The sequence below is a fragment of the Leucobacter massiliensis genome (assembly GCF_002982315.1).
Taxonomy (GTDB): Bacteria; Actinomycetota; Actinomycetes; order Actinomycetales; family Microbacteriaceae; genus Leucobacter; species Leucobacter massiliensis.
On record NZ_MWZD01000018.1, the window covers coordinates 113,242 to 161,110 of the forward strand.

At 72.0% G+C, this 47,869-nt stretch carries 41 protein-coding genes, 1 rRNA gene and 2 pseudogenes (1 of these 44 cut by a window edge); 39 read left to right on the forward strand and 5 right to left on the reverse strand.

Annotation, left to right across the window (positions count from 1 at the left end; genetic code table 11):
• The 11 genes from truB to hpf all read left to right on the forward strand — a co-directional run.
• On the forward strand, nucleotides 1–917 hold the 3' portion of the coding sequence (gene truB / locus B4915_RS11330; RefSeq protein ID WP_105805927.1) for a tRNA pseudouridine(55) synthase TruB. The gene continues 49 nt to the left of window position 1, outside the view; 917 of the gene's 966 nt are visible here — the last part of the coding sequence; its start codon lies beyond the left edge, outside the window; the stop codon is at nucleotides 915–917.
• Nucleotides 914–1,270, forward strand: a complete 357-nt coding sequence (locus tag B4915_RS11335) for a hypothetical protein (RefSeq protein ID WP_105805928.1) — start codon at nucleotides 914–916, stop codon at nucleotides 1,268–1,270. The genes truB and B4915_RS11335 overlap by 4 nt, the downstream gene beginning before the upstream one ends.
• A 256-nt stretch (nucleotides 1,271–1,526) precedes the next feature.
• Nucleotides 1,527–1,859 carry a WhiB family transcriptional regulator gene (locus B4915_RS11340; RefSeq protein ID WP_105805929.1) on the forward strand — a complete coding sequence of 111 codons (333 nt, stop codon included), beginning with the start codon at nucleotides 1,527–1,529 and terminating at the stop codon, nucleotides 1,857–1,859.
• Nucleotides 1,860–1,921: 62 nt separating this feature from the next.
• A complete protein-coding gene (locus B4915_RS11345) occupies nucleotides 1,922–4,795 on the forward strand; it encodes a glycosyltransferase family 2 protein (RefSeq protein WP_105805930.1) in 2,874 nt (957 codons plus the stop codon).
• On the forward strand, nucleotides 4,792–6,186 hold the full coding sequence (locus B4915_RS11350; protein ID WP_105805931.1) for a DUF5719 family protein: 1,395 nt from the start codon (nucleotides 4,792–4,794) through the stop codon (nucleotides 6,184–6,186). Before B4915_RS11345 ends, B4915_RS11350 begins: the two co-directional genes overlap by 4 nt.
• A 31-nt stretch (nucleotides 6,187–6,217) precedes the next feature.
• Entirely contained in the window at nucleotides 6,218–6,655 is a 438-nt protein-coding gene (locus B4915_RS11355; RefSeq protein ID WP_181158561.1) for a metallopeptidase family protein, read from the forward strand.
• 85 nt (nucleotides 6,656–6,740) lie between these two features.
• Nucleotides 6,741–7,424: an MtrAB system response regulator MtrA gene (gene mtrA, locus B4915_RS11360; RefSeq protein WP_105805932.1), complete on the forward strand. Its 684-nt coding sequence runs from the start codon at nucleotides 6,741–6,743 to the stop codon at nucleotides 7,422–7,424.
• 3 nt (nucleotides 7,425–7,427) lie between these two features.
• A complete protein-coding gene (mtrB, locus tag B4915_RS11365) occupies nucleotides 7,428–9,119 on the forward strand; it encodes an MtrAB system histidine kinase MtrB (protein WP_245907467.1) in 1,692 nt (563 codons plus the stop codon).
• Nucleotides 9,119–10,819, forward strand: coding sequence for an LpqB family beta-propeller domain-containing protein (locus B4915_RS11370; RefSeq protein WP_245907468.1), 1,701 nt, complete (start codon nucleotides 9,119–9,121; stop codon nucleotides 10,817–10,819). Before mtrB ends, B4915_RS11370 begins: the two co-directional genes overlap by 1 nt.
• A 123-nt stretch (nucleotides 10,820–10,942) precedes the next feature.
• Complete coding sequence (locus tag B4915_RS11375; protein ID WP_181158563.1) at nucleotides 10,943–11,773, forward strand: ComF family protein; 831 nt, start codon at nucleotides 10,943–10,945, stop codon at nucleotides 11,771–11,773.
• Between the two features lie 18 nt (nucleotides 11,774–11,791).
• The gene (gene hpf, locus B4915_RS11380; RefSeq protein ID WP_105805935.1) at nucleotides 11,792–12,439 is read left to right on the forward strand and encodes a ribosome hibernation-promoting factor, HPF/YfiA family; all 648 of its coding nucleotides are present in this window, start codon (nucleotides 11,792–11,794) and stop codon (nucleotides 12,437–12,439) included.
• A 74-nt stretch (nucleotides 12,440–12,513) separates the two neighbouring features.
• Here the strand turns inward: hpf and B4915_RS11385 are convergent, their stop codons facing one another.
• A complete protein-coding gene (locus B4915_RS11385; protein ID WP_105805936.1) occupies nucleotides 12,514–13,095 on the reverse strand; it encodes a helix-turn-helix domain-containing protein in 582 nt (193 codons plus the stop codon).
• A gap of 143 nt (nucleotides 13,096–13,238) precedes the next feature.
• Here B4915_RS11385 and speB point away from each other — a divergent pair, with 143 nt between their 5' ends.
• The 4 genes from speB to rrf all read left to right on the forward strand — a co-directional run bounded on the left by speB (nucleotide 13,239) and on the right by rrf (nucleotide 16,551).
• A complete protein-coding gene (gene speB / locus B4915_RS11390) occupies nucleotides 13,239–14,186 on the forward strand; it encodes an agmatinase (protein WP_105805937.1) in 948 nt (315 codons plus the stop codon).
• A gap of 101 nt (nucleotides 14,187–14,287) precedes the next feature.
• Complete coding sequence (locus B4915_RS11395; RefSeq protein WP_105805938.1) at nucleotides 14,288–14,698, forward strand: nuclear transport factor 2 family protein; 411 nt, start codon at nucleotides 14,288–14,290, stop codon at nucleotides 14,696–14,698.
• A complete protein-coding gene (locus B4915_RS11400) occupies nucleotides 14,695–16,119 on the forward strand; it encodes a purine-cytosine permease family protein (RefSeq protein ID WP_105805939.1) in 1,425 nt (474 codons plus the stop codon). Before B4915_RS11395 ends, B4915_RS11400 begins: the two co-directional genes overlap by 4 nt.
• Before the next feature lie 315 nt (nucleotides 16,120–16,434).
• Nucleotides 16,435–16,551, forward strand: a 5S ribosomal RNA gene (gene rrf, locus B4915_RS11405).
• A 41-nt stretch (nucleotides 16,552–16,592) separates the two neighbouring features.
• On the opposite strand, the gene B4915_RS11410 is transcribed toward rrf, so the two are convergent.
• Nucleotides 16,593–17,375 carry a hypothetical protein gene (locus B4915_RS11410; RefSeq protein WP_146120091.1) on the reverse strand — a complete coding sequence of 261 codons (783 nt, stop codon included), beginning with the start codon at nucleotides 17,373–17,375 and terminating at the stop codon, nucleotides 16,593–16,595.
• On the opposite strand from B4915_RS11410, the gene B4915_RS11415 reads away from it, so the two are divergent.
• The 18 genes and pseudogenes from B4915_RS11415 to der all read left to right on the forward strand — a co-directional run bounded on the left by B4915_RS11415 (nucleotide 17,361) and on the right by der (nucleotide 35,543).
• Nucleotides 17,361–18,329 carry a hypothetical protein gene (locus tag B4915_RS11415; protein ID WP_245907469.1) on the forward strand — a complete coding sequence of 323 codons (969 nt, stop codon included), beginning with the start codon at nucleotides 17,361–17,363 and terminating at the stop codon, nucleotides 18,327–18,329. The two genes, B4915_RS11410 and B4915_RS11415, sit on opposite strands and share 15 nt — an antisense overlap.
• A gap of 29 nt (nucleotides 18,330–18,358) precedes the next feature.
• The gene (locus tag B4915_RS11420; RefSeq protein ID WP_105805973.1) at nucleotides 18,359–19,372 is read left to right on the forward strand and encodes an HAD-IIA family hydrolase; all 1,014 of its coding nucleotides are present in this window, start codon (nucleotides 18,359–18,361) and stop codon (nucleotides 19,370–19,372) included.
• Nucleotides 19,373–19,430: 58 nt separating this feature from the next.
• The gene (locus B4915_RS11425) at nucleotides 19,431–19,610 is read left to right on the forward strand and encodes a hypothetical protein (RefSeq protein WP_105805941.1); all 180 of its coding nucleotides are present in this window, start codon (nucleotides 19,431–19,433) and stop codon (nucleotides 19,608–19,610) included.
• Entirely contained in the window at nucleotides 19,600–20,550 is a 951-nt protein-coding gene (locus B4915_RS11430) for a TlyA family RNA methyltransferase (RefSeq protein ID WP_281258212.1), read from the forward strand. Before B4915_RS11425 ends, B4915_RS11430 begins: the two co-directional genes overlap by 11 nt.
• Nucleotides 20,547–21,473 (forward strand): NAD kinase, encoded by a 927-nt coding sequence (locus tag B4915_RS11435; protein WP_105805942.1) that lies wholly within the window; start codon nucleotides 20,547–20,549, stop codon nucleotides 21,471–21,473. Before B4915_RS11430 ends, B4915_RS11435 begins: the two co-directional genes overlap by 4 nt.
• The gene (gene recN, locus B4915_RS11440) at nucleotides 21,470–23,158 is read left to right on the forward strand and encodes a DNA repair protein RecN (protein WP_105805975.1); all 1,689 of its coding nucleotides are present in this window, start codon (nucleotides 21,470–21,472) and stop codon (nucleotides 23,156–23,158) included. The genes B4915_RS11435 and recN overlap by 4 nt, the downstream gene beginning before the upstream one ends.
• 30 nt (nucleotides 23,159–23,188) lie before the next feature.
• Nucleotides 23,189–24,448 (forward strand): AI-2E family transporter, encoded by a 1,260-nt coding sequence (locus tag B4915_RS11445; RefSeq protein WP_105805943.1) that lies wholly within the window; start codon nucleotides 23,189–23,191, stop codon nucleotides 24,446–24,448.
• A gap of 94 nt (nucleotides 24,449–24,542) precedes the next feature.
• Nucleotides 24,543–26,261 (forward strand): CTP synthase, encoded by a 1,719-nt coding sequence (locus B4915_RS11450; RefSeq protein WP_105805944.1) that lies wholly within the window; start codon nucleotides 24,543–24,545, stop codon nucleotides 26,259–26,261.
• A gap of 8 nt (nucleotides 26,262–26,269) precedes the next feature.
• The gene (locus B4915_RS11455; RefSeq protein ID WP_105805945.1) at nucleotides 26,270–26,992 is read left to right on the forward strand and encodes an NUDIX domain-containing protein; all 723 of its coding nucleotides are present in this window, start codon (nucleotides 26,270–26,272) and stop codon (nucleotides 26,990–26,992) included.
• Nucleotides 26,992–27,896 (forward strand): annotated as a pseudogene (locus B4915_RS11460) (tyrosine recombinase). The gene B4915_RS11455 and the pseudogene B4915_RS11460 overlap by 1 nt, the downstream one beginning before the upstream one ends.
• A gap of 77 nt (nucleotides 27,897–27,973) precedes the next feature.
• The gene (locus B4915_RS14725) at nucleotides 27,974–28,486 is read left to right on the forward strand and encodes a septum formation family protein (protein WP_181158565.1); all 513 of its coding nucleotides are present in this window, start codon (nucleotides 27,974–27,976) and stop codon (nucleotides 28,484–28,486) included.
• Nucleotides 28,487–28,564: 78 nt separating this feature from the next.
• Entirely contained in the window at nucleotides 28,565–29,419 is an 855-nt protein-coding gene (locus B4915_RS11470) for a ParA family protein (protein WP_105805946.1), read from the forward strand.
• An 8-nt stretch (nucleotides 29,420–29,427) separates the two neighbouring features.
• A complete protein-coding gene (locus B4915_RS11475) occupies nucleotides 29,428–30,306 on the forward strand; it encodes a segregation and condensation protein A (protein ID WP_105805947.1) in 879 nt (292 codons plus the stop codon).
• Nucleotides 30,299–30,979, forward strand: coding sequence for an SMC-Scp complex subunit ScpB (gene scpB / locus B4915_RS11480; RefSeq protein WP_105805948.1), 681 nt, complete (start codon nucleotides 30,299–30,301; stop codon nucleotides 30,977–30,979). The genes B4915_RS11475 and scpB overlap by 8 nt, the downstream gene beginning before the upstream one ends.
• 232 nt (nucleotides 30,980–31,211) lie before the next feature.
• Nucleotides 31,212–32,099 carry a pseudouridine synthase gene (locus tag B4915_RS11485; protein ID WP_245907475.1) on the forward strand — a complete coding sequence of 296 codons (888 nt, stop codon included), beginning with the start codon at nucleotides 31,212–31,214 and terminating at the stop codon, nucleotides 32,097–32,099.
• A complete protein-coding gene (locus B4915_RS11490) occupies nucleotides 32,096–33,238 on the forward strand; it encodes a prephenate dehydrogenase (RefSeq protein ID WP_105805949.1) in 1,143 nt (380 codons plus the stop codon). The genes B4915_RS11485 and B4915_RS11490 overlap by 4 nt, the downstream gene beginning before the upstream one ends.
• A 29-nt stretch (nucleotides 33,239–33,267) precedes the next feature.
• Nucleotides 33,268–33,978 (forward strand): (d)CMP kinase, encoded by a 711-nt coding sequence (gene cmk / locus B4915_RS11495; protein ID WP_105805978.1) that lies wholly within the window; start codon nucleotides 33,268–33,270, stop codon nucleotides 33,976–33,978.
• Complete coding sequence (der, locus tag B4915_RS11500) at nucleotides 33,975–35,543, forward strand: ribosome biogenesis GTPase Der (protein WP_105805950.1); 1,569 nt, start codon at nucleotides 33,975–33,977, stop codon at nucleotides 35,541–35,543. The genes cmk and der overlap by 4 nt, the downstream gene beginning before the upstream one ends.
• A gap of 224 nt (nucleotides 35,544–35,767) precedes the next feature.
• Here the strand turns inward: der and B4915_RS11505 are convergent, their stop codons facing one another.
• Nucleotides 35,768–36,133 carry a DUF2200 domain-containing protein gene (locus tag B4915_RS11505; RefSeq protein ID WP_105805951.1) on the reverse strand — a complete coding sequence of 122 codons (366 nt, stop codon included), beginning with the start codon at nucleotides 36,131–36,133 and terminating at the stop codon, nucleotides 35,768–35,770.
• A gap of 99 nt (nucleotides 36,134–36,232) precedes the next feature.
• Between B4915_RS11505 and B4915_RS11510 the strand changes: the two are divergent.
• The 5 genes and pseudogenes from B4915_RS11510 to B4915_RS11535 all read left to right on the forward strand — a co-directional run.
• A pseudogene (locus B4915_RS11510) lies at nucleotides 36,233–36,442 on the forward strand (site-specific integrase); the annotation flags it as partial.
• Nucleotides 36,443–36,536: 94 nt separating this feature from the next.
• On the forward strand, nucleotides 36,537–37,097 hold the full coding sequence (locus tag B4915_RS11515; RefSeq protein WP_245907470.1) for a site-specific integrase: 561 nt from the start codon (nucleotides 36,537–36,539) through the stop codon (nucleotides 37,095–37,097).
• Nucleotides 37,097–41,590 carry a SpaA isopeptide-forming pilin-related protein gene (locus tag B4915_RS14535; RefSeq protein ID WP_146120093.1) on the forward strand — a complete coding sequence of 1,498 codons (4,494 nt, stop codon included), beginning with the start codon at nucleotides 37,097–37,099 and terminating at the stop codon, nucleotides 41,588–41,590. Before B4915_RS11515 ends, B4915_RS14535 begins: the two co-directional genes overlap by 1 nt.
• 150 nt (nucleotides 41,591–41,740) lie before the next feature.
• Complete coding sequence (locus B4915_RS11530) at nucleotides 41,741–43,375, forward strand: SpaH/EbpB family LPXTG-anchored major pilin (protein WP_181158566.1); 1,635 nt, start codon at nucleotides 41,741–41,743, stop codon at nucleotides 43,373–43,375.
• Nucleotides 43,376–43,661: 286 nt separating this feature from the next.
• Entirely contained in the window at nucleotides 43,662–44,678 is a 1,017-nt protein-coding gene (locus B4915_RS11535; RefSeq protein WP_105805956.1) for a DUF817 domain-containing protein, read from the forward strand.
• Here B4915_RS11535 and B4915_RS11540 read toward each other — a convergent pair.
• A complete protein-coding gene (locus B4915_RS11540; protein ID WP_245907471.1) occupies nucleotides 44,623–44,958 on the reverse strand; it encodes a DUF4190 domain-containing protein in 336 nt (111 codons plus the stop codon). The genes B4915_RS11535 and B4915_RS11540 overlap by 56 nt on opposite strands.
• A gap of 522 nt (nucleotides 44,959–45,480) precedes the next feature.
• Here B4915_RS11540 and B4915_RS11545 point away from each other — a divergent pair.
• A complete protein-coding gene (locus B4915_RS11545; RefSeq protein WP_181158567.1) occupies nucleotides 45,481–46,326 on the forward strand; it encodes a class C sortase in 846 nt (281 codons plus the stop codon).
• A 23-nt stretch (nucleotides 46,327–46,349) separates the two neighbouring features.
• Here the strand turns inward: B4915_RS11545 and B4915_RS11550 are convergent, their stop codons facing one another.
• Entirely contained in the window at nucleotides 46,350–47,867 is a 1,518-nt protein-coding gene (locus B4915_RS11550) for an MFS transporter (RefSeq protein ID WP_105805958.1), read from the reverse strand.
• Nucleotides 47,868–47,869: the final 2 nt, after the last annotated feature.

Consider the following 47,869-nt stretch of genomic DNA (forward strand, 5'->3'; position numbering starts at 1 on the left):
TCGTGGACAAGGCCGAGGGGTGGACGAGTCACGACGTCGTCGCCAAGGCGCGCCGCGCGCTCGGCACCCGCAAGGTCGGGCACGCCGGCACGCTCGATCCGATGGCGACGGGGCTGCTCGTGCTGGGCGCCGGGGCGGCGACGCGGCTGCTCACGCACCTCGTGGGGCTCGACAAGCGCTACACGGCGACGATCCGGCTCGGCGCGGCCACCGTCACCGACGACCGCGAGGGCGAGACGCTGCGCACGGCGGCGCCGTCGGACGTCGCCGCGCTCGCGGAGGCGCCGGATCGGATCGCGGCGGCCGTCGCCGCGCTGACCGGGGACATCGAGCAGGCGCCGAGCGCGGTGAGCGCGATCAAGGTCGACGGGCGGCGCGCCTATGAGCGGGTGCGCGCGGGGGAGCAGGTGGAGCTGCGGAGGCGGCCGGTGACGGTGCATGCCTTCGAACTCGGTGCTCCGCGGCCCGCGACGACGGACGACGGTGCCGCGGTGTTCGACGTGGACGCGACGGTGCGCTGCTCGTCCGGAACCTACGTGCGGGCGCTCGCGCGCGATCTGGGTGAGGCCCTCGGCGTCGGCGGGCATCTGACGGCGTTGCGCCGCACCAGCGTCGGTCCCTTCGACGTCACCGAGGCGACTCCCACGCCGTCGCTCGCGGAGGGGCGCGTGGAGCGGCTGCTCGAACCCGCGGAGGTGGCGAGGGCGCTCTTCCCCGAGCTGCGCCTGAGCGGGGAGCAGGCGGTGGATCTCGGGCACGGGAAGCGGCTGGAGCTGGAGGGGCATGCGGATGCACGGCTGCTCGCCGCGGTCTCGCCGGAGGGGCGTCTCGTGGGCCTCGTCGAGGTGCGAGGGGGTCGCTCGCGGGTGGTCACGAACTTCCCGACGCCGGATGCGGATCGGGGGGCCGGCTCGTGATCGCGTGGTTCGGCGTCGCCCTGATCGGTGTCGCGCTGCTCTCGGCCGTGCTCTGTCTCGTCGCGGCGATGCGGCGGCGGACGCCCGACGACTTCACGATGGGTGCGACGGTGCTGGTCGCGCTGATGCTCCTCGCGCAGGTGGTGATCTCGATCGTGCAGCCGCTCGCCGGCAATCCGGCGCGGGGGGATCCGCTGGAGTTCTGGATGTACCTGATCGTGGCGCTGCTGCTGCCGCTCGGGGCGGGTTTCTGGGCGCTCATCGACCGCAGCAGGTGGGCGAATCTGGTGCTCGCGGTGGTGCACCTGTCGGTCGCCGTCATGACGTACCGGATGTTCGTGATCTGGGGCTAGTGCCCCCGCCGCGCGGATTTCGCCGTCGCCTGGGCGCCGCGTGGCGCAGGGGCGGCGTTCGGTGTGCGAGCGGCTTCTCGGGGCGGGGACGCGGGGTCGGATCGCCACAATCGCGACACGCCTGCGTGTCTCTACCCTCAAGCGCTTCTTGAGGGTTTATGCTTTCCGGCTTGACTTGAGCGAATCACAACGATGTAATTATGTGAGTATTCGGGCGCACGTCCGATCTTCGGGAACCAGGCGGAAGGAGCGATCGGTGAGCGATTCGCAGCACACTCCGCAGCAGGGCCAGCGGAACAGCCCGGTTCCCGGCAACTGGTTCGTGGACCCGGTCTTCCTCGGCGTTCCCGGGGTGCGGCAAGATGACGAGTCTATCGCGTGGCAGGCCGATGCCCTCTGCGCGCAGACCGATCCCGAGGCGTTCTTCCCGGAGAAGGGCGGATCGACCCGCGACGCCAAGCGCATCTGCGAGAGCTGCGAGGTGCGCTCGGAGTGCCTCGACTACGCGCTCGAGAACGACGAGCGATTCGGCATCTGGGGCGGGCTCTCGGAGCGCGAGCGCCGCAAGCTGCGCCGCGAGGCGATCTGAATCCGCCGCGCCCAGCATGGCTCCAGCCCCCGCCCCGCCCGCGCACCTAGACTGAGCGCGATATGCGCACGAGAGTAACCGCCATCCTGGTCGCCCAACGGGGCGGCGAGTGGCTGGACAGCACCATTGCCGGGATCGCCGCGCAGACCTTCCAGCCCGCGAGCATCGTCGCCGTCAACAACGGCGGCGATGAGGGCGTGGGCCGGCAGCTGCTCGACAGCGGCGCAGCCGCCCGGGTGGTCGGGATTCCCGCCCGCGTCTCCTTCGGCCAGGCGGTCGCGCGCGGTGTCGAAGCCGCCGAGGCTGCGGGCGCGCACGCTCCGGGCATGGAGCCGGGAGCCCCCGATGCGAGAGCCGAGGCGGCCGGCGTGCGGGGAGCCGGCGACGACGGCGCCGAGGAGTGGCTGTGGCTGCTCAGCGAGGACTCCTGCCCCGAGCCCGAGGCGCTCGAGCGCATCGTGAGCAGCGTGCAGCGCGCCCCCTCGGTCGCCGTGGCGGGGCCCAAGCTCGTCGACTGGGACCATCCGGAGCGGATCATCGAGCTCGGACAGAGCCTCACCCGATACGGCTCCCGCTGGACGCTGCGCCGTCAGGAGCTCGACCAGCAGCAGTACGACCATCTGCAGGACGTGCTCGGCGTCGGTCCCGTGGGCATGCTCGTGCGACGCGATGTCTGGGAACGGCTCGGCGGTTTCGACCCAGCGCTGCCCGTCTACGATGACGGTCTCGACTTCTGCGTGCGCGCCCGCCTCGCCGGGTACCGGGTCGAGGTCTCGCCTCAGTCGCGCGTGCGCTTCGCCCAGAGCGGCGTCGCCGGGCCGCGGATCGATCGGCGCCGCGCCGTGCTCCGTGCCGCCCACCGGCAGGCGCGCACCTCGCAGCTGCATCGGCGCATCGCGTACGCGCCGCCCGGGGTGGCGTTCCTCGAGTGGCTCGGCCTCCCCGTCTACGGGGTGCTGCGCGTGCTCTGGGCGCTGATCCGCGAGCAGCCCGGGAACATGCTCGGTGAGCTCGCGGCAGCCTTCACCGTCTTCTTCCGGCCGCACGCGATCCTCGCCTCGCGCAGGCGGATCCGGCAGCAGTCGACGGCGGGATGGGCGGCCATCCGCAAGCTCCGCATCGATCCGAAGTCGGTCCGCACCGCTCGCATGATCGATCGCGAGGCGATCCTCGCATCGACCGGACAGCAGCGGAGGGAACTGCACTTCGTCTCCTCGGGCGGCCTCGCCGTGCTCGTGGCGGCGGCCGTCGCGGCGCTCGCGCTCAGCTGGTGGGCGCTGCCGCAGACCAGCCTCTTCGGGGGCGGACTCGCGCCGCTCAACTCCATCGACCGCCTGTGGTGGAACACCCGCACCCTCGATGGCGTCCCGGCCGACCCCTTCACCTGGGTGCTGGCGCTTCTGGGCACCGTCACCTTCTGGAACCCGTCCCACGCCCTCGTGCTCCTGATGGTCGCGGCCATCCCGCTCACTGCCCTGGGCGCCTGGATCTGGGCCGCGCAGCTCACCGAGTCCCGCGCCGCACGCGCGCTCCTCGGCCTCGGCTTCGCGCTGAGCCCGGTGCTGCTCGGCTCGCTGCAGGGCGGCCACCTCCCCACGCTCGTGCTCACGGTCGTGCTGCCCTGGCTGCTGCTCGCCGCGACGCGCTGCCGCGAGTCCTGGAGCTGGGCGGGCACGGCCTCGCTGCTCGCCGCCGTCGCCCTCGCCGCGGCCCCGATCCTCATCCCCGCCGCCCTCGTCCTCCTGGTCGCCGGGCTGTTCACGACGCTGCGCGGCATCGCGCGCGTCCTCACCACGGCGCTCGTGCCGCTCGCGCTGTTCGCCCCGAAGCTCGTCACGAGCCTCGTCGACGGCCGCCCGCTCGACCTGATCCTGGATCCCGGCATCGTGACGCCCTTCGAAGCGGGCACGACCCGGCACCTGCTGCTCGGCTTCCCCGAGTTCGGCCTCGACGGCTGGGCCGGCATCCTCGACGCGATCGGCCTGGGGGCGCCCCCGGCGACCCTGCTCGTGGGGGTGCTGCTGCTCCCGCTCGCGCTCCTCGCGCTGCTCGGCCTCTTCACCGGGCGGGTGGCGGTCACCCTCTTCAACGCGCTCCTCGGCGGGCTCGGGATGCTGACGGCGATCGCCGCCGGGCAGCTGCACCTCACCACCGCCGGCGCGGTCAGCGTGCCGCTGTGGACGGGCTCCGGCCTGGCCCTCTACTGGATCGCCGTGCTGGGGCTCGCCGCCGTCGGCGCCGACACGCTGCGCCGTGCGGCCGGTCCCGTCGTCGCGCTCGCACTCGCGGGGAGCCTGCTCGCCGTGGCGCCGGTGGGCGCGCAGCTGCTGCTCGGACAGGTTCCCTTCCAGCCCAGCAGCGCCCAGATGCCGGCCCTCGTGCAGGCGGCGGGCGAAAGCGATCCCGGCGTCCGCACCCTGGTCATCACCCCGGAAGCCCCGCGCAGCGTGCGGGCCGAGCTCGTGGAGGGCGCCGGCGTGCGTCTCGACGCGGTGCGCACGACACTCCGCTCCGCGGAGACCGGCGCCGCCGACGCTCGCATCGCGGAGCTCGTCGGCGGGCTCGCCAGCGTGGGCGGCGACGAGCTGCGCGGGGAGCTGCGCGATGAGCGGATCGGCTTCGTGCTGCTGCGGGAAGGGGGCGACGACGCCGAGCGGGCCGAGCTGCAGCGGGTCTTCGACCAGCACGATGCGCTGGCGGGGGCGGGGCTCACCCGCCAGGGACTGCTGTGGCGGGTCACCGAGCCGGAGACCGAGCGCGCCGTGCCGGGCGACGCCGCGACGGAGCTCGGCGGCACCTCGTTCAGCGGGCACACGATCTGGACGTTCCAGCTGCTCGTCGTGCTCGGCGTGCTGCTGCTCGCCCTCCCCACGGGCGAGGTCACCTGGCGTCCGGAGAAACGCAGGCGCCCGAAGCGGAAGGCGGTGCAGGCATGAGCCAGGGATCCCGTCTGCTCAGGGGCGGCGCCCGGGCCGTCGCCGGAGCGGTGGTCGTGGGCGTGTGCGCGACAGCCGTGGTGCTGCTCGGCGGCGCGTCGCTGCCCGAGGTCGTCCGCGAACCCGCCGCGATCACGGTCGACACCACGCAGGACTCCTCGCGCACGCTGGTGTGCGCGGGCTCCTTCGCGGAGCTGGGCGCCGATCCTGCGCGTCCGAGCGTCGCGATCCCGCGCGGCGAGCCCTCGGTCGTGGTCTCGGGCGCCGCCGCCGCGGCTGCGCTGACCCGGCCCGAGGGGAATGAGGGGGCTCCCGCGACGTTCACGGCGCCGCTCTCCGAGCCGCTCGCGGCCGCGCAGCTCCAGAGCGTCGAGACCGAGAACCTCCGCGGCCTTGCCGCGAGCGCCTGCGCCGAGCCGCTCAACGAGCAGTGGCTGCTCGGCGGAGGGACCTCGGCGGGGATCTCGACGACGCTGAGTCTCGCCAACCCGGGCAAGGTGCCGGCCACCGTGCGGATCGAGGTGTTCGACGAGAACGGTCCGGTGGACTCCGTGCAATCGGCCGGGGTGCTCGTCGCGCCCGGAAGCCAGCAGACGGTGTCGCTGAGCGGTTATGCGCCGGATCGCGAGCGGGTGGCGGTGCGGGTCGTGAGCACGGGCGCGCCGGTGACGGCGGGGCTGGGAATCGGCCAGGTCGAGGGGATCTCGCCCTTCGCGGTCTCCTCGGTGACCCGGCAGGGCCGGCCTCAGGAGCAGCTCGTCCTCCCGGGCATCGCGAACGTCAGCGACCACGACTCCCTGCACGCGAGCGATGCCGGCGAGGGCGACGAGTTCCCCGTGATCGTCCGCGTCTTCGCGCCGGACGGCGGGAGCGGCACGGCGCGGCTGCGCGCGCTCGGCGACGGGGGCAGCGTCGAGCTGGGCACGGTCGACTTCGCGGGGGACGCGGTCGCCGAGCTGCGGATCGTGAGCTGGCCGGAGGGGGCGCACGCCCTCGCCGTGGAGGCCGACGTCCCCGTCCTCGCGGCGGCGCTGGGCTCGTCGACGGTCGATGAGCGGCACGACTACGAGTGGGTGACTCCCGCCCCGCCGATCGCGGCGGATCAGGCGGTCGCGGCGCCGGTCGTGGCGGGGGGGCGCCCCGTGATCGCGAACGCCGGGGGGGGAGAGGCTCGGGGGCGCGTGGCGCGCGCCGACGGTTCGGGGGATCCCGCCACGGTGCGGGTGCCTGCCGGCGGCAGCGTGCTGGTCCGTTCGCCGGCGACGGCCGTGCTCACGAGCAGCGAACCCGTCTCCGCCGGGGTCCGGGTGCTCGGCAAGGGGGCGATCGCCGCGTACCCGGTGCTCGCGCCGGACGCGCGCGAGGGAGAACTGACGGTCTACACGCGGTAGCCGCTCCAGGCTGCTCGCTAGACTGGGCCTCATGTTCGGACGCGACCGCAGGACCCGCCGTCCGTCCCGCGTCCGTCACCGCCACGGCCGGCGGCCGCCGCGTTCCTCGCTCACCGGGCCGGAGCTGCCCGATCCCGGTGCGCGTCACCTCCGCTTCGAGGCCGATGCGCGCGCCGCGGTGGAGCTGCTGCAGTCGTATCTCCCGGATGAGCTGCGCGGTGTGCGCTTCGGCTTCCAGACCGCCCCGAGCGGGCAGCACGAGAGCCGTTTTCCGCTGCTCTACTCGGTGGATCGGCGGGCGCGGACCATCATGCTCTACCGGGTTCCCATCCAGCGCGCCCGCGGGCTGCACGTCGACGACGACGAGCATCGGCGGTACTTCGTCGAGCACTGCGTGTACCAGGCCGTGTGCGAGTACCTGGGGCGCGAACCCTGGGAGCTGCTCCCGGGGCGCTTCGACCACTACTAGCCGCGGGCGCGGACGGCGCACGGCGTCGCCGACTCGTGCGCGGGAGGTAGAGCCCTTCCGGGGCTGAGCGGTCATAATGGGATCCATGAGCGCGCGCATCTTGGTGGTTGACGACGACAGGGCCCTTGCCGAGATGCTCGGCATGGTGCTGCAGGGCGAGGGCTTCCGGACGGAGAGCGCGGCCGACGGTGCGGAGGCGCTCGAGAGGTTCCGCGAGTCGCGGCCCGATCTGGTGCTGCTCGACGTCATGCTGCCGGGTCTCGACGGGATCGAGGTGTGCGAGGCGATCCGTGCCGAGTCCGGCGTGCCGATCATCATGCTCACCGCTCGCACCGACACCCGCGACGTGGTGCGCGGGCTCGAAGCGGGCGCCGACGACTACGTGGTGAAGCCGTTCACCCCGGCCGAGCTCGTCGCGCGGATCCGCGCCCGGCTGCGCGAGCCGCAGCAGGACGCCGCGGAGACGTTGCGCATCGGCGATCTCACCATCGACGTCTCCGCGCACGAGGTGCGCCGCGGCTCGCAGCCGATCCCGCTCACGCCCCTGGAGTTCGACCTGCTCGCGATCCTGGCGCGCAAGCCGCAGCAGGTGTTCACCCGCGAGGTGCTGCTCGAGAAGGTGTGGGGGTACCAGTACAAGGCGGACACGCGGCTGGTCAACGTTCACGTGCAGCGACTGCGCGCGAAGATCGAGCAGGATCCCGACCGTCCGACGATCGTCACGACGGTGCGGGGCGTGGGGTACCGCGCCGGCGCGCCCGTCGACTAGGCGGTGGCGAGGGTGCGCGGCCGCTCCCGCAGCTCCGCGGTGCTGCGGCGGCTGCGGCTGCGGTGGATCCGGCTGACGCAGCCGGTGCTGGGGCCGTTCCGGGCGCGCTGGCGGCGCTCGCTGATGGTGCGCACCATGACGATCACGGGTCTCGTGACCGGTTTCGTGGTGCTCGTCTCCGGCGTGTTCATCATCACGAGCGTCGGCGGTGACCTGTACTCCTCGCGTCGCGATCAGGCGCTGCAGGATTCCGCGCGCGCCACCCTGGCGGCGCAGCGCTGGATCGACGCCTCGGACGCCTCGGACAGCGGGGGGCTGTCGACGCTGACCGGCTCGGTGCGCAATGCCGTCCGCGACACCTCCGCGAGTCAGATGGTGTACCTGCGGCGGCAGCCGGGTCAGGCGGCGTTCCCCGCGGCGCCGCCGCCCTCCTCGACCAATCCGATGCTCCCGCCGGCCGTCAGCACCGAGCTGTCGCGTGCCATCGCCGACGGGACGCAGCACTGGCAGCCGGTCACCTTCGTCGCGGACGACGGGACCCCCTCGCCAGGGATCGTCGTCGGCTCGACCCTGGCGTTCCCGGCGGGGGCCGGCACCTACGAGCTGTTCATCGGCTACAACCTCGCCGACACGCAAGACACCCTGAGTTTCGTGCAGCGCACCCTGCTCATCGCCGGCGCCGCGATGATGGCGTTCATCGGCGTGCTCGTCTGGATCATGACCCGCATCGTCTTCCGTCCCATCCGGGCGGCGGCGGACACGAGCCGGCGGCTCGCCTCGGGCGAGAGCGACGCCCGCATGCCGCGCCAGAACGACGAGCACTTCGACGTGCTCTCCGACGGCTTCAACGAGATGGCGGAGACGCTGCAGGCCCGCATCCGCGAGCTCGACCAGCTGTCCGAGATGCAGCAGCGCTTCGTCTCGGACGTCTCCCACGAGCTGCGCACGCCGCTCACGACGATCCGGCTCGCGAGCGAGGTGCTGCAGGGTTCCGCGGGCGAGCGGGAGCCGGGGCAGCAGCGCGCGGTCGAGGTGTTGGGCGCGCAGGTGCAGCGCTTCGAGTCGCTGCTCGAGGACCTGCTGGAGATCTCCCGCTACGACGCCGGACGGGTGACGCTGCACACGGAGGCCACGAACCTGGTGAGCCTCGCCCGCGAAGTGGTCGACGGCCTGCAGCCGCTCTCGAAGGGGGTGATCGAGGTGCGCGCCCTCGGAGGCTACAGCCCGGTCGACGTCGACGCGCGCCGCATCCGGCGGATCGTGTCGAATCTGGTGGGCAATGCGATCGAGCACGGGGAGGGCGGTCCGATCGTCGTCTCGATCGACTCTTCGGCGTCCGCGGTCGCGATCACGGTGCGCGACTGGGGCATCGGCATGAGCGAGAGCGACGCCGAGCACGTGTTCGACCGGTTCTGGCGGGCGGATCCCTCGCGCAAGCGCACGCTCGGCGGCACGGGACTGGGGCTCGCGATCGCGCGCGAGGACGCGGCCGTGCACGGCGGCATCCTCGATGTCTGGTCGCGGCTCGGAGAGGGCTCGAACTTCAGGCTCACGCTGCCGCGCAGGGACAGCGTGACCGACTTCATGTCGCCGCTGCCGCTCGTTCCCGAGGACGTGGCTGAGGGCGACGACACGCGCAGCACCGGCGGGTGGCTGCACCGGCCGTGGCGCCGGGTCCGGAAGGAGGGACGCTGATGATGCGTGCGTCACGCTGCGGTGCAGCGGTGCGTGCGGCGCGGGCGGTGCGGTGGGGGGCCCTCGCGGCGCTGCTCGCGCTCGCCGGCTGCGCCACGATCCCGAGCAGCGGGCCGGTCGCGGCCGGCCTGAGCGATCTGACGCAGGCCGAGCAGCAGGTCCAGTACACCCCGCCTGGGCCGGTCGCCGGCGCCACTCAGGAGGACCTCGTGCAGGGGTTCCTGTACGCGGCGACCTCTCCGAGCGATGACTACTCGGTCGCGCGGGAGTTCCTGACGGCCGAGTACGCCGCGCAGTGGGATCCGTCCTTCGGCGTGCTCGTCTTCGAGGGCGGCCGCCCGTTCCGCAGCGACGGCGACACGGCCGGGGTGCTGTCGCTCTCCGCGGTGGCGAAGGTCGACGCGCAGGGGTCGATGCTCCCGGTGCAGCCGGGCGCGAGCACCGAGATGCGCTTCGAGTTCGAGCGGGTGGGGGAGGAGTGGAGGATCTCCTCGGCGCCGGCCGGGGTGATCCTCGACAGCTCCACCTTCACGGAGATCTGGTCCTCGCACCAGTTGTACTTCGTGGGGCCGGGGAACGTGCTGGTGCCCGAGACCCGGTGGTACCCGAACCGTCCCTCGCTCGCGACGGAGCTCGTGGCGGCGCTGCTCGAGGGGCCGGGCGAGCCGCTCGCGCAGGTGGTGACGAGCGGATTCCCCGCGGGGACGGAGCTCGTGGGGAACTCGGTGCAGGTGGACGAGGGGACCGCCCGGATCGACCTGAGCGGGGCGATGCTCGAGGCGGGGCCGCTCGCCACGGGCAGTGCGCGGGCACAGCTGAGGGCGACGCTCCAGTCGGTGCGCGGCGTGTCGGGTGTGGAGCTGTTCGTCGACGGCGCGCCCCTGCGGGAAACCCCGGAGGGTGAGGGCGGAGCGCCCCGTCAGGTCGGCCAGCTCTCCGACCCCGTCGTCTTGATCGGCGAGGAGTTCGGTCCCATCGTCTCGGGCGAGTTGCGCCCGCTCGACGGTTTCGGTGCGACGGTCGCCGGCTTCGACCCGCTCGCCATCACCCTCTCCCCGGGCGGGCAGTCCGCTGCGATGCTGGATCCCGACGGGGTGACGCTGCTCGAGGACGACCGGGCACTGCCCGTCGACGACCGGCCGGAGCTGCTTCCGCCCTCCTTCGACCTGCTCGGCTACGTGTGGACGGTCTCGGCCGCGGAGCCCGCGGTGCTGCGCGTGACCGGATCCTCCGACGGCGGAGCGGCCGAGATCCCGGCGCCCTGGCTGTCGGGCCGGGAGGTCGCGGCGGTGCGGGTCTCGCCGGACGGCGCGCGGATCGCCGCGCTCGTCGCCGGTGACGGGGGGAGCCAGGTGCTCGTGGCGGGGGTGATCCGGGACGAGAACGGCGTGCCGGTGGGGACGACGCAGGAGGCTGAGGTGCAGCTGTGGGCTGCCGGGGCCCCGGTGGATCTCGACTGGATGGGGCAGCTGCGCTTCGCGACGCTCACGCGGGAGGGCGGGGCCAGCAAGGTCACCTTCGCGGGGCCCGGGCAGTTCGCGAGCCCGCAGGGCTCGGTGCCGCAGGGGGTCGAGCTGAGCGGCGGGGGCGGGCGCACGCAGCTGCGCGTGCTGAGCGCCGACGGCGGGCTCTTCGCGCCGCAGAGCGGCGGCTGGCAGAGCACCGAGGACGACGTCGCCCTGCTCGCGAAGCGCGGATGAGGCGACGCCGCGCCGGCGGAGCGCGTCGCCCACATCCGGCAGTTCCGGGCGGTGCCGCGTCATTCCTCCACAGATCGGGCCCGGGCCCGGCTCCGCGGCGCCATGTCGTCGGACCATGGGAGCATGTCTTCATTGTCGCTGCTCCGTGAGTTCGGCCAGGATCTCCTCGCGCTCCTCTGGCCCACCGCCTGCGTGTGCTGCGGCGCGCCTGACCGGGACTGCTGCCTGCCCTGCCTCGTCGAGCTGCGCCGTCCGGGCGATCCGGTGCGCCCGGAGCTCGGGATCCCTTGTTTCGTCCGCGGGCCCTACTCCGGGGCGCTGCGGTCGATGCTCCTCGCCTTCAAGCACGGCGGGCGGGCGGGGTTCGCCCGCCATCTCGGGCCGGAGCTCAGGAAGCCGCTGCTCGCGGCGCTCGGGTGCTGCTCGGGCCCCGCGCCCCCGGTGATCGTCGCGGCGCCCTCGCGCCGGGCGCGCACGCGCCGCCTCGGTTACGCGCACGTGGAGGTGCTGCTGGATCGTGCCGTCCGCGGGCGGGGGCGCAGCCCGGGCCGGCCCGGGTCCGCCGCCCCTTCCGGCGAGCCGAGGGTGGCGGCGCTGCGGGTGCGCGCGCTTCGCGTGACCCGGGGCCGCCGCAGCCAGCAGGGGCTCGACGCGGCCGGCCGCGCCGAGAACGCCGGCCGGGTCGCCGTGCGGGCTTCCCGGCGCGCGGTGCTGCGCGGGCGGGAGGTGATCCTCGTGGACGACGTGATCACCACCGGGGCGACGGCGCTCGCAGCGCGCGACGCGCTCGCCGCGGCGGGCGCCAGGGTGGTCGCGGTGGTGGCTCTGTGCGCCGTCGAGCGCGACGACACGCGCGGGCCCCTGACTGAGAATCCACCGGTGGAATCGCGCTCGCCGGGTGGAGTAGAGTTCCCGAAAGGCGTGACGGTGCGCCACACTGGCTCGCCCGCCTGAGTCCCCTGGGAGGTCACTATGGACGTGAACATCCGCGGCAAGAACGTCGGGATCACCGATCGTTTCGAGAGCTACGTCGAGGCCAAGACCGAGAAGGTTGCGGGTCTGCTTCCCCGGGCTCAGGCCTTCGAGGTGACCGTCTCCCGGCAGAGCGATCGAAGTCCGCAGCACGGCGACCTCGTGGAGATCACGCTCATCGGCCCCGGCCCCGTGATCCGGGCCGAGTCGGCGGGGGGAGACAAGTACTCCGCCTTCGACATGGCGTACGGGCGGGTGCTGGAGCGCATCCGCCGCATGAAGGACCGGAGGAAGGATCGCCGCGGCAAGGGCCGCATCTCGCTCGCGGATGCCGCCTCCCACGACTTCGAGATGGTCGATGTGACCCCGGCGCCGCTCGAGGTGCTCGAGTCGGTCGCGACGGGCAGCGTGCCCGTCGTCGGGGAAGATGCGGGGAAGGACGAGTACACCCCGGTCGTCATTCGCACCAAGGAGTTCCCCGCCGAGCGGCTCTGCGTGGAGGACGCCGTCGACCGGATGGAGCTCGTCGGGCACGACTTCTTCCTCTTCGTCGAGTCCGAGAGCGGCCGGCCGAGCGTCGTGTACCGCCGCCGCGGCTGGAACTACGGCGTGATCTCGCTCTCCGAGGAGGAGCCCGTGGAGGAGTAACGGGTCCCGTCCGGTGCTGGCATCGGCCCCGTCGCGCGAGGCGGCGGGGCCGATCCCCGTTTCGGGGGCTGCGTTCAGCTGGAGCCGCTCCACGCGGCGGGCACGAGCACCCACACGGCCTCCGCCCCGCTCGCGCCGGCCCGCCAGCTGTGCGGCGTGCGACCGGGGAAGGTGAGGGTGTCGCCCGCGTCCAGCCGCATCCAGCGGTCGGGAAAGGCGAGCTCGAGCGATCCGGAGACGAGATGCAGGGATTCGACCGCGCAGTTCACGGTGTAGAGCTCTTCTCCGCCGCTCGCCCCGGGTGCGAGCGAGGAGCGGATCAGCTGCACCCGGTCCTCTGAGCGCGGGGTGACCAGCCGCTCGTCGGCGCCGGTGCCGCCCATGTTGATGCGGGGGGCCTCGGTGAGTGCGACGCGCTGGATGTCCGGCTCGGCGAAGAGCTCTCCGAGCGGCAGGGAGAGCGCCTGGCAGATCTGCACGAGCGTGGGGACGCTCGGCATCGTCTCGTCGCGCTCGATCCGGCTGAGGAAGCCGCGCGTGAGGCCGGTGGCCTGGGCGAGCTGCGCGAGCGTGATCCCCTGGGCGAGCCGCGAGGAGCGCAGCTGGGCGCCGATCCGCACGGGGGTGGGTGCCGCGCTGGGATGGACGGGTCGCACTGGCTCGCCTCTCTCCGCGGAACCGCGGTGCTCGCAGACGTCGAGGGCCGTTGACCGTGGCCCGCGATCCAGCCTATAGTGTGACACGAGTTCACTGTCAGAGCTCAGATGTTTTCTATTAGACAACTCCGGAAGGACGGATCGTGACCGCACCGAGCCCGCAGGGACCCGTCGACGCGAGCCTCACCCCGAGGTACGCCGGCATCGCCACCTTCGCCAAGCTGCCCCGCATCGAGGAGGTCCCCGCCGCGGACATCGCGGTCGTCGGCGTGCCCTTCGACAGCGGCGTGAGCTTCCGTCCGGGCGCCCGATTCGGCCCCGCCCACGTGCGCGAGGCCTCGCGCCTGCTGCGCCCCTACAACCCCGCTCAGGACGCCTCGCCGTTCGCGCTCAAGCAGGTCGTGGACGCGGGCGACATCTCCGCGAACCCCTTCAGCCTCGACGAGGCGGTGCGCGCCGTCGAGGAGGCGGCGACCGAGCTCGGAGAGCGCGTCGACAAGATCGTCACGATCGGCGGGGACCACACGATCGCGCTTCCGCTGCTGCGTGCGATCAACAAGAAGCACGGCCCCGTCGCGGTCCTCCACTTCGACGCCCACCTCGACACCTGGGACACTTACTTCGGTGCCCCGACGACCCACGGCACGCCGTTCCGGCGCGCCTCAGAGGAGGGGCTCATCGACATGACCGCCTCCATGCACGGCGGCATCCGCGGACCGCTCTACGGCAAGGGCGACCTCGAGGACGACGCGCGTCTCGGCTTCCAGATCGTCACCACCGAGTTCGTCGAAGAGCACGGCGTGCCCGCGACCCTGGAGCGCATCCGCCGGCGCGTGGGCGACAAGCCCCTCTACATCTCGATCGACATCGACGTGCTCGATCCCGCGCACGCGCCCGGCACCGGGACTCCCGAGGCCGGCGGTCTCACGAGCCGCGAGCTCCTCCGCATCCTGCGGGGCCTCGCCGATCTGAACATCGTCGGGGCCGACGTGGTGGAGGTCGCCCCGGCCTACGACCACGCGCAGATCACTGCCGTCGCCGCGAGCCACGTGGTCTACGAGCTCATCACCGCGATGGCCGCGCGCGGCTGACCCCCGATGCCTGTGCCGGGGCTCCCGTTCCCGCCGAGCCCCGGCACAGGCGCCCCCACCGCGAAGCGGTGCCTTCCCCCCGAATCCAAAGGAGTGTTCACATGCACACACCCACCGAGTCCGCGGTGCTCGACGCGGCGGACGCCATCGTCGCCGCATTCGCGGCGACCGACACCGACGCCTATTTCGCGGGCTTCGCCCCCGACGCCAGCTTCATCTTCCATCCCGAGGCCGCGCGCCTCGACTCGCGCGCAGCCTACGAATCGCTCTGGGCGGGCTGGCTCGCATCCGGCTGGCGGGTGACCTCGTGCGCGTCGAGCGACCGCCTGGTGCAGACCTTCCCCGGCGGCGCCGTGTTCAGCCACACCGTCGCCACGAGCGTGAAGACCCCCGAGGGCGCCGATTCCTACGTCGAACGCGAGACCATCGTGTTCCGCGCAACGGAGTCCGGTGCGCTCGAAGCCATCCACGAGCATCTCTCCACGGTGCCGGGCGAGGAGCAGGACGCATGAGCACTCCGGCCACGATGGCCGTCAACCTGGACGGGCAGGACGACTCGGCCGGGCCCGTCCGCGGCACCCAGGGGCTGCTGCGCATCGCCATGATCTGGCTCGCCGCGAATCTCGTGGTCACCACGCTGCTCACGGGGACGCTCTTCACTCCGGGGGTCTCCTTCGGCACCGCGACCGCGATGATCGTGATCGGCACGCTCATCGGCGTGCTCGTCCTCGTGCTCATCGGCAACATGGGCACCCGGACGGGGCTGCCCACGATGGCCCTGACGCGCGGCTCCTTCGGAATCCGGGGCAGCCTGCTGCCGGCCGCCGCGAACGTGGTCGTGCTCATGGGATGGAGCTGGGTGCAGGCGATGCTCGCCGGCGTCACCGTGAACTACCTGGTGCAGCAGGCCACCGGCTTCTCCAACCCGATCCTCTTCTCCGTCCTGTGCCAGGCCGTGGTCGTCGTGCTGGCGATCTTCGGCCACACCGGCATCTCCCGGGTCGAGCCCTGGCTCGCGCTGGCGATCATCGTGGTGATGGGCTTCGTCTTCGCCGCGGCCTTCGGCGCCTTCGCGCCGGCGGACTTCGCTGCGATCCCGGTCGACCCGGAGCTGGGCGGCACGCCCTTCATCACGCTCGACATGGTCATAGCCACGGCGATCTCCTGGACGGTGCTCTCCGCCGATATGAACCGGCACGCGAAGAGCAGCACCGCCGGCATCGTCGGCTCCGGCATCGGATACACGCTCTCGACGACCATCGCGATGTTCCTGGGCCTCGTCGCCTTCAGCACCGTGCTGCTGCGCGGCGGGGAAGCGATCCCCTTCGACCCGGCCGTGATCGTCGCGGAGTTCGGCTGGCCGCTCGGCATCGCGATCTTCCTCTCGGTGATGGCGACCAACACGATGGTGGTGTTCGGGATGGTGACCTCGGTGGTGAATGCACAGTCGCGCTGGCACCTGAAGTTCCTGCCGACGGCGCTCGTGCTCGGGGCGATCTCGATCGCGGGATCGACCTTCCTCGGGCTGCTCAATCAGTTCACCGACTTCCTCTTCGTCATCAGCGCCTTCTTCGTGCCGGTGTTCGCGATCATGATCGCCGACTACTACCTGCTGAAGCGACGCGGTTACTCGCGGCAGATCCTCCACGAGCGGCCGGAGAGCCGCTACTGGTACCGCGCGGGCGTGAACTGGGTCGCCGTGGCGGTCTGGGTGGTTGGAGCAGTGCTCTCCTACGTGCTCGCCTACGTGGCGCCGAGTCCCGTGGGGGCGAACATCCCGGCCTTCGCGATCAGCTTCCTGCTGTACCTCGGGGCGATGACCCTCCTCGGCCGCGGCGGGCGGCTCGGCCTGCGTGACCCCCGTGACGCCGAGCCCGCGGGTCACCTGCTGGACGGCGCGGATGAGACGTCCGCGCTGCGTCTCGGCGGCTGAGACCTCCGCCGCTTCGGCGCGCACGCGATGCCCCCGGCGCGGGGTCCTGCTCAGGCACGGACTCCGCCCCGGGGGCATTGCGCGTCTCCGGGGCGGAGTCCGTGCCTGAGCAGGACNCAGATGTGGAAGCGCCGCAAGGTGTGGAGCTGACTGGTACTAATAAGCCGATGACTTGACTTCAACCCGCCCCCAGTTTTGTGGGGTGGACATGAGCAGTAACGTAACGATGTATCGCGTCCACTTTGTGGTTCCCAACAGACGGTCCACACCCCGCACCCCCGCACAGGGGTGGGTGTGCACACATGTTGATAGAGTTACGGCGGCCATAGCGTCAGGGAAACGCCCGGTCACATTCCGAACCCGGAAGCTAAGACTGACAGCGCCGATGGTACTGCGAGGGGGACCTCGTGGGAGAGTAGGACACCGCCGGACACCTTTCCAGAGGGTCGTACAGTGAATGCCAGTGCTGGCGCTCACTGTGCGGCCCTCTTCTCATTTGTAGACTTTCCATATCTCAACAGCGCGCCTCGGGAGGACCCATGAACGATCGCAGCCAGCCGGACGGTGCCGCGGATCGCGAACCCCGGAAGCGCGACGACGCCGGGCGCGGCCTCCCGGGGCGCGATGACCGTCGACCGCAGCGCGCGGCGCGTGAGGGCGCGGACGGCGGCAGGCGCCGGGAGCGCGGTGACCGCGAGCCTCGTCAGGGCCGCGGCGATGCCGGCCGCGACCACCGCGGCGACCACCGCGGCGGGTATCGCGGGCGCGACGAGCGGGGCGCCTCCGGCGGACGCGACACGCGGTCGCGTGGCGGAGACCGCGGGCGCGACGACCGCGGGTACGCCCGTGAGCGCGATGAGCGCGGCGGGTACCGTGGGCGGGACGACCGCGGACGCGATGAGCGCGGCGGGTACCGTGGGCGCGACGACCGCGGACGTGACGATCGGGGCGGGTACCGTGGGCGGGACGACCGCGGACGCGATGAGCGCGGCGGGTACCGTGGGCGGGACGACCGCGGTTCGGGACGCGGCGAGGATCGCCGTCCCCGTTCCGCTGACGATCGAGGGCGGCGCCCGCGCCGCGACGACGACCGCGGGCCGCGCGGACCGCGCCGCGACGACGACCGCGGGCAGGGCCAGGGATACGGCCGGGGTGGCACGCGCGGGGGCGGCCGGAGCGACCGCGGGGGCCGCGGCCGCGAGTTCACCGAGGCCGAGCGGCTGCAGCACGAGCTGCGACCGGTGCGTTCCGAGCATCAGGATCCCGTGATCCCCGAGGAGGTTCAGGCGAAGGATCTGCACCCCGCCGCGCGGAACGAGCTCAAGACGCTGCAGCCGGATGTGCAGGATCGGGTCGCACGGCACCTCGCGATGGTGGCGATGCTGATCGATGACGACGTCGCGCTCGCGCACCAGCACGCGCTCTCGGCGAGCCGCCGAGCCGGGCGCATCCCCGTGACGCGTGAGACGCTCGCGATCACCGCCTATCGTCAGGGGGACTTCGCCCTGGCGCTGCGCGAGCTGCGCACCCACCGTCGTCTCAGCGGCTCCGACGGTCACGTCGCCCTGATGGTCGACTGCGAGCGGGGCCTCGGCCGGCCCGAGAAGGGAATCGAGACCGGGCTGGAGGTGGATCGTGCCGCGCTCGACACCGAGCAGCGCGTCCACCTCGCAATCGCCATGTCGGGCGCCCGGCTCGACCTGGGGCAGACCCAGCAGGCCCTCTTCGAGCTGGAGATCCCCGAGCTCAACCCGAAGAAGGCCTACTCGTGGAGCCCCGAGCTCTTCGGCGCCTACGCCGCGGTGCTCGAAGACCTCGGGCGCGAGAGCGAGGCCGCGAAGTGGGAGCAGCACGCACGGCGTGCCGCCGCCGCGCTGCAGGAGCATCTCGGAGCGCTCGACGAGCTGGAGGTCTTCGAGGTGCTGGAGTCCGCGGAGACCGCTGACAGCGCGGAGGCCGGCCCGGACGAGGCGGAGACGGCCGAGCACGCCGATCCCGAGGGTGCAGCACCGGAGGCCGCTCCCGCCGAGGCCGCTCCCGCCGAGGCGACGAGCGCCGAGAAGCCCGTGGAGGCCGCCGAGGCTGCTCCCGCCGAGGCTGAGGCGCCCCGCGGCTTCGCCCAGGAGATCGAGGCGGAGGTGGACGAGCTGCTCGCCGAGGCGGGGATCGTCGAGGACGGGGAGGGCCGTCCGGGAAGAGAGGACGTCTAGTGGGGATCTTCGGCAGGCGGAGCGGTGAGATGCAGGCGCCGCCGATCGCGGAGCGCGAGCTGCTCCTCGCGGATCTCGACGGCGTGGTGTACCGGGGCCCGCACGCGATCCCCGGCGCCGTCGCGGAGCTGAACCGTGCGGGGGAGCGCATGCCGCTCGCCTACATCACGAACAATGCCTCGCGCACGGACGCCTCCGTGGCCGCGCATCTCTCCGAGCTCGGTCTGCGCGCCTCGGCGAGCGACGTGGTGACGTCCCCGCAGGCGGCGGTCGCGCTGCTCGCGGACACGGTTCCGCCCGGTTCGCTCGTGCTGGTGGTCGGGGGCGACGGGCTCGTCGACGAGCTGGAGAAGGCCGGCTTCGCGGTGACGCGGAGCGCCGAGGACGAGCCGGCCGCGGTGGTGCAGGGCTTCGCCCCCCACGTCGGGTGGGAGCACCTCGCCGAGGCCGCGTTCGCGCTCGCCGAGCGGCCCGGCCGGCCACCGCTGCCGTGGATCGCCACCAACACGGACTGGACGATCCCCGTCGCGCGCGGCCTCGCTCCCGGCAACGGCACCCTCGTCTCGGCCGTGCACACCGCGGTGCAGCGCCTGCCCGTCTTCGCGGGCAAACCGGAGACGCCGATCTTCGAGGCCGCGTTCGCGCGCTTCGGGACCCGCAACGCACTGATGATCGGGGACCGGCTCGACACCGACATCAAGGGGGCGCGCGCGGCGGGGATCCCGTCGCTGCACGTGCTCACCGGCGTCGACCGTCCCAAGCAGCTGGTCGCGGCGTCACAGGACATGCGGCCCGACTACGTGGTCGCCTCGCTCGCCGAGCTGCACGAGCCGTATCCCGCGACGGAGCGCCTGCGCGACGGCTCGGTGCGGGTCGGCTCGGCGCGGGTGCGCATGGACGGCCACGTGGCGTCCGTCGTCTCCGAGGGCGACTCGCCGCTGAATCTGCTGCGCGCGGGCTGCGCAGCCATCTGGGATTCGGGTCTCGCCATCTACGGGCTGCGGGTCCCCGAGATCCTCTACGAGGATCACTGGGCGTCCTGATCGCGCGGCGGCGCGATGTCGGCGGCGCGATGTCGGTGGCGGACACTAGGCTGAACGCATGAGCGACACCGAGATGCGACCGGGCCCCGCGGGCGAGGGCTCCGCGTCCGGCGACGAGCTGCTCGGCAGGCTCGACCTCATCGAGGCGCAGCCGCTCGCGGAGCGGGCCGCCCGCTTCGAGCGCCTGCACGAGGAGCTCCTCGCGGAGCTGCAGCGGGGCGATCACGGTGGATCCTGAGTCGTCCGCCGCGGTCGCGGCCGCGCCGGAGGGGCGGGCGACGGCGGCGGAGTGGGACGGCGGGCCGGAGCGCCTCGACCGGGCGATGACGCGGCTGGGCCTGGTCCGTTCGCGCAGCCGTGCGGCGGAGATCATCGCGGCAGGCGGGGTGCGGATCGACGGGGCCGCGGCGACGAAGGCGGGCGCGCGCGTCGCCGCCGGCTCGCGGATCGAGCTCCTCGCGAGCGACCGCTACGTCAGCCGGGCCGCGCACAAGCTGCTCGCCGGGCTGGACGGCTTCGGCGTGGAGCCGCGGGGCAGGATCGCGCTCGACGTGGGCGCCTCGACCGGGGGCTTCACCCAGGTCCTCCTGGAGCGCGGCGCAGAGCTGGTCCAGGCCATCGACGTGGGGCACGGGCAGCTCGCGGAGGAACTGCGCGGCGACGCCCGGGTGCGCGTCGTCGAGGGCTGCAATGCACGCGAGCTCACGCCGGAGGGGCTCGCCGCGGCCACGGGCGTCGCGGAGCGGCCCTCGCTCGTCGTGGCCGATCTGTCGTTCATCTCGCTGAGGCTCGTGCTCCCGGCCCTCGCCCGCACCGCCGCGGAGGATGCCGAGATGGTGCTCCTCGTGAAGCCGCAGTTCGAGGTGGGGCGGGTGCGCGACGGGGTCGTCACCGATCCGTCGCAGTGGGCGGAGGCGATCCGGGCGGTGCTGGCGGCCGCGGCCGGATGCGGCCTCGTGCCGCTCGGGCTCGCCGCCTCGCCGATCGCCGGCGGCAACGGCAACCGGGAGTTCCTGCTGCATCTCGCGCGCGGCGAACGGGCGGGCGCGCCGGGAGCCGATCAGAGAGAATGGGAGCAGCGGATCGCGCAGCTGTGCGCGGTGCGGCCGGATCCGGGGCTCCCGGGCTCGCCGGCTCGGCCCGCTGGCCCGCGGCAGACGGAAGGAGCTCGAACATGACGCGAGACGTCGATGCGCGTCGCTTCCTCGTCGTGTCGCACACGCACCGCACGGAGGCGGTCGCCGCGACCGTCGCGGTCGTGGCCGCCCTGCGCGCAGCGGGCGCCGTTCCCGTCTTCGACGAGCACGACCGGGAGGAGTTCGCCCCGCACCTCGACGTCGAAAGCATCGCGCAGCTCGGACGCGACGCGGATCTCGCGCAGCTGGAGGCCGCGATCGTGCTCGGCGGGGACGGCACGATCCTGCGCGCGGCCGAACTGCTGCGAGGATCCCAGTGCCCGATCGTCGGCGTGAACCTGGGGCATGTGGGCTTCCTGGCGGAGATGGAGAGCTTCGACCTCGACGAGACGATCGCTCGCGTGCTGCGCCGCGACTACGTGGTCGAGGAGCGCCTCACGCTCGACGTGCGCGCGAGCTGCGAGGGCGAGCTCATCGCCGAGACCTGGGCGCTCAACGAGGCGAGCGTGGAGAAGCAGCGGCGCATGCTGGAGGTGGAGATCGGCGTCGACGGGCGGCCCGTGTCGAACTTCGCCTGCGACGGCGTGGTGCTCGCCACGCCCACCGGTTCGACCGCCTACGCCTTCTCCGCCGGGGGACCGGTCGTGTGGCCGGGGGTCCAGGCGATGCTCATGGTTCCCATCGCCGCCCACGCGCTCTTCGACCGGCCGCTGGTGACCGGCACGGACTCGGTGCTGAGCGTCCGGATCCTGCCCGAGAACGTGGGCCCCGGCGTGATGTGGTGCGACGGCCGGCGCCGCACGGAGCTGCCCGCCGGCTCGACCGTGCGCGTGAGCCGCTCGGAGCACGCGGTGCGTCTCGCCCGGCTCGACGAAGGTGTCTTCTCGGACCGGCTCGTGCGCAAGTTCCACCTGCCCGTCTCGGGATGGCGCGGATCGCGGCGCGAGGACGGGGCGGTCGCGTGATCGAGGAGCTGCGCATCAGGGACCTGGGGGTCATCGCCGACGCGACCCTCCCGCTCGGCCCCGGCTTCACGGCCATCACCGGCGAGACGGGCGCCGGCAAGACGATGGTGGTGAGCGCGCTCGGTCTGCTCATGGGCGAGCGCAGCGATGCGGGCGCGGTGCGCGCCGGCGCCGAGCGCGCGCGCGTCAGCGGCGTGGTGCGGGTCGAGGACGCGGCCGTCGGCGAGATCGTGGAGGAGCTCGGCGGTGACGTCGAGGACGGTGAGCTGGTCCTCAGCCGGACGGTCAGCGGCGAGGGGCGCAGCCGCGCCAGCGTGGGCGGTGCGAGCGCGCCGGTCGGTGCGCTCGGCAGGCTGGCCGAGCGGCTCTTCGCCGTCCACGGGCAGTCCGAGCAGCTGCGGCTGCGCTCGGCGGCCGCGCAGCGCGAGACCCTCGACCGCTTCGGGGGAGCCGAGCTCGCCGAGCTGCTGCGTGAGTACCGGGAGGCGCATCGCGAGCGGCAGGATCTCGCCGCGCGGGCGGCCGAGCTGCGGGAGGCGCGCGAGGAGCGGGCGGCCGAGGCCGCACGGCTGCGCGCCGAGCTCGAGGAGATCGCCGCCGTCGATCCGCAGCCGGGCGAGGAGACCGAGCTGGCCGAGCGCATCGAGCTCCTGAGCAATGCCGAGGCTCTGCGCGCGGCCACCCAGCTCGCGCACGAGGCGCTGTCGAGCGACTCCGACGATCCGATGAGCCGCGACGCCGGCAGCCTCGTCGACGAGGCGGTGCGCGAGGTCGAGCGCGTGGCGGATCACGACCGGCGGCTCGCCGAGGTGCTCGACACGCTCAGGAGCGTCAGCTTCCAGGTGGCCGACGCGGCGCGGGAGCTGGCCGCGTATGCGGCGGACCTCGACCAGGAGGGCCCCGGCGAGCTCGCGGCCGCCAATGAGCGGCTCGCGGCGCTCACCGCGCTCTTCCGCGTCTACGGCGCCGACTCGGCGGCCGTGGTCGGCTACGCCGCCGGCGCGGCGCGGCGGCTCACCGAGCTGGAGGGCGACGACGAGCTCATCGACGAGCTGGCTGCGCGCCTCGAAGCCGCGAGCGATCGCGAGCGGCGGACGGCGGCGCGGCTGAGCGAGCTGCGGTCCGCGGCCGCGGCCCGGCTCTCGGAGCTCGTCACGGTCGAGCTCCGCCAGCTCGCCCTGCCCGATGCGAGCTTCCTCGTCCGGGTGAGCCCGCTGGACGCGCTCGGCGCCTCCGGCGGCGACGAGGTGCAGCTGCTGCTGAGCCCCCACCCGGGCGCCGAGCCGCGCCCGATCGCGAAGACCGCCTCGGGCGGCGAGCTCTCGCGGGTGATGCTGGCGCTCGAAGTGGTGCTCGCCGGCGTGGATCCAGTGCCGACCTTCGTCTTCGATGAGGTCGATGCGGGCGTGGGCGGTGCGGCGGCGATCGAGATCGGGCGGCGGCTGGCCCGGCTGGCCCGCAGCTCGCAGGTCATCGTGGTGACCCACCTCGCCCAGGTCGCCGCCTTCGCGAACAATCACCTGCAGGTGGTGAAGGACTCCGCGGGCGGCTTCACCGAGAGCAGCTGCCGGCGGCTCGACGGGGAGGCGCGGCTGGCCGAGATGGCGCGCCTGCTCTCCGGGCTCAGCGATTCGGGGAGCGCGCTCGAACACGCCGCCGAACTGCTCGCGCTCCGGGAGGCGTGAACGTCGTCGGCGGGTGCTACGCTCGCGGGCATGGCGAAACTCTTCGGGCGTACCAAGTGGCGAGGTGAGAAGCCCGACCTCACCGACAGCGCCGCGGCGAAGGCCGCCTACATCGACAACCACCCCGACGTCGTGCACCTCGACATCGAGCAGCTCGACGCCGACACCCGCGAGATGTACCGGGATGCGCGCGAGGCGGCCCTCGACGCGCGTGAGGAGCGGGCGCGCGTCCGGCCGCGCGAGTACGTGGTGCGCGCGCCGTTCCAGCTCGGCTTCACGGTGACGCTCGGCGTGCTCGTGGCGCTGCTCTTCGGCGGCATGGTCGAGCAGCTCAGCACGATCATCATGTACGTCGCGGCGGCGCTCTTCGTGGCGCTCGGCCTCGACCCGGTGGTGCGCTGGCTGGAGCGCAAGGGCCTGAAGCGCGGCTTCGGGATCGCGATCGTCTTCGGCGGCTTCGTGCTCGTGATCGCCGGCCTGCTCGCGATCATCATCCCGATGATCGCGAATCAGATCTCCCAGCTCGTGCGGAGCGCGCCCTCGCTGTACCGCGACATCACGCGGCAGCAGTGGTTCCTCGACGTGGACGAGCGCTTCGGCCGCTTCGTCGACTTCGACGGCCTGCTGAAGATGGGGCAGGATTTCGTCGGCAACCCGGAGAACTGGGCGCAGTTCGCCGGCGGCGTCTGGCAGGCGGGCATCGGGATCGCGAACGGTCTCACGGCGGCGCTGATCGTGCTGATCCTCACGCTCTACTTCCTCGCATCGCTGCGCACCATCAAGCGCGCCTTCTACTCGCTGGTGCCGCGCTCCGGCCGCGCGAAGGTGATGGACATCACCGAGCAGGTCACCAAGTCGGTCGGCGGCTACATCAGCGGCATGGTGGTGCTCGCCTTCATCAACTCGGTGCTGGGCTTCATCATGATGACCTTCGCGGGGGTGCCGTTCGCCGGCCTGGTCGCGGTCGGCGTCTTCCTGCTGGCGCTGATCCCGCTGATCGGCTCGGTGGCCGCGACGGTGCTCGTGACCGTCGTCGCCCTCTTCGACTCGCCCACCACGGCGATCATCGCGGCGATCTACTACCTGATCTACATGCAGATCGAGTCGTATCTGCTCACGCCGCGCGTCATGAACCGCGTGGTGTCGGTGCCGGGAGCGCTCGTGGTGATCGGCGCGCTCGCCGGCGGCACGCTGCTCGGCCTACTCGGGGCGCTGATCTCGATCCCGGTGACGGCGATGGTGCTGATGATCATCAAGCAGGTGTGGGTGCCCAGGCAGGAGCTGCGCTGATGAGGCCGACGCGGCCCGCCCCGCACCCCCGAACGCACGGCGAGCAGCGGGCTCGGGTGCCGCTGCCGAACTCCAAGTGATAGGATCGAAGCCCGTGGGAACAGAGCAGAGCGCGGACCAGACCGGCATCACCAAGCACATCTTCGTGACCGGGGGCGTCGTCTCCTCCCTGGGCAAGGGGCTCACCGCTGCGAGCCTGGGCAATCTGCTCACGGCGCGCGGTCTGCGGGTCGTCATGCAGAAGCTGGATCCCTACCTCAACGTGGATCCCGGCACGATGAATCCGTTCCAGCACGGCGAGGTCTTCGTCACCGACGACGGTGCGGAGACGGACCTCGACATCGGCCACTACGAGCGGTTCCTCGGCATCGAACTGTCGCAGGCCGCGAACGTGACCACCGGGCAGATCTACTCGCGCGTGATCCAGCGCGAGCGCCGCGGCGAGTACCTCGGCGACACGGTGCAGGTGATCCCGCACATCACGAACGAGATCAAGCGCCGCATGCGCCTGCAGGCCGAGGAGGATCCGCGTCCCGACGTGATCATCACCGAGGTGGGCGGCACCGTCGGCGACATCGAGTCGCAGCCGTTCCTCGAGTCCGCCCGCCAGGTGCGGCATGAGCTGGGCCGCAACAACGTGTTCTTCGTGCACGTCTCGCTCGTGCCCTTCATGGGCGCCTCGGGCGAGCAGAAGACGAAGCCCACCCAGCACTCGGTCGCCGCGCTGCGCTCGATCGGCATCCAGCCCGACGCGCTGGTGCTCCGCAGCGACCGTCCCGTCACCGAGGACAATCTGCGCAAGATCGCGCTCATGTGCGACGTCGACGAGAGCGCGGTGGTGAACGCGGTCGACGTGCCCAGCATCTACGACCTGCCGCGGCTGCTCAACGACCAGGGCCTCGACCGCATCATCGTCGAGAACCTCGGCCTCGCGGAGCGCGCGCACGAGGTGGACTGGACGGGCTGGCAGCCGGTGCTCGACGCCGTGCACCACCCGAAGGGCGAGGTCACGATCGCGCTCGTCGGCAAGTACATCGATCTGCCGGACGCCTACCTCTCCGTGACCGAGGCGCTCCGCGCCGGCGGGTTCGCGCACTCCACGAAGGTGAACATCAAGTGGGTGCCCTCCGACGACTGCCAGACCCCCGAGGGGGCGCTCGAAGCCCTCGGCGACGTCAACGCCATCTGCGTGCCCGGCGGCTTCGGCATCCGCGGCATCGAGGGCAAGCTGGGCGCGCTGCGCTTCGCCCGTGAGAACGGCATCCCCACGCTCGGGCTCTGCCTGGGCCTGCAGTGCATGGTCATCGAGTACGCGCGCAACGTCGCCGGGCTCGACGGCGCCTCCTCCACCGAGTTCGATCCCGAGACGCCGGTCCCCGTGATCGCGACGATGGCGGAGCAGGTCGACATCATCGACGGCGGCGACCTGGGCGGCACCATGCGCCTCGGTCTCTACGAGGCGGCCCTCGCGGAGGGCTCGCTCGCGGCCTCGCTCTACGGCGCCCCCGTGGCGAGCGAGCGGCACCGCCACCGCTACGAGGTCAACAACCGCTACCGCGAGCAGATCGCCGAGGCCGGGCTGTCCTTCTCGGGCACGAGCCCCGACGGCACGCTCGTCGAGTACGTGGAGCTCCCCACCTCGGTCCACCCCTTCTACATCGCCACGCAGGCGCACCCCGAGCTGCGCTCGCGCCCCGGCAAGCCCCACCCGCTCTTCGCGGGACTCGTGGACGCCGCGATCGACCGCCGCGAGGCCACCCGGCTCTTCGAGGTGGACGAAGCGGTGGAGGCGGGCGCCGAGGGCGCCGAGTAGGCCGCGCCATGGCTGAGCGGTCGGCGCGAGACGCGGGCGCGGGCGTGCCCGGGGCCGGGGCCGCGCCCGAGGCCGAGGCCGAGGCCGCGCCCGAGGCCGTGCCGCTCGCCGACGAGCTCGCGGAGGTGCGGGTGCTGGAGAGCGAGCTGCTCGTGCGCGGGCGGGTGTGGGATGTGCGCCGCGACCGCTTCGAGTTCGGCGGCGAGGAGCTCGTGCGCGACTACCTCGACCACACGGGCGCCGTCGCCGTGCTCGCGCTCGACGCCGAGGAGCGCGTGCTGCTCATCCGCCAGTACCGCCACCCCATCGCGCACCGCGACTGGGAGATCCCGGCCGGCCTCATGGACGCGCCCGGCGAGCCGGGCCTGGCCGCCGCGCAGCGGGAGCTCGCCGAGGAGGCGGATCTGCGCGCGGAGCGCTGGGATCTGCTGCTCGAGCTGTTCCTGTCGCCCGGCGGGACGAGCGAGGCGATGCGGATCTTCCTGGCGCGTGAGCTGCATCCGGTCGCGCACGACTACGTGCGGGGCGAGGAGGAGGCGGAGCTGGTGCCGCGCTGGGTCCCGCTGAGCGAGGCGGTCGAGGCCGTGCTCGCCGGCCGGGTGCAGAACGCCGTCACGGCGAGCGCGGTGCTCGCGGCCTGGACGGCGCGCGGTCGCGGCTGGGACACGCTGCGCGATCCCGAGCTGCCGTGGACCGCCCGCGAGGCGGCGCGGGGGGAGCGCTCGCGCTGATGGCGCTCAGCCCGGAGGCGGGGATGGAGCGCTATCTGCGCCACGTCGCCCTGGAGCGGGGGCTGGCGGCGAACAGCCTGGCGGCCTACCGCCGCGACCTGAGCGCCTACGCCGAGTGGCTCGCGGGGCGCGGGATCGCGGATCTCGGCGCCGTCGCACCCGAGGCGCTCTCGGAGTACGTGGCCTGGCTCGGCCGCCCGGACGAGGAGGGCAATCCTCGCCTCGCCCCGGCCTCGATCTCGCGGCGGCTGTCGACCGTGCGCGGCATGCACCGCTTCCTCTTCGAGGAGGGACTGCTCGCGGAGCACGCGGGCAGCGGGGCGCGCACCCCGAAGCGGGCGCAGCGGCTGCCGAAGGCGCTCGCCGTGGAGGAGGTCGAGGCGCTGCTGGCCGCGGCGGGCGGCGGGGCGGGTGGGGGGGACCCGTCTCTTATACACCTCCGACGCCGCCGACGATATGCAGTGGGGAGAGCTCGGGTGGGCGCCTGGGGGAGGGCGGGCTGCTGCAGCTCACGGGCAAGGGATCGAAGCAGCGGATCGTGCCCTACGGCGGATTCGCGGGCCGGGCGCTCGCCGCCTACCTGGTGCGTGCGCGTCCCCAGATGGTGGAGCGCGGCCGCGGGACTCCCGCGCTCTTCGTGGGCCCGCGCGGGGCGCGGCTGTCGCGGCAGAGCGCGTGGCTCGTGATCCGCGCCGCGGCCGAACGGGCCGGGATCGCGGCGGAGGTGTCGCCGCACACGCTGCGGCACTCCTTCGCCACGCACCTGCTCGCGGGCGGGGCGGATGTGCGCACCGTGCAGGAGCTGCTCGGCCACGCCTCGGTGACCACGACCCAGATCTACACGCACGTCACCGCGGACACCCTCCGCGAGCACTACCTCCTCGCCCACCCCCGCGCCCGCTAGCGGCCCCGCGCGCCCGGGCGGGGGTCGGATCGCTGATATGGTTTCGTGGTCCAGTTCCCCGATCCGAAAGGAAGTCCGTGTCCGCTCCCGCCTCCCGCCTGCTCCTCGCCCCCGCGCTCGCCGCCGCTGCCGCTCTGGCCCTGTCGGGCTGCTCGATGCTGAACGGGCTCACCGGCGGGTCCGCTCCCGAGCGCGACGCGGAGAGCGGGGAGGTCGTCGAGCGCAATGACGCGGCCGACGTGTTCGAGATCAAGCCGGGCGACTGCCTGCTCACCGAGGAGGGCTCCTTCGAGACCGCCTCCGTGCCGGTCGTCCCCTGCGACGAGCCGCACGACGACGAGGTCTACCACGCCTTCGAGCTGCCCGACGGCGAGTTCCCGGGTGAGGCCGCGATCCAGGAGCGCTTCGCGGAGGTCTGCCCGGCCGAGTTCGAGTCCTTCGCGGGCATCGCCTACGCCGACTCGGCGCTGGAGATCTGGCCCTTCACCCCGACCGAGGGATCCTGGGCGGCGGGCGACCGCGAGGTGCTCTGCGTCGTCTACGATCCCGCCGCCCAGACCACCGGATCGCTGCGAGGCGCCGCGCGCTGAGCCGCCTCGCCCTCTCCGCGACCGCGGGCCGCCGTGCGCGATAGGATGGGGCGTTAGCGAGCGAGAGGAGTGTCGGGCATGGCGAAGCAGGAGGTCGAGCTGGGTCCCACCGGCCGTCCCGAGCGCGTCATCCCCGCGCCGCAGAAGCTCGACCGGCACGGTCCGGCGCGCATCGTCGCGATGTGCAATCAGAAGGGCGGCGTCGGCAAGACGACCAGTACCATCAACCTCGCCGCCGCGCTCGCCCGCTACGGGCGCCGGGTGCTCGCCGTCGACTTCGACCCGCAGGGCGCGCTCTCGGCCGGCCTCGGCGTGCCCGCGCACGACGTGCCCACCATCTACGACCTGATGCTCGGCAAGGTGAAGGATCCCCGCGAGGCCGTGCAGACCACGGCGACGCCCGGGCTCGACGTCATCCCCGCGAACATCGACCTCTCCGCCGCCGAGGTGCACCTCGTCACCGAGGTGGCGCGCGAGCAGATCCTCGCCGGGGTGCTGCGCAAGCTCGCGAACGACTACGATGTGATCCTCATCGACTGCCAGCCCTCGCTCGGCCTGCTCACCGTGAACGCGCTCACCGCGAGTCACGGCGTGCTGATCCCGCTCGCCTGCGAGTACTTCGCGCTGCGCGGCGTCGCGCTGCTGGTCGAGACGGTCGACAAGGTGCGAGATCGCCTCAACCCCGCCCTCGAACTCGATGGCATCCTCGCCACCATGTACGACGCGCGCACCCTGCACGCGCGGGAGGTGCTGGAGCGCGTCGTCGACACCTTCGGCGACAAGGTCTTCGACACCGTGATCGGCCGCACCGTCAAGCTCCCCGACGCGCAGATCGCCGCCAAGCCGATCCTCGACTACGCGCCCTCCAACGCGGCCTCGGAGGCCTATCTGAAGCTCGCGCGCGAACTGGTGCAGCGGGGCGTCGTCGCCTGAGGCCGCAGATGGACGCGCTCGACACGGATCACGGGCCGGGCGCGGGGACGCCGGGCGGATCCGTCGCGCCGCCGGGATCCCCGGCGGGCGAGGAGGCGGAGGGATCCGCGTTCCGGGTCACGCTCGAAGTCTTCGACGGCCCCTTCGACCTGCTGCTGAACCTCATCGGCAAGCACGAGCTCGACATCACCGAGGTGTCGCTGAGCCTCGTCACGGACGAGTTCATCGCGTACCTCGCCTCACTGGAGGGGCAGGGGCTCGTGGAGCTCGACCGCGCCTCGGAGTTCCTGGTCGTGGCGGCCACGCTGCTCGATCTGAAGATCGCGAGCCTGCTGCCGCAGGGCGAGGCCGTGGACGCCGAGGACATCGCGCTGCTCGAAGCGCGCGATCTGCTCTTCGCCCGCCTGCTGCAGTATCGCGCCTTCAAGCAGGCGAGCGCCTGGTTCCGGGAGCGGCTCGCCGCGGAGGATGCGCGGCACGCGCGCCAGGTGCCGCTCGATGCCAAATACCGGGAGCGCACGCCCGAGCTCGCCTGGCACCTCTCCGTCGCGGACTTCGCCGCCATCGCCGCCCTCGCCTTCGCCCCGCGCGAGATCCCGACCGTGGGCCTCGACCACCTGCACGCCCCGCTCGTCTCGATTCGCGAGCAGGCGGCGGTGGTCGTGTCGCTGCTGCGCACGGGCGGCGCGCACAGTTTCCGGGAGCTCATCGCGGGCGTCGCGGAGCGGGGCGTGATCGTGGCGCGCTTCCTCGCGATCCTGGAGCTCTACCGGCGCTCGGCCGTGAGCTTCGAGCAGGCGGAGCCGCTCGGCGAGCTCCGCGTGCAGTGGACGGGCGAGCAGTGGTCGGATGAGGAACTGTCGACGCTAGGAAGTGACTATGACTGAGGACGTGGAGCTCGGCCCGGGTGCTGGGGCCGGCGCCGAGGCACCCGCGACGGGGGAGCCCGAGACGGAGCTGAGCCGGGCCCGCGCCCGGCACAGCCTGCAGCAGCAGCTCGAAGCCCTGCTCATCGTCGCCGACGAGCCGCTGAGCGCCGTCGCGCTCGCCACCGCGACCGACCGGCCCGTGCGCGAGGTGCGCGCGGCGCTCGCTCGGCTCGTCGCCGACTTCAACGGCGAGGGCGGGGGCGGCAGCGGGAGCGCGGGCGAGAGCGCGGCCGCAGCCCCCGAGCCCCGCGGCTTCGAGCTGCGCGAGGTGGCGGGCGGCTACCGCTTCTACGTGCGCGAGAGCCTCGACCCGGTGGTCGCCGACTTCGTGCAGCAGCAGACCCCGGCGAAGCTCTCGCAGGCGGCCCTGGAGACGCTTGCCGTCATCGCCTACCGGCAGCCGATCTCGCGCGGCGCGATCGCCTCGATCCGCGCCGTGAACGTCGACTCGGTGGTGCGCACCCTGCTCGCCCGCGGTCTCATCACCGAGGTCGGCCAGGATCCCGAGACCACGGCGACGCTCTACGGCACCACGGAGGCGCTGCTCGGGCACCTCGGCATCGGCGACATCTCCGAGCTGCCGCCCATCGCCCCGCTGCTCGACGACCCCAGCGAAGGGTTCGACGAGTGAGCGGCGGCGGTGTCGGCGGCGTCGGCGATGTCAGAGGCACCCGGCATACTGGGCGCAGGAGCGTTCGGATCGAGAATGGAGGAGCGGCGTGAGCGGCGACGGTTTCGGCGGCACCTTCGAGGTCGACGGCGAGCGGATCGAGGTCGATCTTGCCGAGTTCGGCTGGGAGGGGCGCGGGCGCGCGGGCGGCGATGCCGCGGCCGAAGCGGGAGCGGCCGAGGACGACGGCCGGGTGCGGCTGCAGAAGGCGCTCGCGCACGCGGGGGTCGCGTCCCGGCGCGCGTGCGAGTCGCTGATCACGGGCGGGCGGGTGACGGTGAACGGCCGCGTGCAGCGCGAGCTGGGATCCCGCATCGACCCGGATCGCGACGAGGTGCGCGTGGACGGCGTGATCGTGCAGCTGGACGTGTCCAAGCGCTACTTCGTGCTCAACAAGCCGCGCGGCGTGGTGTCGACCATGAGCGACGAGAACGGCCGCCCCGATCTGCGCGAGTTCACCGAGCAGGTGGAGGAGCGCCTCTACAACGTCGGCCGCCTCGACACCGACACGAGCGGCCTGCTCATCCTCACCAACGACGGCGAGCTCGCCCACAAGCTGGCCCACCCGAGCTTCGGCGTGAGCAAGACCTACGTCGCGAAGGTGCGCGGGCGGGTGACGCCCGCGGTGATCCAGCGGCTGAGGGACGGGGTCGAGCTGAGCGACGGCCCCATCCGCGCCGACCGGGCCAAGCTGCTGCCGGGCGGCTCCGGCAGCGCGCACTCGCTCGTGGAGCTGAGCCTGCACTCGGGGCGCAACCGCATCGTGCGGCGGATGCTCGCGGAGGTCGGTCACCCCGTCGAGGAGCTCGTGCGGCGGCAGTTCGGGCCGCTGCACCTGGGCACGCTGCGCAGCGGCGAGATGCGCGAGCTGTCGGCTGCCGAGCGCGGCGCGCTGCTCTCGGCCGCGGAGGACGGCGGGCGCCACGGAGAGGTGACGGCCGGCCGGCCGGGCGACGGCAAGGGCGCCCGCGGCATGCGCGGGGTGGCCGCGAGGGGCAATCCCCACGGCCGCGGCGGCCCGCAGGACGGGAACGGGGCGTCCGCGCCCCGGAGCGAGCGACGGAAGCGGAACGGACGATGAGCGATCTGAAGGTCACGATCCCGGGGGTCGCGCGCAGCGACGAGGGCGGCGCGGGCGTGCTCGCCGCGCGCACGCGCGGATCGGTGCACGTGATCGGCTCGGGCCTGCTCGGTGCGAGCGTGGGGCTGGGCCTGCGCGCGCGGGGCGTCGAGGTGACGCTCGAAGACCTGTCGCCGACGACGGTGGCGCTCGCCGCCGACTATGGGGCGGGCCGCCTGCGCGGTGCGGACGATCCGGAGCCGGCCCTGGTGGTGGTGGCGACGCCGCCCGATGTGACCGCCGATGTGATCGAGCGCGCGCTCGCCGCCTACCCCTCCGCCGTCGTCACCGACGTCGCGAGCGTGAAGCTGGCCCCCTACCTCGAACTGCGGCGGCGCGGCGTCGACCTCACCCACTACGTGGGCTCGCACCCGATGGCGGGCCGCGAGCGCGGCGGCGCCTTCATGGCGCGCGCCGACCTGTTCACGGCGCGGCCGTGGATCATCTGCCGCGACGAGGCCACGCCCGCCGAGGCGCTCGCGCTCGTGGAGGCCGTGGCGCTCGACCTCGGCGGGGTGCTGCTCGAGATGACGCCGGAGGAGCACGACCGCTCGGTGGGGCTCGTCTCCCACCTGCCGCAGGTGGTGTCGAGCCTGCTCGCGGCGCGGCTCGTGCCCGCGGCGGAGCAGGCGATCGAGCTCGCCGGCGGGGGGCTGCGCGACACGACGCGGATCGCGGCCAGCGATCCGGAGCTGTGGGTGCAGATCCTCGGCGCGAATCGCGAGCCGGTGGTCGAGCTGCTCGACGCCTTCGCCGCGGACCTCGGGGCCTTCGCCGAGGCGCTGCGCGATCCTGCGCGTCCGGGCGCGAAGCGGCGGATCGCGGATCTGCTCGCCGCGGGCAACCGGGGCGTTTCGCGCATCCCGGGCAAGCACGGCTCCTCCGAGCGCTTCGCGACGATCACGGTCTTCGTGGACGACCGGCCGGGCGAGCTGGCCCGCCTGCTCACCGAACTCGGAGAACTGGGCATTAACATGGAAGACTTGCGCCTCGAGCACTCGCCGGGCGCGCAGATCGGTTTCGCGGAGATCGCGGTGCTGCCCGAGGTGGCGGAGCGCGCGGTCGCCGATCTCGTCGAACGGGGATGGAGGACGTTGTGAGCGAAGCACTGGACGGTGCGGTCGGAGCCATGGGCGCACCCGCGCCCGCCTCGCTCGCCGATCCGGTTCTTGTCGCGATCGACGGCCCGGCCGGCAGCGGCAAGTCGAGCGTGTCGCGGGCCGCCGCGGCCCGGCTCGGCTTCGGGATCCTCGACACGGGAGCCGCCTACCGCGCGCTCGCGTGGGCGGCGCTGCAGACGGGCGCGGACCTCGACGACGAGGCGTCGATGCTGGCGCTGCTCGACGCGTGGCACTACTCGATCACGCTCCTCGGCGCGCAGCGCGTGGAGGTGGAACTGGGCGGCGCCCCCGCCCGGCACGACGTGACGGCGGCGATCCGCGAGCACGCGGTGAGCGGGCAGGTCAGCCGCGTGTCGAAGCACCCGGAGGTGCGGGAGCGGCTGAACGCGATGTTCCGGCGGATCGTCGCCGAGTCCGGCCTGCCCGGCGTGGTCATCGAGGGCCGCGACATCACCACGGTGGTCGCGCCGAACGCGCCCGTGCGCATCCTCATGACCGCCTCGCCCGAGGTGCGGGCGCAGCGGCGCGCCGGCGAGCTGGCGGGGATGTCGCAGGAGCAGGTGCTCGCGGACATCGCCGCGCGCGACGCGAAGGACGCGCAGGTGGTCGACTTCATGCACCCCGCCCCCGGGGTGCGGCTCGTGGACACGAGCGATCTGGATTTCGAGCAGTCGGTGGAGGCTGTGGTGGGCATCGTCAGGGAAGTGAGCACACGATGAGCAGCGACAACACCGAGCCCGAGGTCTTCGACGTCTCGGCCGTGCCCGAGGACGAGGTGATCGCGGGCGAGGGCTACGCCGAGGACGGCGCGGACGGCCCCGTCTTCTCCGAGGGCGAGGCAGTGACCGACGAGGAGCGCCTGCGCGCCATGCGCTCGAACCTCGACGGCTTCGAGCTGGAGGACGACGACCTCGCGATCATCGGCGAGGACGGCGAGTTCCTGGGCTTCCGCGAGCAGCTGGCGGAGGCCCTGCCGGTCGTCGCGATCGTGGGCCGCCCCAATGTGGGCAAGTCGGCGCTCGTGAACCGCATCCTGGGGCGTCGCGAGGCCGTCGTGGAGGACGTGCCGGGGGTGACGCGCGACCGCGTCAGCTACTCGGCCGAGTGGGGCGGCACCCGCTTCAGCCTCGTCGACACGGGCGGCTGGGAGCCGGACGCGAAGGGCATCGACGCCTCGGTCGCCCTGCAGGCGGAGGTCGCGATCGAGCTGTGCGACGTGGTGATGTTCGTCGTCGACTCCCGCGTGGGGCCGACCGCCACGGACGAGCGGGTGGTGCAGCTGCTGCGCCGCACCAACAAGCCGGTGTTCCTGGTGGCGAACAAGGTGGACGACGCGGTGCTGGAGCCGGAGGCGGCGCAGCTGTGGTCGCTGGGCCTCGGCGAGCCGCACGCGGTGTCGGCGCTGCACGGCCGCGGGGTCGCGGATCTGCTCGACCAGGTGGTCGCGGCGCTGCCCGAGGAGTCCGCGGTGGCGCAGCCGAAGCTCGCCGGTCCGCGCCGCGTCGCCCTGCTGGGCCGGCCGAACGTCGGCAAGTCGAGCCTGCTGAACAAGGCCGCGGGCGAGGAGCGCGCGGTGGTCAGCGACGTCGCGGGCACCACGCGCGACCCGGTGGACGAGCAGGTGGAGATCGCGGGGCGCGTGTGGACCTTCGTGGACACGGCGGGCATCCGCCGTCGCGTGCACCTGCAGAAGGGCGCCGACTTCTACGCCTCGCTGCGCACCGCGGCCGCGCTGGAGAAGGCGGAGGTCGCGGTCGTGCTGATCGACGTGACACAGGAGATCAGCGACCAGGATCTGCGCATCATCGACCTGGTGCTGGAGTCGGGCCGCGCGCTCGTGCTGGCCTTCAACAAGTGGGATCTGCTCGACGAGGATCGCCGCCGCTACCTGGAGCGGGAGATCGAGCAGGATCTCAAGCACGTGGACTGGGCGCCGCGCGTGAACATCTCGGCGCGCACGGGCCGCCACCTGGAGAAGCTGGTGCCCGCGCTGGAGACCGCGCTGGAGTCGTGGGATACGCGCATCCCGACGGCGAAGTTCAATGCCTTCGTCGCGGAGCTCGTGCAGGAGCACCCGCACCCGCTGCGCGGCGGCAAGCAGCCGCGCATCCTGTTCGGCACGCAGGTGCAGAACCGGCCGCCGACCTTCGTGCTCTTCACCTCCGGCTTCCTCGACCCGGGCTACCGCCGCTTCATCCAGCGGCGCCTCCGCGAGCGCTACGGCTTCGAGGGCACCCCCATCCAGCTCAACATGCGCATCCGTGAGCGGAGGGCGCGGCGCTAGCCGAGCCCGACGCTCCAAAACAGCCATTTCTGGCTGTTTTGAGGATGCGGTGCACGTCTCGCTTGCAGGAGAACGCGGAGCGTTCTCGCGCGAGGCGTGGTGCGGCCACCGCCGCAGCTCTGGGCTGCGCTGAGCATCGCGAAGCGATTGCCGCTGTGAGCGCGGAAGGTGAGTGCCAAGCCGGCCATCGCCCTTGAACCGCGTGCGCCGGGAGGGGGGCGGGCTTAGCTGGGTGGCTGGCGCAGGATCTTTTCGAGGGGGCGGCCCTTGGCGAGTTCGTCGATGAGCTTGTCGAGGTAGCGGATCTCGCGCATCAGCGGGTCCTCGATCTCCTCGATGCGGACGCCGCAGATGACGCCCGTAATGCGCGAGCGGGCCTCGTTGAGCTTCGGAGCCTCGCCGAAGAAGCGCTTCAGATCGGTCGGGTTGCCCGGCCGCGTCAGCTCCTCGAGCTGCGCCTGCGTGTAGCCGGTCAGCCAGCGGATGATCTCGTCGACCTCGTCCCCGCTGCGCCCCTTGCGCTCCGCCTTCGCGGTGTAGTTCGGGTACAGCTCGGAGAAGGCCAGCTTGAAGACGCGGTGCCCTGCCATGCGACCAGTGTAGGCGGGGCCGCCGGAAACGGCACCGCCCGCCCACGGCGGCGCGGGGAGCGCGGGCGCCCGCGCTCCCCGCGCCGCCGTGGGCGGGGGATGGAGCGCTATCTGCGCCACGTCGCCCTGGAGCGGGGGCTGGCGGCGAACAGCCCGGCGGCCTACCGCCGCGACCTGAGCGCCTACGCCGAGTGGCTCGCGGGGCGCGGGATCGCGGATCTCGGCGCCGTCGCACCCGAGGCGCTCTCGGAGTACGTGGCCTGGCTCGGCCGCCCGGACGAGGAGGGCAATCCTCGCCTCGCCCCGGCCTCGATCTCGCGGCGGCTGTCGACCGTGCGCGGCATGCACCGCTTCCTCTTCGAGGAGGGACTGCTCGCGGAGCACGCGGGCAGNGCTCGCGCTGATGGCGCTCAGCCCGGAGGCGGGGATGGAGCGCTATCTGCGCCACGTCGCCCTGGAGCGGGGGCTGGCGGCGAACAGCCTGGCGGCCTACCGCCGCGACCTGAGCGCCTACGCCGAGTGGCTCGCGGGGCGCGGGATCGCGGATCTCGGCGCCGTCGCACCCGAGGCGCTCTCGGAGTACGTGGCCTGGCTCGGCCGCCCGGACGAGGAGGGCAATCCTCGCCTCGCCCCGGCCTCGATCTCGCGGCGGCTGTCGACCGTGCGCGGCATGCACCGCTTCCTCTTCGAGGAGGGACTGCTCGCGGAGCACGCGGGCAGCGGGGCGCGCACCCCGAAGCGGGCGCAGCGGCTGCCGAAGGCGCTCGCCGTGGAGGAGGTCGAGGCGCTGCTGGCCGCGGCGGGCGGCGGGGGGGGGGGGGGGGACCCGTCTCTTATACACCTCCGACGCCGCCGACGATATGCAGTGGGGAGAGCTCGGGTGGGCGCCGGATCTTCGGGCGGAGTGCGTCTGCCTGAGGGATGTTCGTGCTTGGTGCTCGGTGAAACAGGGAGTCGGTCTTGATGCGTGATGCGCTGCCCGGTGCAGGGTTCATGAATGTGGGGGGCGGTCTCGCTGATCGCCTCTCCGCGGGGCTGCGCCGCGCGAGGCGGCGTGGCCGCCGCGGCGGGGTGCTCGGGAGGGCGGGCCTCGGGGCGCTGACGGTTCTGGCCGTCGTGGCCGGAGGGTTCACCCCGGTCACGCCGGCGTTCGCGGCTTCGACGCCGACGGCGCTGTCGGCGACGGTCGATACGGACGGCACGGCCCCGTTCGACGCCCTGGACGCGGACAATCACAACGGCGTCGTCCGTACGAACGACAGTGTCGTGTACGAGGTGTCGGTGACGCCGTCTCCGGCGGATGTTGCAGCGGGGACGGTGACCTTCACCGCGACCGCCCCGGCCGGGGTGACGTGGGATCCGGTGTCGGTCCCGGCTTCGCCTGCCGGGTCGAGCATCAACGGGCAGCTGCTGACGGTGGTGCTGGCTGCGCCCTCGACGTCTCCGGTGCTGTTCTCCGTGAAGGCCGTATTCTCCGGGCTCGCGAACAATACCGTCGTGGGCATCCCCTTCACCTCCGGGGCGCAGACCTCCACCCCGCAGGTGAAGATCGCCGCCGCACCTAGAGCCAGCCTCGGAGGGCAGTTCAATTCTCTCAAGACTGTTGCCGCAGCTTCTTCTCCGCTTGGAGTTGATAGCTACATGATTTCTTTGCGCTACTACCTGTACAATACCGTGGATGCTCTGACGGGATTGAAGGGGATTGAGCCACTCAAATCCCCCGTGTCCTTCACGGTTTCTGCGCCTTTTCCGTCGGCTGTCGCTTATCGGGCAGTGATCGGCGCGGAGAGTTCAGCGTGGCCTTCGACCGGTCCAGGAACAGGACCAGATCAGATATCGCAGAACGGGACATGGGCTGCTTCTCCTACGATGACGCCAGGGTCGCCGGTGACCATTTCAGTGTCCGGGGCAGACACCTCCGGCGTCCATTACCCAGTCCAAGGCACGGACGGGACGCTCCTCGACTCCAACAAGGCGATATGGTCCATCGGCCGGATCGAATGGTACATCCCGGTGGGCGCGCTTTCAGTGGGACCTAACCTTTGGAAGACCCAGGTGACCGCGTTCGATCCGGACGGGATTTCTGGTCAATCTAACTTCGGTGACGGTTTCGCGCCCGGCTTTGCGCCAGAGGCACCGTCCGACAGTACAAACACCTTGTCTGGAACAATAACGAAGTCAGAGAACAATCGCATTCTGAATGGATGGAGCGGTTTTCGAGGCTCGAGAGGACCTGCGCTCAATCAATCGAATAGTGCCTATCCGGGTGACGTTTTCTCTACTGCCCACACACTTTCCCTTGCTGCCCCTGCCGATCCACAAACGAATACCACGGTGTGCTATTTGATCACCGACATGGCCGTGTTGGCTGGAAAGCTGACCGGAGCGAATGGTGGCGCTTTGGACCCAAAGTGGCACGTGGAGTATTCCGCCGCGAATAGTGACCCGAATTGCGGACACGTTGGGGACGGAGCCTCTGGCTGGTTCGAAGATCCCACGGACGTCCCCGGCGGGATGATTGAGGTCGTTGCCGTTCGGGCAACCTATCAAGATCCCATCGGCATAGGTACGGACCAGGTGCGAACCGACCTTCCATTGAGCTTCAGTGAGGAGGGCGCTGCTCACGCGGGAGAGTTGGTGCGGGTGTCCTCGTTCCGCGTCCATTCGGATCAGTCGCCGCTCACGAACCCGGTCAACAGGAGTGTTGTCGTCCTGGGTGCTCGTGTGGAAAATGCGGTTGCCTGGGACCTAGATGTAACGGAAGATTTGGGCGGTGTTCGTACCGTGACGGTGACGCCCTCGATCACGCATGTTGATGCGGGTAACGTGACGCAGACGGTGCTGCTGCCGAAGGGTGTGGTGTTTCAGACGGGTTCTGCGTTGTGGGGTGGCGAGTCGATTACGCCGGATTCTGCGGTGACGGATCCGTCGACGGGGGTGACGACGCTGGTGTTCGCTCTGGGTGATGTGCCGGTGTCGAGCACGAAGGTGCTGACCTTGCGGACGACCCTGGATCCTGCGCTCGCCTTCCCCGCGACGCCGACGGTAACGGCGATGATCGCATCCCCGGACGATGTGCGCGACCCTACGACGGGTGATGGCCGGACGGCAACGGATGTGCTGAATGTGAATGCGCCGAAGACGGTGGTGGTGACGAAGTCGGGTCCGGCGGTGACGGCGGCGGGTGATCCGTTCACGTATACGGTGTCGTGGTCGAACCGGACGGGGAATTCGTTGGGGGCCGGCTGGTTCGTGGATGTGCTGCCGTTCGTGGGTGACGGTCGCGGCACCTCGGGGTTGTCGGGGTTGACGGTGCAGGGTTTTGAGATCGTGCAGGATTCCTCGGATGCGGTGGTGCAGTACACGACGGCGGCGTCGGCGACGGTGAAAGCGCAGATCGCGGCGGATCCCTCGGGTGAGACGGGGATTTCGTGGACGACGGGGAGCCCGGCGGGTGTGTCGGGAGTGACGGCGATTCGCTTCGCGGTCCCGGACCCCTTCGAGAACGCGGAGCTGGGTGTGGCGCACCTGACCTTGGAGGCGGGGGCGTTGTCGCTGAACGGGCAGATCAACAACGACATCACGGGGAAGGTGACCGGGTGGGAGTCGCCCCTGATCGGGGTGGCGGACGCGCGCATCACCTCGTCCTTGTCGGTGCTGTCTGGGAACGTGTACCGGGACCTGGATCGGTCGTTCTCGCGCACCCCGGGAGACACGGCGGTGGAGAACCCGGTCGTGACGATCGCGGGCGGGTGGGCGTTCGGCCCGAACGGCGTGAACGATGGCGGCACGGGCGACGATGTGCCCTACGCGCAGATCCCCGGGATCAACACGACCGGCCTGGTCGGTCAGGACCTGGTCGATGCGAACCTGCTGGCCTCGCCGGCGACGGGGGATTACGCGTTCGTGGTGCCGCCGGGTGTCTACGACGTGCGGTATTCGAGCGACGGGGTGACGTCGGGGGCTGAGCGGGTGGTGGTCCTGCCGCCGCTCGCGACGAACCCCGCGAAGAAGGGTCTGGGTGTGGGGAGCACGGGCACGAAGGTGCCGGTGGGGGCGGCGTCCCCGGTCGAGCACCAGGACTTCGGCGTGCAGGCCCGCCCGGATCTGCCCACGGTGGCGGATGATGCGGGTGTGGTGCGGGTGGGCCGTTCCTTGGTGTTGTCGGCGAATCCGATCGTGGTGCCGGATCCGGATCCGGGGGACGTGATCGATGGTCTGGTGGATCTCACGCCCGCGGTCACGGAGGTGACGTACCCGTTGGGTGCGTTCGGTGACCAGGCTGCGGCGCGGGCGGCGTTCACGGTGGATCGTGCCACGGGGGAAGTGGTGTTCAACGCGGGCAAGGCGTCCCTCCCGGTGGGGGAGTATGTGGCGACGGTGGTGTGGACGGATGCGTGGGGGCAGACCGTGAGCTCCGCCTACACGGTCACGGTGGAGCCGTATGAGCCGGAGCTGACGGTCTCGAAGTGGGTGTGCGCGACCGGCACGGACTGTGCGGACCCCGATGAGGGGGCGCTGGACGATCTGCTCGAGGGGGATCCGGGCGGGGACGGTGCCGGGGGGTGGGTGCCTGCCGGGTCGGTGGATGCGGGCGGGGACGTGCGGTGGCTGGTGCTGCTGCACAACACGGGTGACACGGATCTGGAGGATGTGCGTCTCAGCCGGGAAGAACTCTCCCCTGCGGGGGCGGCGACCCTGACCGGGTGCGCGGTTGATGATCTGCTTGCGGAGACGCTCCCGGTCGGCGAGGTGGCGTTCACCACGGACTGCGTGTCGGAGGATGCGGTGGCCACGCACACGAACACGGCGGAGGTGTCGGGGACGCCGGTGGATGCGGACGGGGAGCCGGTGCCGGGCCCGGATCCGGAGGAGCCGTGGCTCGTGTCGGGTGAGGCTTCGGCGCGGGTGACGGTGTTGTCGGTGTTCGTGGAGAAGCTTGCCGTGAACGCGGAGAACGAGCTCGCCCCGATGGCCGGCTCCACGTGGGAGGTGTGGGCGGATGCGTCCGGCACCCCGGCGGATGGGGTTGCGGTGTCGGAGGTGACGGGCGGGGATCCGGCGCCGGTGGGCCTGTTCCGGGTCACGGGCCTGACCGCGCCGGGCGCGTACTGGCTCGTGGAGACGCAGGCCCCCGCCGGGTTCAACCTCCTGGCCGAACCGGTCCGGTTCACCGTCGACGCGGACGGGGCCGTGGCCGTCCCGGACGGCCCCTCGAACGTGGAAGCTGCGGAGGTGGAAGGCCGCGGGTGGACGGTCCAGGTCGAAGACGTGCCCGCGCTCGTCCTCCCCGTCTCCGGTGGCCCCGGGGACGGGTGGGTGCGTGCCCTGTCCGTGTCTTTGGTGCTGACCGCGGTGGCGGCTACGGCCGTGCTGTGGGTGATGCGGGTGCGCCGTCGGCGGTACCGGGTGGTGTTCATCGGCCCGTCCGGGTCGTGGACGCGGGGGGAGGGGTGATCTCCAACGGCTAGAGGATCACGGTTGACCCTGGTGCGTCCCTGACACGGTGTCGGGGGCGTGGACGAACGATTCACGAACGAAACGAAACGGTGCCTGGCCCGCCTGGCGGGCAGACAGCATGACACATAAGGAATGAGGAGATTGGTGATGAGTGTGTTGAGACGGCGGCGGGTGACCGCCCTGGTCGGGGCGCTGGCCCTGGTGGCCGGCCTGGTCGGTGTGGGAGGTTCGGCCGCGATGGCTGATCCGGTGATCGACCCGAATACCTCGGGGTTTATCATCTTGCACAAGCACGAGACCGACCCTGCGGGCGGGGAGCCGGGTGACGGCTCGCAGCAGACGGTGACGACCCCGGCGGTTGAGGGGGTGGGGTTCACCCTGTACCGGGTGTCGGAAGGGGATGACCCGATCGATCTGCGCACGGATGCGGGCTGGCAGTCCGCCGCGGCCTTGGCGGCCGTGTACGCGGGTCAGGGACCTGATGAGCTTCCGTCGGGGTGGACGACGACCGTCCAGTTCACCGAGCGGTTCACGGATGAGGGCGGTCAGATCATCTGGGATGAGTCGCAAGGCCTGCCGTTGGGTTTGTACATGGTGGTGGAGACGAGCCCGGCCCCGGGTTCGGTGCCGTCGGCGCCGTTCCTGGTGACCGTCCCGATCACGCAGGGCGGCGACACGTGGAACTACGAGGTGCACGTGTACCCGAAGAACGGGGTGACGCAGCCCCCGGTGAAGACCGTGACGGATGACGGGGTCGTGCAGGCCGGGGATCAGAGCGACTGGCAGATCGAGACGTCCCCGGTGGGCACCCCGTACGACGCGAACGGCGACGGTGACTTCGATGACGCGGGGGAGTCGAACTGGATTGGCGGGTACGCGATCCGCGACGACCTGGCCGACGCGTTGAAGTACGTGCCGGACACCCTGGCGGTGAAGATCGCCGGTGAGGACGCGGCCGAGGGCGACTACACGGTGACGTGGGATCCGGAGCCGGGGGACGAGGAGGAGGTTGCGGCGGGTGCGGTGTTCCGCATCGATTTCACCGCGGACGGCCTGGCGAAGCTGCGTGCCGCAGCGGCAGCCGAGGAGTCGGTGGTGGTGACCTTCTCCACGACCGCGGTCCTCTCTGGTGAGATCTCGAACACGGCGGAGGTGTACCCGAACGGCTTTGACGTGGACCAGACCCCGGCGAGCCAGAACCGGGTGACCTCGGATCCGGAGACGCAGAAGTTCGGGGGGATCAACCTCCTCAAGGTCGACAACCGGGACGAGGATCATGTTCTGGCCGGTGCGGTGTTCCAGGTGTACGTCGACGCCGACAACGACGGTGCCATCGACGAGGACTCGGATCCGGTGGCGGTGACGCTCGGCGGGCAGAGCAAGGACAGCTGGGAGACCGACGAGGACGGCGAGCTCGTGATCGATGGGCTGCGCTACTCGAACTGGGCCAACGGTGCGTTGCTGGACGACGATGATGATCCGGCGTGGATCCACTACCTGCTGGTGGAGACCCAGGCCCCCGAGGGGTACTCGCTGCTGGCGAAGCCGATCCCGTTCGACGTGACCGGGCAGGCCGCTACCGTGACGGCGTTGACGGTGGAGAACGTGCCGGTCAACGCGGGCTTCGCGCTGCCGTTGACCGGTGGTGCGGGCGTGATCGTGTTCACGGCCCTCGCGGTGCTGCTGCTGGGCGGCGGCACCCTGATGCTGATGACCGTGACCGCCCGCCGCCGTCAGGCGAGCGCGGCGCAGACGGACCGGGGCCTGCTCCTGGGCTCCTGACCCCCGCCACCCTCCAGCTTTTTGTTTTTTTAATACGACGCGCCCCCCCCAGACTCCAAGGTATATAGCCGGCAGCGTCAGATGTGTAAAATAAAAGAGCCGGCCCCCCCCCCCCGCGGCCCGCCACGCCGCGACCGTCCTCGACCGCGCCCGCAGCCACGGCTGGGCCACCGACACCCACGGCATCCCCGCCAGGCATCCCCAACCGCCCGGCGCGCCCGGGGAGCCCGCGCATCCCCCACGCCCCGCACACCAGCGCACCGGAGGCACGCGCTAACCTCGGGGCATGAACGGGAGCGCGGACGCGAGCGGAGGGACGGCCCCGGGCGACGTCCGCGAGCTGACGCGCCTCGAACGATCCATCGACCGGGCGGCGCACCGCCTCCTCGCGGGGCGGCCCGCCACGGGGCCGCGCGCCATCCTCATCGAGTGCCTCGTGTTCGTGCTGAAGCAGGCGTGGGCGTGCGTCTTCGGGGCGCTGCTGCTCGCCGTGATCGTCGCCGCCCGCCTCTGGTACCCCGACGGCGCCCTGCTCGCCCGCAACGACGCCCTGACGATCGCGGCGATCCTGATCCAGATCGGCATGCTCGTCTTCCGGCTCGAAAGCGGCCGCGAACTGTGGGTGATCGTGCTGTTCCACCTCACCGGCACGGCCATGGAACTGTTCAAGACCGACGTCGGCTCCTGGGCCTACGAGGGGGACGGGGTGCTGCGCATCGGGGCGGTGCCGCTGTTCAGCGGCTTCATGTACGCGGCCGTCGGCTCCTACATGGTGCGCGTCTACCGGCTGCACGATCTGCGCTTCACCCGGTACCCGCGCGTCTGGGCCACCACGCTGCTCGCCGCCGCGATCTACGCGAACTTCTTCACCCACCACTTCATCGCCGACCTGCGCTGGGCGCTGCTCGCGCTCGTCGCCGTGCTGTGGTGGCGCACCGCGATGCACTTCCGCGTGTGGCGGGCCCGGCTGCGGGCGCCGCTGCTCGCCGTGTTCGCGGGGGTGGCGCTGTTCATCTGGCTCGCCGAGAACATCGCCACCTGGGGCGGGGCGTGGCTCTACCCGCCCCAGGAGGGCGGCTGGGAGCCCGTCTCGCCGCAGAAGCTCGTTTCGTGGTTCCTGCTGATGATCATCTCCGTCGTGATGGTCACCTGGGTGTACCCGCCGCGCCCGCCGGCCGAAGCGCCCGCCGCGCCCTCCGGGGACGCGACGGGCGCTGCGGGCTCGGCGGGCGCGGCCGGGCGCCGGCTCAGCCGAGGAAGGGGATCGCCAGCAGGCCCATGCCGAGGAACACGGTGCCGATGACGATCGCCAGCACCGTCAGCGCCAGCATCGCCGCGTTCAGCCAGACGCCCCACAGGGCCAGGGTGCGATCCTCGGTGTTGCGGCGCAGCGCGACGATGCCGAGGATCATGCCCGTGATCGGCGCGAGGAAGGTCCAGCCGGCCACGATGGAGGCGATGCCGAGCACGAAGCTCGCGATGGAGAGGCCGCGCGACTCCTGCACGGGGGCCTGAGGCGCGGCGCCCTGCTCGGCGGTGAAGGCCTGCTCGGTGCTGCCGGGGGTGAGGGTTGCGGTGCTCATGATCGCGGTCCTTTCGATTCGGGATCGGGGATTCCCGATGCGATACCTCCAAGTTACGAGAGCCGCGCCGCCGCGTCGTCCTGCCCCGGTATCGTCCCGCTCATACCCCGGTACCGGCCGTGCGCGACCGGCGGTACCGGGGGATGCCCCGGCCCCGGCCCCGGCCCCGGCCCTTATACACATCTGACGCCGCCGCCCACATGCCGGGGGGTGGGATTGCGGGGGGCCGCCGTCGCTTCAACACACGCGGCCTGACGAAGGTGTCGGTGATATCCCGGCGGTTTTTTATTTAATGCCCCGCCGCGCCCCAAGGCGAGGCAGAAGAGACAGGGCGGCAGCGTCAGATGGGTATAAGGGACAGGGGCGGGAGGCCGCGCGATGACGGAGACACTGACCGCGCCCGCGCCTGCCGCCGCCGTGCCCGGCCCCCCGCCCGGGGGCGGGCACGGGAAACCACGTGGGCGTGTGCGCGGGGGCGTGCGTGGCCGGTGGCCGTGGTGGCGGGTCGCGATCGTGGCCGTCATGACCCTCGGGGCCGCGGTGGGCACCTACCCGGTCGCGGGGGAGTGGTTCACGGACCTCGCGCAGGCCGGGCAGATCGCGAGCTTCGGGAAGCAACTCGCCGAGCGGACCCCCGCCGAGACCGCCGCAATGCTCCAGGCCGCGCACCGGTACAACGAGGAACTGCCCAACGGGCCCCTGCGCGACCCCTACGCGGTCGACGCGGACGGATCCCCGATTCCCGTGGGGGCCGGGAAAGACGCCTACGAGGCGGCCCTGAACCCGGCAGGGGACGGCATCATGGGGGTGCTGCGCATCCCCAAGATCGGGGTGAAGCTCCCGATCCGGCACGACACGAACGACACGGTCCTGGATGCCGGGGTCGGGCACCTCTACGGTTCCGCGCTCCCCGTCGGCGGCCCGTCCACGCACTCCGTGCTCACCGCGCACTCCGGGATGGTGGGGGCGCGGCTCTTCACCGACCTGGACCAGCTCGACACGGGGGACACCTTCAGCGTGCTCGTGGGCGATCAGACCCTGACATACCGGGTCGACCAGATCACGACGGTCCTGCCGACCGAACTGGACGAGCTGCGGCAGATCCCCGGCGGCGACTACGTGACCCTCGTGACCTGCACCCCGACCGGCATCAACTCCCACCGCCTGCTCGTGCGCGGCGTCCGCATACCCACCCCCTCCGAGGACGCCGAGGATGCGTCCGGGCTCGCCCGGCAGCCCGGCCCCGGGTTCCCGTGGTGGGTGTTCCCCGTGCCCGCCGCCGCGCTCCTCCTCACCGCGGCGACCCGCACGGGCGCAGGCCCGCCTCTGGTGCCAAAGTGGCTGGGTGTAGGTGTAGTTTTTTTGTAAAGGGAAGGGCAGCCGCCAGAGTCTCACCACTCCATATGGTCGGCGGGTTCGGTTGTTAATAAGGTGCCGCGCGGCGTCAGCACGAACACGAGCACCGCGACCGCGAGCATGATGATCCCGCCCGCGATCCCCGTCGCCTGCAGCGCGTGCGTGAAGGCGATCCCCGCCTCGCTCGCGAGCTGCGGCAGCCCCGAAGCGCCCGCGATGGAGACCGCAGCACCGAGCGAGGACTCCGCCTGCGCCCCCAGCGCGCCGTCGAGGCCCGCCAGCACCCCGGAAGCCACGAGCTCCGAACGGTAGATCAGCGCGGAGATGCTGCCGAGGATCGCGATCCCGAGCACCGCCCCCAGCTCGTAGGAGGTCTCCTCGATGGCGCCGGCATTGCCAGCCTTCTCCTCCGGGGAGCCGTGCATGATCATCGCCGAGCCGATCGCGAGCGATCCGCCCCCCGCGCCCACGAGCGCGAGCGCGACGATCACCGTCGCCGTCTGCAGGGTGCCCGGCTGCAGCGCGATCAGCAGCATGCCGACCCCGGCCACCCCCACGCCGCCCGCCAGCACCGCCCGCGCGCCGACGAGCCGCGCCAGCGCGGGAGCGGCCAGCGAGGCCACCGCGCTCGCAATGGCGAGGGGGAACAGCCGGATCCCCGCCTCCACCGGCGAAGCGCCGTCGACGAGCTGCATCCACTGCGCGATCAGCAGCAGCGCCGCCGCCATCGCGAACATCGAGCCCAGCGCCGCGACCGTGCCCGCCGAGAACTCCCGATTGCGGAACAGCCGCAGATCGAGCAGCGGCGAATCGCTGCGCACGCAGCGCACGATGAACCACGCCATGAGCGCCGCCCCCGCCGCGAAGGCGATCAGCGCCTCGGGCACCAGCAGCGTCGCCGCCTTGCCGAAGCTCTTGATCGCCCACACGAGCAGCGTCATGCCGACCAGGGAGAGCAGCGCCGCGAAGGCGTCCCACCGGCCCGGGCTCGCCACCCGGGACTCGGGCAGGATCAGGATCCCGGCGATCACCCCCGCCACCATCAGCGGCACATTGATGAGGAACGCCGCGTGCCAGGAGAAGTGCTCCAGCAGCACGCCGCCGATCAGCGGGCCGACCGCCGCGCCGAGGCCCGAGACCGCGGCCCACACGCCCAGCGCGACCGCCCGCTCGCGCGGGTCCGTGAAGATGACGCGGATCAGCGACAGCGTGATCGGCATGATCATCGCCCCGCCCACGCCGAGCAGGGCGCGGATCGCGATCACGCCCTCCGCGTTCGTCGCGAACAGCACCAGCAGCGAGGCGCCGCCGAAGATCGTGTAGCCCAGCATCAGCATCCGCTTGCGGCCCCAGCGGTCCGCGATGGCCGCGAAGGAGACGAGCAGGCCCGCCAGCACCAGCGAGTACACGTCGATGATCCAGAGCTGCTGATCCGAGCTCGGGTGCAGCTCGGCCGCCATCTCGGGCAGCGCGATGTTGAGGATCGTCATGTCCATCATCAGCACGAGCAGGCTCGCCGTGAGCACCGCCACCGCCTGTCTCCTTATACACATCT

What these genes read in the sequence shown, in the direction of transcription:
- B4915_RS11345 (WP_105805930.1), top strand. Translation starts at nt 1,922, where the DNA reads ATGCGCACGAGAGTAACCGCCATCCTGGTCGCCCAACGGGGCGGCGAG.
- B4915_RS11350 (WP_105805931.1), top strand. Translation starts at nt 4,792, where the DNA reads ATGAGCCAGGGATCCCGTCTGCTCAGGGGCGGCGCCCGGGCCGTCGCC.
- B4915_RS11355 (WP_181158561.1), top strand. Translation starts at nt 6,218, where the DNA reads ATGTTCGGACGCGACCGCAGGACCCGCCGTCCGTCCCGCGTCCGTCAC.
- mtrA (WP_105805932.1), top strand. Translation starts at nt 6,741, where the DNA reads ATGAGCGCGCGCATCTTGGTGGTTGACGACGACAGGGCCCTTGCCGAG.
- B4915_RS11370 (WP_245907468.1), top strand. Translation starts at nt 9,119, where the DNA reads ATGATGCGTGCGTCACGCTGCGGTGCAGCGGTGCGTGCGGCGCGGGCG.
- B4915_RS11375 (WP_181158563.1), top strand. Translation starts at nt 10,943, where the DNA reads ATGTCTTCATTGTCGCTGCTCCGTGAGTTCGGCCAGGATCTCCTCGCG.
- hpf (WP_105805935.1), top strand. Translation starts at nt 11,792, where the DNA reads ATGGACGTGAACATCCGCGGCAAGAACGTCGGGATCACCGATCGTTTC.
- B4915_RS11395 (WP_105805938.1), top strand. Translation starts at nt 14,288, where the DNA reads ATGCACACACCCACCGAGTCCGCGGTGCTCGACGCGGCGGACGCCATC.
- B4915_RS11400 (WP_105805939.1), top strand. Translation starts at nt 14,695, where the DNA reads ATGAGCACTCCGGCCACGATGGCCGTCAACCTGGACGGGCAGGACGAC.
- B4915_RS11410 (WP_146120091.1), bottom strand. Translation starts at nt 17,375, where the DNA reads ATGCTCGGAACGCACCGGTCGCAGCTCGTGCTGCAGCCGCTCGGCCTC.
- B4915_RS11420 (WP_105805973.1), top strand. Translation starts at nt 18,359, where the DNA reads ATGCAGGCGCCGCCGATCGCGGAGCGCGAGCTGCTCCTCGCGGATCTC.
- B4915_RS11425 (WP_105805941.1), top strand. Translation starts at nt 19,431, where the DNA reads ATGAGCGACACCGAGATGCGACCGGGCCCCGCGGGCGAGGGCTCCGCG.
- B4915_RS11435 (WP_105805942.1), top strand. Translation starts at nt 20,547, where the DNA reads ATGACGCGAGACGTCGATGCGCGTCGCTTCCTCGTCGTGTCGCACACG.
- B4915_RS11445 (WP_105805943.1), top strand. Translation starts at nt 23,189, where the DNA reads ATGGCGAAACTCTTCGGGCGTACCAAGTGGCGAGGTGAGAAGCCCGAC.
- B4915_RS11455 (WP_105805945.1), top strand. Translation starts at nt 26,270, where the DNA reads ATGGCTGAGCGGTCGGCGCGAGACGCGGGCGCGGGCGTGCCCGGGGCC.
- B4915_RS11470 (WP_105805946.1), top strand. Translation starts at nt 28,565, where the DNA reads ATGGCGAAGCAGGAGGTCGAGCTGGGTCCCACCGGCCGTCCCGAGCGC.
- B4915_RS11475 (WP_105805947.1), top strand. Translation starts at nt 29,428, where the DNA reads ATGGACGCGCTCGACACGGATCACGGGCCGGGCGCGGGGACGCCGGGC.
- scpB (WP_105805948.1), top strand. Translation starts at nt 30,299, where the DNA reads ATGACTGAGGACGTGGAGCTCGGCCCGGGTGCTGGGGCCGGCGCCGAG.
- B4915_RS11490 (WP_105805949.1), top strand. Translation starts at nt 32,096, where the DNA reads ATGAGCGATCTGAAGGTCACGATCCCGGGGGTCGCGCGCAGCGACGAG.
- cmk (WP_105805978.1), top strand. Translation starts at nt 33,268, where the DNA reads ATGGGCGCACCCGCGCCCGCCTCGCTCGCCGATCCGGTTCTTGTCGCG.
- der (WP_105805950.1), top strand. Translation starts at nt 33,975, where the DNA reads ATGAGCAGCGACAACACCGAGCCCGAGGTCTTCGACGTCTCGGCCGTG.
- B4915_RS11505 (WP_105805951.1), bottom strand. Translation starts at nt 36,133, where the DNA reads ATGGCAGGGCACCGCGTCTTCAAGCTGGCCTTCTCCGAGCTGTACCCG.
- B4915_RS11515 (WP_245907470.1), top strand. Translation starts at nt 36,537, where the DNA reads ATGGCGCTCAGCCCGGAGGCGGGGATGGAGCGCTATCTGCGCCACGTC.
- B4915_RS14535 (WP_146120093.1), top strand. Translation starts at nt 37,097, where the DNA reads ATGCGTGATGCGCTGCCCGGTGCAGGGTTCATGAATGTGGGGGGCGGT.
- B4915_RS11530 (WP_181158566.1), top strand. Translation starts at nt 41,741, where the DNA reads ATGAGTGTGTTGAGACGGCGGCGGGTGACCGCCCTGGTCGGGGCGCTG.
- B4915_RS11535 (WP_105805956.1), top strand. Translation starts at nt 43,662, where the DNA reads ATGAACGGGAGCGCGGACGCGAGCGGAGGGACGGCCCCGGGCGACGTC.
- B4915_RS11540 (WP_245907471.1), bottom strand. Translation starts at nt 44,958, where the DNA reads ATGAGCACCGCAACCCTCACCCCCGGCAGCACCGAGCAGGCCTTCACC.
- B4915_RS11545 (WP_181158567.1), top strand. Translation starts at nt 45,481, where the DNA reads ATGACCCTCGGGGCCGCGGTGGGCACCTACCCGGTCGCGGGGGAGTGG.
- B4915_RS11550 (WP_105805958.1), bottom strand. Translation starts at nt 47,867, where the DNA reads ATGTGTATAAGGAGACAGGCGGTGGCGGTGCTCACGGCGAGCCTGCTC.